The organism is Streptomyces sp. NPDC054961 (genome assembly GCF_053609145.1).
Map to the genome: position 1 here is coordinate 29260 of NZ_JBSGWY010000022.1, position 49749 is coordinate 79008.

Below are 49749 nucleotides of genomic sequence, written 5' to 3' on the forward strand. Positions count from 1 at the left end.
CCGCGCGGGGGGGCCGCCCCCCGCGCGCCCGCCGGCCGCGCCGCGGGGGGGGGGGGGGGGGGGGGGGGGGGGTGGCCCCCCCCCCCCCCCCCCCGCCTCTCGGCCGCGGCCGTCGGGCTGCCGCTGCTGGTGGCGCCCCTGCTGGGACTGGCCGCCGCCTCGCTGGTCCAGCCCGTGTTCCTGGACCGGTACGTGCTCTTCTCCATGCTGGGCCTGGCCCTGCTGATCGGCGCCGGGCTGGCCGCGGCCGTACGGGCCCTCGCGCCCCGGTCGCCGAGGGCGTCGGCCGCGCTGGTTCCGGCGGTCGTCGGGGTCTCGGTGCTGGCGGTGCTCCCGGTGGTACGGGCCGACAGGTCCCCGGCCAGCCGGGTGGACGACGTGCTCGCGGTGGCCGGCGAGGTGTCCCGGCTGAAGCGGGACGGTGACGCGGTGCTGTTCGTCCCGGCGGCCCGCCGGGACACCGCGCTGGTCTCACCCGGGGCGTTCGCGGGAGTGACGGACGTGGCCCTGGCGCGCGGACCCGTGGAATCGGGGACCCTCAAGGGCGAGGAGTCCGGCCCGGCGCGCATCCGGGCGGCGCTGGGCGAGCGGCGCCGGGTGCTGCTGGTGACGGACGCGGCGCCGGCGAAGCCACCGGGCTCGGAGGCGGACAGGACGAAGGCCGCCGTCCTCGCGGCGGACTTCACCGTGGTCGAGGACGTACAGGTCAGGGGCCGTCGCGTGACGGTGTACGAGCGGCGCCCCTGATCCCGGCGGGCGCCGGCAGGGCTTCAGTTGTCGAACCACATGGGGCCAAGGGCTTTTCGGACGCGGTCTCACAGCGGATCCATAGGGAAAACCCGGCTCCGGCCACAGGTTCGCCGACGAGGCTCTGAGCATGATCCAGCGCCTCCCCTCCCGACCGGAACGCCTCCCCCGCGCCCGTGGCCGGCGTGCGTCGCGGATCCTGCTCGCCCTGGCCGCGATGACGGCGCTGCTCGGCGTCGACGTGTCCGACGCGCTCGCGGAGCCGCCGCTCGGCGTCACCGTGACGGCCGCGGCCGACGCGACGGCACGGCGGGTCGGCGCGCTCTTCGCGGGCGGCCTCGACGGCGGGCACTTCTGCACCGCGTCCGTGGTGCGCAGCGAGGACCGCAATGTGATCGCCACCGCCGCGCACTGCCTGGGCGACCTGGAGAACACCTCCTTCGCGCCGGGATACCGGGACGGCGAGGCCCCGTACGGGGTGTGGAAGCTGACCGGCGCGTACGTGGCCCCGGACTGGACGGACGGCCGGGACCCGGACGACGACATCGCCTTCGCGACGGTGGAACCGGTGGCCGACCGGCAGGTAGAGGACGTGGTCGGCGGCTTCCCCGTCGCGGCGGAGCAGCCGGCGGACGCCACAGTGACCGTCGTGGGCTATCCGAGCCGCGAGGAGTCCCCTCTGTACTGCGCCAACGGCACGGCCCTGTTCTCCGAGACCCAGCGCCGCATCGAGTGCCCGGACCTGAGCGGCGGCACCAGCGGCAGTCCCTGGCTCGTCGACGGCGCCCTCGCGGGCGTGCTCGGCGGGTACGAGGACGGCGGCACCGTCCCGGAGGTCTCGTACAGCGCGGTGATGGGCGACCAGGCGGTGGAGCTCTACCGCGAGGCGGCCGTCAACGGGTGAGGCACCCCGGGCCGGACCGCGCGCGACGTGGCCTCGCGCGGTCGGACCGCGCGCGACGTGGCCCCGCCCGGCCGGCCCCCGCGCGGTTTCCCGCGGTCAGGCTTCGACCGGCCGCCCGTCGGCCGCGGCGGGCCCCTCGAACCAGGTCGGCTCGTCCCGCAGGGCCCGGTGGATCCGGTCCACGGCGAAGTCCTCCAGCGGCTCGGGCAGCGCGTCCGGCGCGAACCAGGCCACCTCGAGCGACTCGTTGTCGTTGACCCGCGCCTCCCCGCCCGTGGCCCTGCAGCGGAAGGTGATGTCCTGGAACTGGCAGACGTCACCGTTCGGATAGGTGATCGGCGGGAGCATCTGGACCAGCACCACCCGCTCGGGTACGCACCGCACGGCCGTCTCCTCGTACACCTCGCGCACCGCCGTCTCGGCCGGCTGCTCGCCGGGCTCGGCGATCCCGCCGACCACCGACCACCGCCCGGTGTCGGCGCGCCTGCCCAGCAGCACCCGCCCCCGGTCGTCCACGACGATGGCCGTCACCCCGGGCAGCAGGAGCAGCTGGTGCCCGGCCGTGGCGCGCAGGGTCCTGATGAAATCGGGAGTGGTCATCCCCCGACCCTAAGCCAGGCCCCGGGAGTTCCCGGCGATCCGGCGGGCCAGCGACCAGCCGAGGCCCGCGGCGGCGACGGCCAGCAGGACGTACTCGACGAGCGGGCCGAAGCGGGTGGCGGGGGTCTCGCCCGAGCGCAGCGGGATCTCCGCGACCAGGGCGTCCGCGGTGAACATCTTCGTCTGCTGCACGATCGTGCCGTCGGGGCGGATCACGGCACTGACCCCGCTGGTGACGGGCACCAGGACGGTGCGGCTATGCTCCACGGCCCGGACCCGGTCCATGGCGAGCTGCTGGTAGGTCATCTCGGTGCGGCCGAAGGTGGCGTTGTTGCTGGGCACCGCGATGACCTGCGCACCGGCCCGGACGGTGGAGCGGACGGCGTCGTCGAAGGCCGCCTCGTAGCAGGTGACCATGCCCACTCCGCTGCCCGCCATGGCGAAGACGCCGGGCTCCTTGCCGGGGCCGAAGTCGCGGCGCACCCGGTCGACGTCGGAGCTGAAGAGACGGACGAAGGACCGCATCGGGATGCGCTCGCCGAAGGGCTGGATCTTGCGCTTGTCATAGGTGTCGACGGGGCCCTTGACCGGGTCCCACAGGATCATCGTGTTGCGCAGCGGGCCCGTCTCCGGGGCCAGTACGGAGCCGATCGCCACGGGCACGCCGATGGCCTTCACCGCGTTGTCGATCACCTCGTACGCGTCCTGCTCGGCGTACGGGTCGATGTCGGAGGAGTTCTCCGGCCAGACGACGAAGTCCGGCTTCGGCACCCGGCCCGCCTTGACGTCCTCGGCGAGCTGGATCGTGCGGTTGGCGTGGTTGTCCAGGACCTGGCGGCGCTGGGCGTTGAAGTCGAAGCCGGCCCGCGGGACGTTGCCCTGGATCACGGCCGCGACGGCGGTGCCGTCCTCGGCCGCGTCGGAGACCAGCGGCCGGGCGGCGAGTGCCCCGGCGAGCGGGGCGGCCACGGCGGTGGCGGCGAGCAGCACGGCGGTGGCCCGGCGGGTGTCGGCGCCGACGCGTACGGCCTCGTAGAGACCGAATCCGCACAGGGCCACGGCGAAGGAGAGGAGCGGGGTGCCGCCGAGGGCCGCGAGGGGCAGGAAGACCCCGTCGGGCTGTCCGAAGGCGAGCTTGCCCCAGGAGAAGCCGCCGAAGGGGGCGCGGGCGCGCAGCGCCTCGCCGGCGATCCAGACGGCGGCGCCCCACAGCGGCCAGCCGGGCAGACGGCTGACGAGGGCGATCCCGAGGGTGGTGAGGCCGATCAGGAGGGATTCGAGGGTGACGAGGGCCAGCCACGGGACCGGGCCCACGCCCTCGCCGGTCCAGACGAGCAGCGGCAGCAGGAAACCGAGGCCGTGCAGGACGCCGAGGCCGAAGCCGGCCCGCGCGCGGCGCCCGTACAGGCAGAAGCCGAGCAGGGCGAGGGCGAGGGGAGCCAGCCACCACAGGGGGCGGGGCGGGAAGCTCAGGTAGAGCAGCACGCCGGAGGCGACGGCGAGCGCGGGGCGCAGCAGCCTTTCGGCCCATCGCCCGGCGGGGGTGACCGCGGGCGCGACCGTCTCGTTCGTCACCGCTTCCGTCGCCACGGCCGTCCCGGGTTCCGCTGCGGATCGGTCGGCGGGCTTGGGGGGCTCGTTCCCCGCCGCGCGGGTCGCACTGCTGCTCATTTCGCGGAGTCTACGTCTCCGCGCCGTGCCGGTGGACGGCTCAGTGGGCGAGGGCACGCAGATGGGTGCGGATGACGAGCACCGCGCTCTCGGCGTCGTCCACGGTGACGGTGAAGAGCCTGCCGTCGTCGAGCTTCAGTTCCAGGCCCTCGCCGCGGCGGACGATCACGGCGGTGCCCCGCTCCGGGCGCCAGCGATAACCCCAGCCGCCCCAGTGCTGAGGGGTGATCCGGGGGACGAACTCGGCGGACTCCACCTCGGAGAGCTGGATCTTCCGGCGCGGCAGGCCGATGTGCCCGCAGCGCACCTCGATCGCCTCGGAGTCGACGGTGACGGAGACGTGGACGAAGGCGAGGGTGCCGAAGAGGATCAGCAGGCCCGCGGCGAGGCAGCCGATCACCGCCATGAGGAGCGCGACGATGCCGGCGTCCCAGGCGTAGTCCACGGCGAGCTCGATGCCGAGCGCCAGGCAGGCCGCACCGGCCGCCGCGAGCAGCCATTGCGCGCGGTTGGAGGCCCGGCCCGTCCAGAGCGGCCCCGGGGGGTGAACCGTCATGTGTAGCAGCGTACTCACGTTCCGCATGGACGCCACCGGCCCTGTGGACCGGTGCCGGTGCCGGTGCCGGTGCCGGTGCCGGTGCCGGTGCGGCGAGCGTGCGTGCGTGCCGGGCGTCGCGACGGGGCGGACGCCGCCTGACGCGGCACTAGCCGTACCGCCCCGGCAGGAGGCCGACGAGCGCGTCGCGCAGGGCCGGGCGGCGGACGGTCATGAAGCGGTGCAGGGTCCGGGAGCCGAACGCCACGCGCTGGGCGCTGCGTCGGCGCTCGCCGTCGTACGCGCGCAGCGCGGCCGGCAGGCCGCTTGCTCCGTGGGTGGCGACCGCCCTGGTCAGGGCCTCGGCGTCGAGGAGCGCGGCGCAGGCGCCCTGGCCGAGGTACGGGGTCATGGCGTGGGCCGCGTCGCCGGCCAGCGCGACGGGGCGGGCCGGGCCGGCCGCACTGCTCGCGCCGCCCGGCCCGGGACCGGCCGTACGGGTGAAGCCGGGGAGCGCCGGGTACAGGTGGCGGACCGGGTAGCGGATCCAGGCCCGCGGATCGGTGTCGGCCAGGACGCGCGCGCCCGGAGCGCCTCGCCGAGGCCGAGCCGGTCGAGGGCCGTCTGGGCGGTGGGGTGGATGCCGAAGGCGGTTCCGTACCGCTCCGGCGCGGCCCGCCGTTCCAGGACCGTCACCGCCCACCCGGCGCGGCGCGGCCCGATGGCGGTGGCGATACCACCGACTCCGGCGCCGACGACCAGCGCGGTCCCCGCCGTTCGCGCGGCCCCCGCTCCACCCGCGGTTCCCTCAGTTCCGCCGGTTCCGCCTCTTCCCGCCGCACCCGCCGCACCCGCGTCCAGGACGAACCTCCCGTTCAGGCTGCCGATCACCACATCCGTGGTAGTATACCTGTGGTACCACGGCCGTGGTTAACTGGCAACGTGAACCAGGACCGGAGGGACCGGCTGCGCGACGCGGCCGTCGCGGTGCTCGCGGACGCGGGCGGCCGCGGCCTGACGCACCGGGCCGTCGACGCGGCGGCGGCCGTGCCGCTCGGTACAGCCAAGAACTACTTCCCGACCCGCGACGCGCTCGTGCGGGCGGTGGCCGAGCGCTGCCTGGAGCAGTACCGGGCGCTCGCCGCCCGCCTCGCGGGCTCCGGACCCGGACCCGCCGACCGGGCCGGGCTCGCCGCACTGCTCGCCGGGCTGCTGCGGGACGTGGCCGGACCGGGACGTCCGCGCATGACGGCGTACCTGGAGCTCCAGGCCGAGGCGACCCGGCGGCCCTGGCTGGCCGCGCTCCTGGATCCCATCGCGACGTCGGACTTCGCCGCGTACGGGCACCTGCTCCGCGCGGCCGGGCTGCCGTCCGGCCCGGACGAGGCCCGCGCCCTCACCCTCGCGCTGCACGGCGCCGTCCCCCACCTGCTGACGGGCGCCCCGGAGACGCTGGCCGCGGCCGGGCTGGACGATCTGGACGCCTTCACCCGCGCCGTGCTGGCCTCCGTGTGCCCCGAAGGTTCCGAAGACCTCGACCACGACCGTCTCCGCGACCGCGACCGTCTCCGCGCGCCGTGACGCGGGGTCCCGACCCGAGCTCCGAACCGAACTCGACCCGATAGAGGGGGAAGCATGATCACCCGACTCGACCGCGCCGTGGGCGCCGTGCTCGGCTCCGCGGCCGGCGACGCGCTCGGCGCGCCCTACGAGTTCGGCCCCGCGGGGCAGTTGACCGCGCGGGGCGCGGAGATGCTCGGGGGCGGGGGCTGGGATCCGGGCGAGGCCACCGACGACACGCAGATGGCGGTCCTGGTCGGCGAATCCCTGCTGGAGCGCGGCGGACTCGAACTCCCCGACGTCTTCGACCGGTTCCGCCGATGGGCGGCGGGCGATCCCAAGGACATCGGCCTCCAGACGGAGGACGTGCTGACGAACGGCGAGCCCTGGGACCTGGCCGCGGCCCTGCACTTCCAGATCAACGCGCGGGCGGCCGGCAACGGTTCCCTGATGCGCGCCTCGACCTCCGCGGTGTACTTCGCGCCGTCGGGGCGGACCGCGACCATGGACGCCGCACGCCGGATCGCGGCGCTCACCCACGGCGACGGGGCCGCCTGGGAGGGCACCGCGGTGCTGCACGAGCTCGTCCGCGTGGCCCTGGCCGGAGGCGATCCGCTGGCCGCGCTCCCCGCGACGCTGGAGTCCGTACACCCGGACCACCGCGAGCGGTACGCCCGCGTCCTCGACCCGCACTGGCACCCGGACCTGGCCACCGAGTTCAACGGGGCGGTCTGGCCCTGCCTGGGCTCGGCGGTGTGGGCGCTGCGCACCACGGCCTCCTTCGCGGACGCGGTACGGGCCGCCGTCGACCTGGGCGGCGACACCGACACGGTGGCCGCGGTCACCGGCGCGCTGGCCGGTGCCCGCTACGGCCAGGCGGAGATCCCGGACACCTGGACGGCTCCGCTCCACGTCCCCCTGCCGGGATACGGGGACCGGGCCCTGGACGCGGACGGTCTACGGGACCTGGCCCGGCGCCTGGCGACGACCGGCCCCGAGAACTGAGCGGCCCCGCGTCGCGGGTCAGGCCCGCGGCGCGGGTCGGAGCTGCAATCGGAGCTCAGCCCCGGACGGCGGCGCCACCGGCCAGCATCCGGCCTTCGGCATACCCGAGCGCGGGTCCGGGAAGCTCCCCCGGGCGGCCGCTCAGCAGGACGGTCAGGCTGCCGGTGCGCGGCAGGCCGGGCTCCGGCCGGGCGCCGATCCGGCGCAGCGCCTGCACGGCGACGGGTTCGGCCGAGCCGTGGAAGACGAACGGCGCGCCACCGGTGCGTTCGGCGAGGGCGGCCCGGATGGGGGCCGCGACCAGCTCGTAGTGCGTGCAGCCGAGCACCACGTCGGTGATGTCGGCGGGAGTCAGCGCGGCGGCCACGGCGATGGCCCGTACGACGGCGGCCTCGTCGGCGGCCTCGACGGCGTCGGCCAGCCCGGGACACGGCACCTCGGTGACGCGCGCTCCGTCGGCGAAGTCACGGATGAGCCCGCGCTGATAGGGGCTGCCGGTGGTGGCGGGGGTGGCCCAGATCGCCACCCGGCCGCCGGCGGCCGCGGCCGGCTTGATCGCCGGCACGGTCCCAATGACGGGGATCAGGGGTTCCAGCGCGGCCCGGAGCGCGGGCAGGGCGTGCACGGAGGCGGTGTTGCAGGCGACGATCAGCGCGTCCGGCCGGTGCGCGGCGGCGGCACGCGCGACGTCGAGCGCCCGCCCGGTGAGGTCCTGCGGGGTACGCGGACCCCAGGGCATCCCGTCGGGGTCGCACGACAGCACGAGCTCGGCGTCCGGCCGCAGCCGCCGCAGCTCGGCGGCCGCCGCGAGGAGGCCGATACCGGAGTCCATGAGGGCGATCTTCACTTGGTCACCTTAATCGATGCCCGCCCCCGGACCGGGTCACGGCGGACCCGCGGCTCCCGGTGCGCCGGGCCGAAGGGCCGCCCGTCCCCCGTCGTCGCGCGCCCCGGATCCGTCAAGGTTCCCGACGGGGAACGGTGTTCCGCCCCGCCAGATCCCGCCCGGCGCGGGACACTGCGGGGATGGGTCTCCTCCTCGTCGCCGCTTGCGTCTCGCTCGCCGTCTGGCTCTGGCTCACCCTCGGACAGGGCATGTTCTGGCGGACGGACACCCGGCTGCCTCCCCGGCACGCTCCCGCCCACTGGCCGTCCGTCGCGATCGTCGTCCCCGCCCGGGACGAGGCCGCGGTCCTCCCGCGGAGCCTGCCCTCGCTGCTCGCGCAGGACTATCCCGGCGAGGCCCGGGTCGTCCTGGTCGACGACGGGAGTACGGACGGGACCGCCGCCCTCGCCCGCCGGCTCGCCCGCACCCACCTCGGGCTCCCCCTCACCATCGTCGCCCCCGGCGATCCCGACCCCGGCTGGACCGGCAAGCTCTGGGCCCTGCGCCACGGCATCGCCCACGTCCTCGCCCCGCCCGCCACCACGGCCTCCGCCCCCGCCACACCCCGGGGCGCCCGGCGCGGCCCGTGCGTCCAGGACGGCCCGACCATCCCCGCCTATCTCCTCCTGACCGACGCCGACATCGCCCACGAGCCCGACAGCCTGCGCGAGCTGGTCGCCGCGGCGACGGCGGCGGACCTCGACCTCGTCTCCCAGATGGCCCGGCTGCGCGCCGTCAGCGCGTGGGAGCGGCTGATCGTCCCGGCCTTCGTCTACTTCTTCGCCCAGCTCTACCCCTTCCGCTGGATCAACCACCCCGCCGCCCGTACCGCGGCGGCCGCCGGCGGCTGCGTCCTGCTGCGCACCGAGGCCGCGGTACGGGCCGGGGTCCCGGACTCGATCCGCCAGGCCGTCATCGACGACGTCTCCCTGGCCCGCGCGGTCCAGCGCACCGGCGGGCGGATCTGGCTCGGCCTCGCGGAGCGGGTCGACAGCGTGCGCCCGTACGACTCCCTGGGCGAGCTGTGGCGGATGGTCTCGCGCAGCGCGTACGCCCAACTCCGCCATCAGCCCGCGCTGCTGGCCGGGACGGTGGCCGGGCTGGCACTCGTGTACCTCGTGCCGCCGGCCGCGCTCCTCGGCGGCCTGGCCTCCGGCCGGCCCGCCGTCGCCTGGTCGGGCGGCCTGGCCTGGCTGCTGATGGCAGGCACCTACGCGCCGATGCTGCGCTACTACCGCCAGCCCCTCGCGCTCGCTCCGCTTCTTCCGTTCACGGCGCTCCTCTACCTCCTGATGACGCTCGATTCGGCCGTGCAGCACTACCGCGGACGCGGGGCGTCATGGAAGGGCCGTACCTATGCCCGTCCCAGTGACGCCTGAAACCGGTCGTCGCCACCCGAAACCACGGCAACCCAGGTCACCGCATCGTGACGCTCCGTCAGCGTGAAGCCGGTGCGGCACCGGACCACCACCGACAAGCCACCGTCCGCACACCGGTGCAACACCCAACTGGCGAGTACGAGTAGGCGCAAGACGGGGCGGATGTGGCGAATCGTGCACGTGAACGGGAAGTGAAAGCTGTGGCCCTGACCTGGGAATATGCAGGTCAGGGCGGTGTTGGCGGCCCCTCGCTATGGACCCGGTGAAGTCGTGGGCTTAACTTAGGTCCATGACCTCCCCCCGCTCCACTTATGGCGGCGGTTACTACTCCGCGCCCTCCTTCCCGGACACCCCCATCTACGACTCCCTCGTCGCCGAACGCGGCACCCCGCAGATCGCTCCGATCCGCGTCCCGGCCGCCTACGAGTCCCCGAGTTCCGGCTACTCGAGCGGTGGGTACCTCCCGGCCCTCGCGTCCTCGCTGCCGGCCCTGCCGGCCGCGCTGCCGCCCGCCCTGTCCCAGCAGCACGCCCCGGCGTACGGGTACCAGTACCAGCAGCAGTCCGGCCCGCAGCAGATGCACCAGCAGCCGCAGCAGCCGATGCCCCTGCAGCAGGCGCCCGCCCCCTACATCCCGCAGCAGCAGTTCGCGGGCCGTACGGGATACGTCCCGCAGCCCCAGCCGCAGCAGCCCCGGCCGGCCGCCACGGCCACCGGCTACGAGGCCATGCGTCCGATGCCGCCCCGGCCGATGCAGGCGCAGCCCGCTCCCGTACCGGCCGCCTCGTACGAGGACCCGTACGGGCGCCCGTACCAGCAGCAGGGGCGGGGCTACTAGCCCGGTCCGTTCCGTCGAGGTCGTCGCGGAGGTCCCGGGGGCGGATGGCAGGATGCCCCCATGTCGAATTTGCACGTCCAAGCGCTCCACGTCCATCCCGTCAAGTCGCTGGCGGGAACGGCTCCCGGCGAGGTGGCCGTGGAACCTTGGGGTCTGGCCGCCGACCGCCGCTGGGCGGTGGTGGACAGCGAGGGCACGGTCATCACCCAACGCCAGCAGCCGAGGCTGGCCTTGGCGAGCGCCCGTCCGCTGGGGGGCGGCGGGGTCTCGCTGTCGGCGCCGGGCATGGCGGACCTGACGGTGGACGTACCGGAGCCGGGTCCGCTGGAACCGGTGGTGCTGTTCGGGAAGAAGATCGAGACCGTCGTCGCGGCGCGGGCCGCGGCCGACTGGTTCAGCGCGTACCTCGGAGTTCCGGCGCGCATGGTGCACATGGACGACCCGGTCGTGCGCCGGCCGGTCGATCCGGACTACGCGCTGCCCGGCGAGACCGTGAGCCTCGCCGACGCCTATCCCCTGCTGATCGCCACCCTCGCGTCCTTGGACGCGCTCAACTCGCTGATCGCCCAGGGGGACCACCCGGGCGAGGGCCCCCTCCCGATGAACCGCTTCCGCCCGAACGTGGTGGTGTCCGGGGCCGGGGCGTGGGACGAGGACGGCTGGCGGCGCATCGCGATCGGCGACGCCGAGTTCCGCGGGGCGCGCGAATGCGGTCGCTGCATCGTCACGACCACCGACCAGGAGACGGCGGAGCGGGGCAAGGAGCCGCTGATGACCCTGGGCAAGCACCGGCGGATCGGGAAGTCGCTGGCGTTCGGGCGGCAGCTGGTACCGGTGCGGCTGGGCACGATCCGGGTCGGCGACGAGGTCCGCGTCCTGGAATGAGGGCGGGTCCCCGGGACCGCGGTGCGGCGGAACGGGTGGCGGAACGACACGTTCGGGGGGCTCTGCGCCGTCCATGGAACCAACAGGCCCGACCTGCCCGTTGGATCACTCGAGACGGACGAGGACGGCACGAGGCGGGCACGAAGGGAGCGTGCGAGGCTCGGCCTCGTTCATGACCCGCACCGGCCGTGCACCGGGCGCGCACCGGATCGGGTGACACACGTCTCCCGGGTCCCGCCCTGCGCGTCGTCGGGGCATGCGGGAGGCTGGTGCGGCAGGCAGACGGAGACTGGCACAAGTTGGGGGAGCCGGACCGTGCGGACAGCATTGGGTGTGTGGCGCTGGCGGCGCAATCCGCTGCGCCGGCCGACGGATCTCTTCGAGGCATGGGTGGCGTTCGCCGCGCTGCTGTGCGTCCTGCTGGTGGCTCCGGCCCTCGGCTGCGCCGCCGGCCTGCGGGTGGACGGCACGCTGCAGCGGGCCGCGCGCGAACAGCGGCAGGAGCGGTACCTCGTACCGGCGGTGGTGGTCCGGCCGACCCCGGAACCCGTCGTGGGCGCGGACGCCGATCCGGCGACGCAGCGGCAGAGCCCGCAGCGTTCGCGGATCGTCGCCTCGTGGACCGCGCCGGACGGCAGCAGCCACCAGGGCACGGTGCCGGCCGCGGAGGAACCGCCGCGGCCCGGCGACCGGTTCCGGATATGGACGGACACGCACGGCCGGCTGGTCGGGCAGCCCCTCGACCCGTCCGCCGCGAGCGTCCACGCGGGCTTGGCCGGCCTGGCCGCCGCCCTCGGCATCGCCGCGCTGGTGGAGACGGTCCGCCGCCTGGTCGTACGAAGGCTCATGCATCGGCGGTACATACGACTGGACCGCGCGTGGGCCGCGGCGGGACCCGACTGGGGTCGTACGGGCACGGGCAGCTGACCTGGCAACTCACCGGCCCCGCGCGCGCTACGGTGGAGCGGCCGCAGCCGTCGCTGCGGCCACGGCGATCCCTCCGGCAGCACGGGCACGCGGCAAGCGAGCCCGCGGGCGCCGGGGACCGACGCGGCACACGCGCACGTGAACACGCGAACACGAGGGTGGGGGCACGACAGCACCATGGCTCAGGGCACGGTCCAGGTGACGCACGGCAGTACTTCGCGGTGGCGGCGCCGCTCCGGTGAATACGCGACGCTGACCGCCGCGCTGGCCGTGGCGGGCGACGGGGACGTCCTGTCCATCGCCCCCGGCACCTACCGGGAGAACCTGGTCCTCCACCACGCCGTGACCCTGCGCGGGCCCGAGGGCGCCGTGGGGTCCGTGCGCATCGCCCCGCCCGACGGGGTCGCGCTGACCGTCCGCGCCTCGGCCGTCGTCCAGGACCTGTACCTGGAGGGCCAGGACCGGGCGGCGCCCGCGCTGCTCGTCGAGGACGGCTCCCCCGAGCTCACGGACCTCCGCGTCAGCACCCGCTCGGCGGCCGGGATCGAGGTCCGCGGCGCCGGGGCGCGTCCGCTGGTCCGCCGGTGCACGGTGGAGAACCCGGCCGGGGTCGGGATCGCCGTACTCGACGGCGGCGGCGGGGTGTTCGAGGAGTGCGAGGTCGTGGCCGCCGGACAGGCCGGGATCTCGGTGCGCGGCGGTGGCCGCCCCCGGCTGGAGCGCTGCCGGATCCATCACGCCACGGGCGCGGGCATCGGGGTGACCGGCGAGGGCTCGGGTCTGGAGGCCCTGGGCTGCGAGGTGTACGAGATCAAGGGCGCCGGGGTGCAGGTCGCGGCGCGCGCCACCGCGGTGCTCACCGACTGCGCGGTCCACCGCACCTCGGCCGACGGGGTCACCCTCGACACGGACGCCGTGCTCACCCTCGCCGGCTGCGACATCCACGACATCCCCGAGAACGCCGTGGACCTGCGCTCCCGGTCCGTGCTGACGCTCAGCCGCACGACCGTGCGCCGCTTCGGGCGCAACGGCCTGTCGGTATGGGATCCGGGCACCCGGGTCGTCGCCGACTCCTGCGAGATCCACGACAGTACGGGCGACTATCCCGCCGTCTGGATCAGTGACGGCGCGAGCGCCTCGCTGGACTCCTGCCGGGTGCACGACGTGCCGGACGCGCTGTTCGTACTGGACCGGGGTTCCCGGGCGGACGTCGTGGACAGCGACCTCTCCCAGGTCCGCAACACCGCGGTCTCGGTGAGCGACGGGGCGACGGCCCAACTGGACGACTGCCGGATCCGCGAGGCGGCGACCGGCGCGTGGTTCCGCGACCACGGCAGCGGCGGCACCCTCGCCAACTGCTCCATCGACTCCGTCCAGACGGGGGTGATCGTCACCAAGGGCGCGGATCCCGTACTGGAGCGGTGCACGGTCACCTCGCCCGCCGAGGCCGGGTTCTACGTGTCGGCCGGGGGCCGCGGCACGTTCACGGCGTGCCGGGTCACGGGCAGCGCCGGCTTCGGTTTCCACGTCATCGACGGCTGCCGCACCACGCTGAACCGCTGCCACACCGAGCGCAGCGCGCGCGGGGGCTACGAGTTCGCGGAGGACGGCCCGGTCGCCGAGGACTGCACGAGCGACGAGTCGGGGCCGCGGCTCGCCGCCCACTCGGCTTCGGGGGCCGTGGCGGCCGGGGAACGCGCGGGGATCCGTACGGTCTCGGCCGCGCAGAGCCCCGTGGCGGCACGGCCGGCGACCGGTCCGGTACCGACGCAGCGGCCGGCCGACGAGGCGGACCCGGCCGCCGGGGGGCCCGCGGCGGGACGCGGCTCGGGCGAGGTGCTGGGCCAGCTCGACGCGCTGGTGGGGCTGGACAGCGTCAAGCGCGAGGTCCGCGCGCTCACCGACATGATCGAGGTGGGCCGGCGGCGGCAGCGGGCGGGCCTGAAGGCGGCCTCGGTCCGCCGCCACCTCGTCTTCACCGGCTCCCCCGGCACCGGAAAGACCACGGTGGCCCGGCTCTACGGCGAGATCCTGGCCTCCCTCGGGGTGCTGGAGCGCGGCCACCTGGTGGAGGTGTCACGGGTGGACCTGGTCGGCGAACACATCGGGTCCACGGCGATCCGCACCCAGGAGGCCTTCGACCGGGCGCGGGGCGGGGTGCTGTTCATCGACGAGGCGTACGCGCTGGCGCCCGAGGACTCGGGCCGCGACTTCGGACGTGAGGCGATCGACACGCTGGTGAAGCTGATGGAGGACCACCGGGACGCGGTGGTGGTGATCGTCGCCGGATACACGGCGGAGATGGACCGCTTCCTGACGGTCAACCCGGGGGTGGCCTCGCGCTTCTCCCGGACCATCACCTTCGGGGACTACGGGCCGCAGGAACTGCTGCGGATCGTGGAGCAGCAGACCGAGGAGCACGAGTACCGGCTCGGCGAGAAGACCGCCGAGGCGCTGCTGACGTACTTCACCGACCTCCCGAAGGGTCCGGCCTTCGGCAACGGCCGCACCGCCCGCCAGACCTTCGAGTCGATGGTCGAGCGGCACGCGGGGCGGGTGGCGCAGCTGTCGGAACCGAGCACGGACGATCTCACCCTGTTGTTCCCGCAGGACCTGCCGGCGATTCCGGTGACGGCCGTGGTGCCGGGGGCGCCGACGCCGGCGCCAACGGCCTGACCGGGCGTCCCGGCGTCCCCGGTGGCCGGCTGCCGGCCTCCGGGACGCCGTCCCGCCGTCACGCCTTCCCTCCGTCACAGGTCCCGGCGCATGCACACCCGGGGCCAGCGGGCGAGGCCGTGTACGGCTTCCCGGTCACGGATCTCGCGCAGCCCGGGTCCGAGTCCGCTCTCCGCGAGGGTCCGGAAGCCGCAGCGGGCGTAGTACGGAGCGTTCCACGGGACGTCCACGAAGGTGGTGAGGGTCAGCGCGGGGGCGCCCTGCTCCGTGGCCCGCTGGGCCACGTGTTCCAGCAAGGACCGCCCGATGCCGCGGCGCGCACGGTCCGGATGCACGGACACCTGCTCGATGTGGAGGTTCCCGTCGACCCGGTCGGCGAGCAGGTACCCGACCGGGGTTCCCCTCCCGTCGGCCGCGACCCAGGCCAGTCCGGCCCCGCGGTAGCCGAGGAGTTCCTCCAGCGGGAGCGGTTCGTCGTCGGCGATCTCCGGCATGCCGATGGCCCGGAAACACTCCCCGGCGGCCCTCTCGATGTCCTGGAGGAGGGGCATTTCGTCGATGTGCGCTGCTCTGATCAGCATGCACGGCATTGTCCCGCCCGGGGCGTGCGCGCGGAACGGGTTCACCACCCCGCGGCGGACATCTGACGGTCCGCCAGCTACAGTGGCAGCCCGCCCGCAGCCGTCCGCAGCCCGGTCGCGGCCCGGTCGCGGCCGCCCGACGCCTCCCGCAGCGGCCGGAGGCGTCCGGTCGCCCAACGAATCCAGGGAGCAACGCCATGGCTCGTCGACTCCGCCCCGTGGGGATGGACTTCACCGAAGACGCCCCGATACGCCTGGTCTTCACGGCGAGGACCGTGTCGGCTCCCGGCGCCGTGTACCGGGCGCTGGCCGAGGAGGTCGAGGGCTGGCCCCGCTGGTTCAGGGCCGTCACCCTGGCCCGGCCCACGCACGGCGGCGCCGGGCGCGAGATCAAGCTCATGGGCGGGGTCCGCTTCCAGGAGACGATCATGGCGGCGGATCCGGAGCAACGCTACGCGTACCGGGTCGACGAGGCCAACGTCCCCGGCGTCCGGGCCCTGCTGGAGGAGTGGCGGCTCACCCCCTCCGGCTCCGGCACCCACGTCCGCTGGACCTTCGCGGCCGACGGCCCGGCCCCCGTCCGTCTCGCCCTCGCCGCCGCGCGCCCGGGCCTGGGCCATTCCTTCCGCTCCGCGGTCCGCGCCCTGGACCGGCGGCTGACGGCCCGACGCGGCGCGGATCAGTAGGAGCCCTCCGGCCGTCGCCCGACGGTCAGGTCGACCGCCGGGTGCGATGCGGCCAGGTCCCCGTAGCCACCGGCCGTCCACACCCGGACACGGAACTCCTGGAGGGTCAGGGCGGCCGGCTCACCCTCGAAGTGCACCCTGGCGCACCGCCCGCAGTACCAGCCCCGGATCCAGAGCCGCTCGGCGGCGGCGAGGCCGGGATCCGTCCGTGCGCGGTAGGCCTTCCCGTCGCGGCGAACCCGGACGAGGAGGACGACCGCGGCCACCAGCGCGGCGGCCGAGATCACGCCGAGGAAGAAGAGACCGGACTGCGGTCCGGGGGCGGCCCCCTCGTCCCATCCCGGCGACGGATACCGCGGCCGGGATTCCCGCGCGCTCCCGTCGAACCAGTGGCCGGCCAGCGCCCCGCCCAGGAACGTGCCGACCGCCACGAACACCAGGAGCAGGCCCAGACATCCCCGTCCCTGGACCGACGGCGCGGGCGGGACCGGCGCCAGTGCCGTGGCGAGGCGCGAGACCACCTCCCGGGTCACGGTCCGCCGCTCGGCGCCGGCGCCGGTGTCCTCGCGGACGTGCCGGTGCCCCTCCAGGAACACCGCCTGCACCGCCCGCACTTCGTCGGACCGGACGCAGTGGGGACACGCGCGCGACAGCCCGGGACCCGCGTCCTCTTCCCCGTCCCCGCCCGTGCGCCCGTGCCCGACGCCGCCCCCGTGCCCGTGCACGCCTGCGCCCCCGTGCCCGCTCGCGCCGTCGTCCGCCGCCGGAGTGCCCGGGGCGGGCGAGCGGGGCTGAGCCCGCGTCCGCGCGTCCCGCTCCGGCCTGTCGTATCCGATGCCCGCCATGCTTCCCCCCGAGGCTCCGCGTGATCGAAGTCCGCACAGCCTAGGCAGTCGCCGCCGCCGCGCCCACCGGGTCGTGCCACGGCTTCGTCACGGATCGGATCGCGGGATGCCGGACGGCCGGGTCGCCGCGGCGACGGCCCGAGGAGGCGGTCAGGCGCGGGGCTCGCGCCACTCCCCGGTCGCCAGCAGGGTCTCGAGGGTCTGCGCGTACGGGGCGATGTCGAGGCCCTGGGCCGCCAGCCACTCGTCGGAGTAGTACTTGTCGAGGTAGCGGTCGCCGGAGTCGCAGAGCAGGGTGACCACACTGCCCGTACGGCCCTCCGCGACCATCTCTGAGATGATCTTCAGCGCGCTCCAGACGCCCGTACCGGTGGAACCGCCCGCCTTGCGTCCGATCGCCGCCTCCAGCGCGCGGCAGGCGGCGACGCTCGCCGCGTCCGGGACCCGCATCATCCGGTCGATGGCGCCGGGCACGAAGCTCGGCTCCATGCGGGGCCGCCCGATGCCCTCGATGCGCGATCCGCAGTCGCTGCTCGCGTGCGGGTCGTGGTTCGTCCAGCCGTCGAAGAAGCAGGAGTTCTCCGGGTCCGGGACGCAGACGCGGGTGTCGTGCTGCAGGTAGTGCACGTAGCGCGCGATGGTCGCGGAGGTGCCGCCGGTGCCCGCGGTGGCCACGATCCACGCGGGCTCGGGGTACCGCTCCAGGCGCAGCTGCTGGTAGATCGATTCTGCGATGTTGTTGTTGCCGCGCCAGTCGGTCGCGCGCTCCGCGTACGTGAACTGGTCCATGTAGTGCCCGCCGGTGCGCGCCGCGAGCTCGGCCGACTCCTCGTACATCTTCATCGAGTCGTCGACGAAGTGGCACGCGCCGCCGTGGAACTCGATGAGCCGGCACTTCTCCGGGCTCGTCGTACGCGGCATGACCGCGATGAACGGGACGCCGATCAGCTTGGCGAAGTACGCCTCCGAGACGGCGGTGGACCCGGACGACGCCTCGATGACGGGACGGCCCGGGCGGATCCAGCCGTTGCAGAGGGCGTAGAGGAACAGGGAGCGGGCGAGCCGGTGCTTGAGGGAGCCGGTCGGGTGGGTGGACTCGTCCTTGAGGTAGAGGTCGATGCCCCAGGCTTCGGGGAGCGGGAAGCGCAGCAGGTGGGTGTCGGCGGAGCGGTTGGCGTCCGCCTGCACCTTGCGGACGGCCTCCTTCAGCCAGGCGCGGTAGTCCACGTCGCTGCGGTCGACGTCGATGGTCGTGGCCGTCGTGCCCGTGCTGCTCATGCGCCGTGCTCCTTCGTACTTCCTGAGGTCCCGAGTGCTCACGGGTGCGCGTATCCCTGCTCCCGCTTTCGCAATGTACCCCCCTCACCTGCACAAACAGTCACTTTGGGTATCCATGCGGATCCCTTTCGCTCGCTTTCGGTTGCACACCGGGCCACAGTGGGTGACCCTGGGGAGGCGTCACCGAGGGTGCAGCACCCGTAACACTGATGTCGGGGAGTCGCAGCCGTGATCAGTCATTCCCGCAGGCACTGCGTGGTCGAACTGCAGGCCCTGCCCTTGCGGATCGGACAGATCCGCCGAATCGTTTCAGCGCAACTGCGCCACTGGCAGCTCGATCCGCTCATAGACCGGGCTGCGCTCGGCGTGACGGAACTGCTCAGCAACGTCCACCGCCATGCGCAGCCGGACAAGACCTGCACGGTCGAGATCGAGCTCCGCCTCGGCCGGCTGACCGTGTCCGTCTACGACAGCGACCCCCGCCTCCCGGTCCTCCGGGCGGCCGCGGGGGCCGCATGGTCCGCCGGAGCCGCCGACGCGGCCGAGGTCGACACCGCCGGGACTGCCGCCACGGGCCGCCCGGGCGGCCCCGTCGAAGCCTTCGAAGCCGACGGGACCGACGGGACCGACCCGACCGACTTCCTGGAGACCTCGGGGCGCGGCCTCGCGCTCGTGGAGGCCCTCAGCGAGGCGTGGGGGGCGCGGCACCGGCCCGACAGTCCGGGCAAGGTGGTGTGGTTCTCCCTGCGCGCCGCGCCGGGTCCGGCCGCGCCGCACCATCCGGTGCTCCTGGGCAAGACCAAGCCGGTACGAGGCCCCGCGCGGCCGGTAGCGGCCGCCGTTCCCCCCGAACCGGTCTCCGCCGGCCTGTCGGTGACGGCCTCGGCCGGCGCCCGGCCCGGGTAGGTTTCCGGCCGCCGGGTCCCGCGGGACGGCGTCAGGCCGCCGCGCCCCGGGCCCCGTCAGACCGCCGCGCCCAGGGCCCCGAGGGGGTCGTCCAGCACCGGCTGCCACGCCAGCTCGGCGGCTCCGACCAGGCTGTTGTGGTCGAGCGTGCAGGGCAGGATCGGCACGCCTCCGCTGCGCCCCCACAGGCTGCGGTCCGCGACCACCGCGCGCAGCCGCTCGGGGTCGGCGTGAAGCAGTTCCCGGTGGAGGCCGCCGAGGATGATCCGATCCGGGTTCAGGATGTTCACCAGGCCGGCGAGGCCGAGGCCGAGCCGGTCGATGAGCTCTTCCGTGGCCGCCCGCACGCCGGGATCCGCGTGCTCCTCGCGCAGCAGGTCCCGGGCCTGCTGGAGCAGCGACACCTCCGGTCCGGGCGTGCGCCCGGCGGCGGTGAGGAACGCCAGCGGGTCGGCCTCCACGTCGAGACAGCCACGGCTGCCGCAGTAGCAGGCGCGCCCCTCGGGATTGACGGTGAGGTGGCCGACTTCCAGGGCCAGGCCCGAACTCCCGCTGTGCAGGCGGCCGTCGAGGACGAGCGCCCCGCCGACCCCGCGGTGGCCGGTAGCCACGCACAGCAGGTGCTGGGCCCCCCGGCCGGCGCCGTGCCGGTGCTCGGCGAGCGCGGCGAGGTTGACGTCGTTGCCGGTCAGCGCCGGGCCGTCGATGCCGGCGGCCTTCACGCACGCGGCGAAGACGTCCCGTACGGGCGAGCCGGCCGGCCAGGCCAGGTGCAGCGGGTTCAGCGCCGTACCCTCCGGCTCCGCCACCGCCGAGGGCACCGCGAGCCCCGCGCCGATGCAGCGCCGGCCGGTCTGCGCGAGCAGCTCGGCGCCGGCTTCGACCACCGCGCCGAGCACCTGTGCCGGGTCCGCGGAGACGGGCACCCTTCCGGGGGCGGTGGCCACGATCCGGCCGCCGAGGCCGACCAGGGCGGCCCGGAACCCGTCCGAGTGCACCTGCGCGGCCAGCGCCACGGGGCCTTTCTCGTCCACGGAGAGCCGGTGCGAAGGGCGGCCCTGGGCGCCTCCGGCCCCGCCGGGGCGGGAGTCGACGCGGATCAGACCGAGCGCCTCCAGCTCGGCGGCGACGGCTCCGGCGGTCGCGCGGGTGACCCCGAGCTCCGCCGTCAGGACCGCGCGGGTCGGGGCCCGGCCGGTGTGGACGAGCTCCAGCGCGGGTCCGAGGGCGCCGCGGCCCCGTTCCAGTTTGGTCCGCGCGGAGCCGACGGGCGCGGCCGGCACCGAGGGCTCGGACACCGCCGAGGGCTCGGACACCGCCGGCAGGGCCGGCTCCGCGGACGCGGCGGCCCCGGTCGCGCCAAGCCCGGTCGCGGCGGTCGCGGGCACCCCTTGGGTCTCGTCGGCCTTCCCGGTACCGGCGGACACCGTGGTCACATCCCCCACCCGCGGCGGGGCCCCGTTGCCGTTCATGACAGCGATCCTCGCACGGCCGGAGCGCCGCGAACGCCGTCCGCTAGCCGAGCCCGCCGACCCGGAGGGTGATGTTCAGCCGCCCGGTCAGCCCCAGGCCGGGCGGAGCGGTGCCGGGCAGGACCTTCGGCACCCCGTGGTAGGCCCGTCGGACCGGTCCGCCGAAGACGAACAGATCCCCGCTGCGCAGCTCGACGTCCTGGTACGGACGCCCGCGCGCATCGGTGTTGCCGAAGCGGAACAGGCACGCGTCACCCAGGCTGAGCGAGACGACGGGGGCCGGGGAGCGCTCCTCGGCATCGCGGTGCATGCCCATGCGGGAGTCGCCGTCGTAGAAGTTGATCAGGGCGATGTCGTACGCGCCGTCGAGACCCGGAAGATCCCGGGGATCACGCGGATCCCACCCGTCCCCCGCGTCGCGCCGGACCTGCCCGTCCCGGCCGTACGGCCGGGCCTGCCCGTTCTCCCCGTACTGCCCGTACTGCCCGTTCTCCCCGTACTGCCCGTCCTCCAGCCCGTAGGCGGCGGTCACCGCTTCCCTCCCCAGCCGCGCGAGCCAGCCGGGCATCGGTTTGACCGGCGCCCCGTCCCCGTCCACGGCGGTGGGCGCGTACGCGTACGGATACCAGTGCCGGCCCAGGCACACCTGCCGGGCGGTCATCGTCCCGCCGCCGGGTGTCCGCACGGTGCGCAGCCCGGCCGGTGGTCTGGCCCATGCGCGGCAGGCGTCGAGCAACTCCCGCTGCCGCGAGGGGTCGAGCCAGTCGGGCACGTGTACGGCGCCGGGAACGATCTCGGTGCGCTCGCGCGGGAAGAACCCGCGCGGGAAGAGTTCGCCATCCATGCCTTCCATTGTCCGTCCCGGCTGGCAGACTCCGGGCATGGAGATCACGGAGTATGTGAAGACCCTTGCCCGCGAGGGCGAACTGCTCGCCGACGCCGCCGAACGGGCCGGTACCGACGCCCCCGTGGTCACGTGTCCCGAATGGCGGATCGCCGATCTGTTGCTGCACACGGGTTCGGTGCACCGCTGGGCGGCCGGATACGTCGCGGACGGACTGGTGGGGCCGGCCCCCTTCCCGCAGGCGCCCGAGCTGGCGGGCGCGGAGTTGCTCGCCTGGTTCCGCGAGGGCCACGCGGCGCTGGTGCGCGTTCTGACCGAGGCCCCGGCGGATGTGGAGTGCTGGACCTTCCTGCCGACGGCTCCGCCGTCTCCGTCGGCGTTCTGGGCGCGGCGCCAGGCCCACGAGACCACCGTGCACCGGATGGACGCGGAGTCGGCGCTCGGCATGGAATTCGGCGCGGTGGAGCCGGAGTTCGCGACCGACGGCGTGGACGAGCTGCTGACCGGATTCCACGCGCGGCCCAAGAGCCGGGTACGGACCGCCGAGCCCCGGGTCCTGCGGGTGCGCGCTGCCGACACGGGTGCGGTGTGGACCGTGAACCTGTCGGCGGAACCGCCGCGCACCGTGCGCGGCGACGCGGACGGTGCGCCGGCCGACTGCACGCTCACGGGCGAGGCCTCCTGGCTCTACACGGCGCTGTGGAACCGCCTGCCGCTCACCGGTCCCGGCGTGACGGGCGACGCGGAGCTGGTCCGCCTGTGGACGGCCACGGCCGGCATCTGACCTCCGGGGAGCCGCCGCCGGTGAGACACACGTCCTTGTGGTGGCCCCCAGGCCCGGTGACACTGGTGGCATGGGGCGACGCAGCCAGGCGGACCGGGACGCGGTCACCATCGAGATCGCTTACGCGTTCATCAGCGGCGGCTTCGCTGCGGCCCTCGCCTTCGCGGCGGTCTACGGACCGGCCGTGGCCTTCGGTCTCTCCCCCGCCACCACCCACGCCGTGGCGGTCGCGGGCGGCGTCCTGGCCGGGGTCACGTTCCTTTCGCGGGTCGCCCACGTCCTGTGGCGCCACGCCCGCCGGACGGAGAACGCTGACCGACCGCCTGCGCCGTAAGGTTTCGCCTCAGCCGAGGGAGGACGCGTACGCGGTCTGCGCGCGGTACCTCCAACTGGGCTGCGCGTTCCAGGGGTTCGGCATCTCCGCACTGGTGGCGTACGCGTAGCCCGCGCCGCGCTCGAAGGCGGTGCGCAGCGTGGCACGCATCGCGGAGGCATCCGGGACGTCGTGGACCAGATGCCAGAACGCGGTCCCGCTCGGGTCGAGTTCGGTGCCCGCGCGGTATCCGGTGAGGTCGTTGAACACGTTGCCGCCGAGCCAGCCGCCGCCCGTGTACGCCGCGTACGTGTCCTCGTAGGTGACGAAGATGTCGGCGGTCCGGTGGCCGGGCTCCAGGTAGCAGTCCGCGATGGCCGTGCCCGGGTTGTTGACCACCAGGTCCGGGGCGTCACCCTCACCCTCCGGGGCGACGGCCTCCATGGTGTCCTGGACGTAGCGGCGCAGGGCCGCGTAGTGATCGCGGACGGCATTGGCCGGGCCGCAGTCGCGGCTGACGACGTCGAAGAAGATCCCGTCCACGTGCAGGCGGCCGTCGCCGGTCTTCAGATAGTTGTCCACCGAGGCCTCGACCTCGGCGAGGGGGCGGTTGCCGTGGTCGGTGTGGACATAGCCGAGCACCTTGGTCTTCTCGCCGGTGGAGGTGGTGCCGGAGCGCAGGGCGTCGGCGCGGGCCCGCCAGCGGGCGTCGAACGGGGAGTCGCCGTTGCCCGGGTTGAGGACGACGACGGAGGCGGCCGGCCCGGTGGCGGTCAGGCCGACGAGCATCGGGTCGTCGGCCCAGACGTACGCGGGAACGGCTACCTCCAGGCCGCGGACGCCCGGCGCCCGGGGCGTCGGGGTCACCGTGGGGGCGACCGGGGCGCCGGGAGCGGAGGCCGCCGAGGCCGGGCCCGACGTCGCCGAGGCGGTGACGGCGGGTGCCGGCGCGGCCAGTAACGCGGTGGCGAGGACGGCGTAGAGGGCCTTCGCGGCGCGGGTCATGACTGCTCCTCGGGCTGCGGCAGGGAGGTGGACCCGAGGAACACTAAACGCGCGGCCGCCCGCGGCACGGCGGAATCCTTCGCTTCGGTGTGAGGAACTGACAAGCGAACTTTCACTGGGGCGGACTCGTTCGCGAGGGGTGTGGCACCGGGTGGGCACTGGGTGAGCACCGGATGGCACCGGGAGGTCGCCCCCGTCGCTGATCACTCACCCGGGCCGGCCGGCGACGTACGGATATCCGCCTCCGGGGGCCCGTACCAGGTCGACTCCGCCGGGTTTGGTCGAACGGGTGATGACGGGACGACTCGCGCCGCTTGACGAGTGGCCGAACGCTTCGACCTGTTCTTCTGGGATCGAACGAGTGCACTCGTGATCGAGTGGACGCGGAGAAACAGAGCCACGGAGGGTACATGCGCAAGCTTCATCAGGCCGTGATCGTCGCGGTCGCGGCGGGGAGTCTGGCCGTCTTGGGCGCGGGAGCCGCCCACGCAGAGGCCGGGAGCGTCCCGGACGGTCGGTCCTACCGCGCCATGCCCTCGGCCGTGTCCTCGGCCGGGCTCCGCACGGCGCAGGCGGTGGGCCAGTCCCACCTCCAGCAGCTGCCTCGCCTCCCGCAACTGCCCGCGCTCCCCCGGCTTCCCCGACTTCCGCGGCTTCCGCATGCCGCCCAGGCGTCGCACGACGCGTACCGCGCGCAGGAAGCCCCCGCGGCCGTCGGCCTGTCGACGGCAGGGCAGGGTTCGTACGCGCCGTACGCCCCCTATGCGCCGTACGCGCTCTACGCGCCGTACGCCACCACCGATTCGGGCACTCCGAACACGCCCAACACCCCGAACACACCCAACAGCAGGCACACCCCGAACACGCCCAATACGCCGAACACCCCGAACACGCCGAACACCCCGGGTGGCGGCAACACGCCGAACACTCCGAACACGCCCAACACTCCCAACACCCCGGGCGGTGGCAACACGCCGAACACCCCCAATACGCCCAACACCCCGAATACGCCCGGCAGCTGACTGCGGTTCGGAAGTCGCCTCGAGGGGAGGCCGAGCCGAGCCAAGTCGAGCCTGCGGTGGCAGATGAGCGTGGGGACGACACTGGTGCAGGCAACGAGCCCTCGGCCTTGCGTGCGGAGCGGCGGTAGAGGCACAGGCCATCGGCGAGCCGGCGCCCCGGCTACCCGGGCCATGGCGCCGACGATCCGTCGATGTCGCCCCGCAGCAGTGAAGGCTCGGCGGCTCTGCGGGCCCTACGCCGGATGATGCCGAGGGCAAGGGGCCCCAGCGCCTGACTGTCCTGCGGACCGGCCCCCGAGATTCCGACGGACAGGGCCCGACCGGTCCGCTCCGCCCTCACCTAGACCTTCGAAGCGTGCCCCGCACAGCCCGACGTGGCCGCGAACCCGGCCGCGGCCAAATCCTCCCGCTCACCACCCCGGCGTCGGTCACCACCCCGGCGCCGATCATCGCGCTGAGCCCGAGACGGAGCCTCAGGCACCGCCCGCCGAATCAACCCCCATAACTCACCCGGCACCCCTTCCCACGAAACGCCGGCTGACCGAACTACCCCCATGAGACGGCCTATGGGCACGCCCGGGATATCCGGCCTCAGGGCACGCGGCGGCGCCGCGCAGTGATGTCACTGCGCGGCGCCGTCATGTTCATGAGTGCGCATCATGCGGGGGTGTTCGGGGTGTTGGGGGTGTTCGGGGTGTTGTTACCGGCACCGCCCGGAGTGTTCGGGGTGTTGGGGGTGTTCGGGGTGTTGTTACCAGCACCGCCCGGAGTGTTCGGGGTGTTGGGGGTGTTCGGGGTGTTGTTACCAGCACCGCCCGGGGTGTTCGGGGTGTTGGGGGTGTTCGGGGCGTTGTTACCAGCACCGCCCGGAGTGTTCGGGGTGTTGGGAGTGTTAGGCGTGTTGTTACCGGCACCACCCGGAGTGTTCGGGGTGTTCGGAGTGTTAGGCGTGTTGTTACCGGCACCACCCGGAGTGTTCGGAGTATTCGGGGTGTTAGGCGTGTGGTTCTGGCAGTTCTTGTGCTTGTTGCACGACTTGTGCGTGACGTGCTGGGCCACCTGCACCGCCGACTGCGACGACTGAGGAGCGGAGGCAGCCATTGCAGTGGCCGGGAGCGCCATGCCACCTGCGAGGGCTACGGTAGCTGCGGCCATCATCGCCTTGCGGGAAATCTTGAACATGGTATTTCTCCATTCAGAATCGCGGGGATCTCAGGGGATCCGTCCCGGCACGTTGTTTGTCTTGCGTATCGGCCCTTGCGGTTGCGGTGGCCTGCTTCAAATAGACATGATCAACAGGGACGGCGTCATGTCACAGCATTACGTGGCTTGACACCGGGAATCGATACCGGTAAAAGCACCCACGCCGGGCATTGGCTTGATGGAGTGCCTCCGGAGTAGATCGTGTACGTGCGGTTACCGCTACCGCTTCCGCCCGTCAAGTCCCGAGATGTAGTGCCGTGCGCCGACTGCGTACGGACGGCTTACTGGATCTCCGCCTTCCCTTTCCTCAAAAGGAGATCCCTCATGGGCCGCACTGCGTACAAGCAGCTCTTCACCCTCACGTTTTCGGCGGCACTGATCGGCGGCAGCGCCCTGCTGAACACCGGCGCGCACGCCTCCCCGACGCATTCGTCCGGCGGTGAGACCTCCCTCGCCGCGGCCGCACACGGGAAGGGAGCCGGGGAGAGCACGAGCGGTGTGCCCGCCGCCGTGAAGGACACTCCGGGTTGCATCGCGGGCCAGTCCCTGGCTCCGGGGCCCGCCCCGAGCCCCGGCCTCTCCCCCGCCCCCGCCCCCACCCCCGGCGGCCGCTGAGGCCCCGCCTCCGGCTCCGCGCCCCACTGGCCCCCGTCGGGGCCGGTCAGCGGCCGTCCGGCCGCGTCGGGGCGGGCCTGCGGCGTGATGGCAGCGCGGGGAGGGCCGCCTGCTGCTGTGGGGCGGCGGTCGGCGCCCAAGGCGATCGGAGGCCGCTGACCGAGGCGGAAGCGCAGCCGTCAGGGTGCGCTAACCGGTCGACCGACGGAACGCGCCGAGCCGTGCCTCGCGCCCGTTCGGCCAGCCTTTCCCGTCCTCGCGCGGTCAGAGGAAGCGATCAGAAGGGCGGATTGCTTTGAGGGCCGGGATGAACGCATTCTTCCCGCGAGCGAGCTCCTGGCGCTGGAGCCCGGCTAAGAACTCCTCACGCAACGGGTGGCAGATGAACTGCTGACAGAATGAGGATGGCCTGTTACTCGCCGATGAGGGGAAGCCATGGGTGGCATCGCTCCGAGGGAGCTCATCTTTCTCGCTGACGACGAGGGGAACAGCGTCACCGTCGATGTGCTGGGGGCCGGGCTGGAGGCGGAGATCGTGGTGAGGACACCTTTCGTGTCCGGCCGTATCGACTTGGTCCTGTACGCCTCGAAGCTGGAGAGCTGGGCGGACGCTCTGAACAAGCTCGACGCCGGCGAGGACGTGGCCTGGATGGAAATGAGCAACGGTCCGTCCCTCTTCATCCAGCTCACTGGCGAGCGCGACTGTCCCGAGGTGGTCGTGGAGGACGAGTCGGGGTCCATGGTCACCGTGCGGGTACCGATCGTTCCTCCGGACGACTGGATTGCTGACCATCGGGAACGTCTGCGGCAGGTGATGGATTACTGGATTCCGGCGAAGTCGGCGTAGGGAGCCAGGCCGCCGCCAGCAGATGAGTGCGCAGCCCAGGGTGAGGAAGGCTGCGTGGATCTCATCGCGGACTTCCCAGCGGATCCGCGGGCGGCGGGACCCGTGCAGGTGGGCGAAGGCGTGCTCGACCACCCGGCGTCGGGTGCCGAGTCCGGAGCCGTGTTCGGTGCCGCGCCGCGCGAGGAGCGGCTTCACGCCGAGGTCTCGGACGAGGCGGCGGTACCTGTCGTGGTCGTAGCCACGCTCACTGAGTACGACGTCGCGGCGGCGCCGGGCTCGGCCCCTTGCCCCGGACGGGCGGCACCACCTGAGCAGCGGGATGAGCTGGGTGACGTCGTTGCGATGGCCGCCGGCCGGTCAGGGTGACGGCGAGCGGGATGCCGGTGGCGTCGGTGATCAGATGGCGCTTGCACCCCGCCGGCACCCCGCGGGAACCCGTGGCGGACTCCGACCGGGCAGCATCATCACCCGAACGAGGCACAGCCCCCAGCCGTCGCATCCGCCGTCGCCGCTGACGCCGGCGCCGGTCTGCGGGGAGTCGCCCCGTCGCCGCGTGCCTCCGGCCGTCCCGGAACCCCTCCCCCGGGTCGTCACACGGCGGGCAGTCCCACCCCGTGCGCCAGTTGGTCCGCGGCGTGGGCGAAGAAGGCGTCGCGGTCCTCGACGATCCGGGTGAACTGGCCGAAGAGCTCGAAGGAGACGAGACCGAAGAGCTGCGCCCAGGCGGCGACCAGAGCGGCGGTGACCTCCGGGGGCAGGCCTTCGGCGAACTGACCGGTCATCCGGACGGCTTCGGGGCGCAGTTCCGCGGGGAGTGGCGGGAGGGCGATGCCTCGGCCCGCGTGGGCGGCGCGGGCGATGCCGATGAGGGCGTTGCCTACGCGGGAGGCGGGCTCGATGGTGTCGAGGGGGGCGGTGTAACCGGGTACGGGGGAGCCGTAGATGAGCGCGTACTCGTGCGGGTGCTCCAGCGCCCAGTCGCGAACGGCCCGGCAGACGGCGATCCAGCGGACGCGGGGCGCGGCGGCGAGCGCACGGGCGTCCGCCGCCTCGGCGGCGGCGCCGAGGCTGTTGTAGGCGTCGACGATGAGCGCGGTGAGCAGCTCGTCGCGGCTGGGGAAGTAGCGGTAGAGGGCGGAGGAGACCATGCCCAGCTCGCGGGCGACGGCGCGCAGCGAGAGTTTGGCGGCGCCCTCTGCCGCGAGCGCGCGGCGGGCCTCGTCCTTGATGGCGGCGGTGACTTCGATGCGGGCCCGTTCACGGGCCCCTCGCACGGGGCTCATGGGTGCAGTGTGGCATGCAAGCAGAGCACTGCACGAAATCGGGAGCAGCGATCCATTTAGAGAGCACCGCTCTTGCTTTAGAGCAGCGATCCGGGGACACTGGTCTCAAGCGAGAGCACTGCTCTCCCAATCGCCCTCGGAGGCCGCCATGAACGCGCCCACGCCCTACTACGTCCAGGCCAGCCCGCTCGGCGTGCGCTTCAACGCCCTCTTCGGCAAGCTCGCCCGCCTCGGCATCAGCCTGGCTGGAACGGCTGAACTGTCGGTGCGCGGCCGCACGTCCGGTCAGATGCAGCGGATCCCGGTGAACCCGTACACGCAGGACGGCACGCAGTACCTGGTCTCCGCCCGCGGCCACTCCCAGTGGGTGCGCAACATGCGCGCGGCGGGCGGCGGCGAGCTCCGCGTGGGCCGTTCGGTGCGCACCTTCACCGTCACGGAGATCACCGACCCCGTCGAGCAGGCGGTCGTCCTGCGCGGGTACCTGAAGAAATGGGGCTGGGAGGTCAACCGCTTCTTCAAGGGCGTCACCGTCAAGTCCTCGGAGGCCGAGCTCCAGGCCGCCGCCCCCGACCACCCGGTGTTCCGCCTCACCGTCGCCCGCTGACCGGGCGCGGCCCTCGCCCGCCGACCGGGTCCAGCCCTCGCCCGCGCCCGTCCCGAAGCCCCTCCCGAAGCTTTTTCCCCACCCCCACCCCTCCGGAAGACTCCACCCCCACCCCCACCCCTCCGGAAGACTCCACCCCCGTCCCCACCCCTCCGGAAGGCTCCTCCCTCGCCCCCACTCCTCCGGCCGTCCCGGAAACGCGGAGGCGGCCCCGCCAGGACATCCGGCAGGACCGCCACGCCACGCTCCCCAGGTCCCACGGGCCCCCAGATACCCAGTCCCCGAGGTCCCCAGGCACCCAGGCACCCAGGCACCCAGACCTACGCCCCGCTCGCCCCGCTCGCCCCGCTCCCCCACCGGGGAGCGGGACCCAGCCCCGAGCCGAGTCCCGGGGCCTCCTGGGTCTGGACCTGAGGCGGGCCCGCTCATCAGCCCCTGCGGTCAGGCCCCGGCCCCGTCCTTGCTCCCGCGGCCCTGGCCCTGGCCGTGGCCGTGGCCCCGACCCTGGACCTGACCCTCGACCGAGCCCTGGCCCTCGCCCCCGCTACGGCCCTCGCCCCCGCTCTCGCCCTCGCCCCTGGTCCGCGCCTGCCTGGCGTCGAGCAGGTGCAGCGCCTTGCGCGCCAGCGGGTACGTACGCACCATGTCGGCCAGGGTCATCGAGCCGCGCGTGATCCTCGCGAAGGCCAGCCACGCCGGACGGAAGCCGGTGATCGCCGCGTGCAGAACGCCCGGCCTGGAGAGGAAGACGGTCAGCATCCGCGTGCCGACCCCCATCTCCACGCCCAGCCCGGCCTTGACGGCGAAGGCGTAGTTGAGCGCCTGCCGCCGCGCGTCCACCGCGTCCTGGGACTCGGAGATCTTCACGGCCCATTCCCCGGCGAGCCGCCCCGAGCGCAGCGCGAAGGAGATGCCCTCCCGGGTCCACGGCTCCAGCAGCCCGGCCGCGTCGCCGGCCACCAGGACCCGGCCGCGCGAGAGCGGCGATCCCGGCTTGCGGCAGCGGGTCAAGTGGCCGGAGGAGACGGTCGGTTCGAAACCGGCCAGGCCCATGCGGGCGATGAAGTCGTCCAAGTACCGCTTGGTCGCGGCGCCTTCGCCCTTCGCCGAGATGACCCCGACCGTGAGGGTGTCTCCCTTGGGGAAGACCCAGCCGTAGCTGCCGGGCATCGGGCCCCAGTCGATGAGGACCCGGCCCTTCCAGTCGGCGGCGACCGTGTCCGGGACGGGAATCTCCGCCTCCAGGCCGAGGTCGACCTGATCCATCTCGACGCCGACGTGCGCGCCGATCCGGCTCGCGCTGCCGTCGGCGCCCACCACGGCGCGCGCCAGCACGGTCTCGCCGTCGGCGAGCACCACGGCGACGGTGCGCCGGTCGGGCACGGACGCCCCGTGCTGCTCCACGCGCGACACGGCCGTGCCCGTGCGCACGGTCGCGCCGGCCTTCTCCGCCTCCGCGACCAGCGCCGCGTCGAACTCGGGGCGGTTGATGAGCCCGAACAACATCTGCTTCGAACGGCGCGTCCTGGTGAACTTGCCGTTCAGCGAGAAGGTGACCGCGTGGACGCGGTCCTTGAGGGGCAGCACGAAACCCGGCGGAAGGGCGTCGCGCGAAGGGCCGATGATGCCGCCGCCGCAGGTCTTGTACCTGGGCAGTTCGGCTTTCTCCAGCAGCAGGACCCGTCTGCCGGCACTCGCCGCCGCGTACGCGGCCGAGGATCCGGCCGGCCCGGCCCCGACCACGACCACGTCCCACACCTCGCCGGTCCCCCCGGCCGTCTCCGCGTCGGCCCCCTCGGCGGCCTGCCCTGCTGCCGCGTCGCGTACGTCGCCGCTGTCGCTCTCGTCGCTGCTCACGATGTGCTGCTGCTCCTGATCCTGCGGTTCATGCCTTGCTCCGATGCCGGTGAAATCCTACGGCGCGAGTCGGCCCGCCCCGCTGTGCGAGGATCGGGACTGTCCTTCGCCCCCACCCCGCATGCGCCCACCCCGCGGATGCGGGAGGCGTACACGCGTTCAACGTCGCACCCAAAAGGAGCGTGCCCATGTCTTCGCACCCGATCGCCGAGACCATCGCCTCACTGATGCCCCGCGCCAAGCAGGAGCTGTCGGAGCTGGTGGCTTTCCAGTCGGTGGCGGACTGGGCGCAGTTCCCCAAGAGCGAGAGCGAGGCCGCGGCGAACTGGGTGGCCGACGCGCTGCGCGTCGAGGGTTTCCAGGACGTGGCGCTGCTCGACACCCCCGACGGCACCCAGTCGGTGTACGGGTTCCTGCCCGGCCCGGCGGGCGCGCCGACGGTGCTGCTGTACGCGCACTACGACGTGCAGCCCCCGCTGGACGACGCCGCCTGGATCTCCCCGGCCTTCGAGCTGACCGAGCGGGACGGCCGCTGGTTCGGGCGCGGCGCGGCGGACTGCAAGGGCGGGTTCATCATGCACCTGCTCGCGCTGCGCGCGCTGAAGGCCAACGGCGGTGTGCCGGTGAGCGTCAAGGTCATCGTCGAGGGCTCGGAGGAGCAGGGGACGGGCGGTCTGCAGCAGTACGCGACGGCCCACCCCGACCTGCTCACCGCCGACACCATCGTGATCGGCGACGCGGGCAACTTCCGTACGGGCCTGCCCACGGTGACGGCGACCCTGCGCGGGATGACCCTGCTGAAGGTCAAGGTCGACACCCTGGGCGGCAACCTGCACTCCGGCATGTTCGGCGGAGTGGCCCCCGACGCCCTGGCCGCCCTGATCCAGGTGCTGGCCTCGCTGCGCGCGGCCGACGGTTCGACCACGGTGGACGGGCTGGACTCGGACGCGGTGTGGGAGGGGCTCCAGTACCCGGAGGCCGATTTCCGCGCCGACGCGAAGGTGCTGGACGGGGTCGAGCTGATCGGCGAGGGCACGATCGCGGACCGGCTGTGGGCCCGTCCCGCGGTCACCGTGCTGGGCATCGACTGCCCCCCGGTGGTCGGCGCGACGCCGTCGGTGCACGCGAGCGCGGGCGCCCTGATCAGCCTGCGGGTGCCGCCGGGTGTGGACACCACGGAGGCGATCAAGCTGCTCGAAGCGCACATGGTGACGCACACCCCGTGGAAGGCGCGCCTCGAACTCGAGGTCGTGGGCCAGGGCCAGCCCTTCCAGGCGGACACCGACAGCCCGGCGTACGCATCGATGGCGGAGGCCATGAAGGTGGCGTACCCCGGCCAGGAGATGCAGATCAGCGGCATGGGCGGCTCGATCCCGCTGTGCAACACGCTGACCTCGCTGTACCCGCAGGCGGAGATGCTCCTCATCGGCCTGAGTGAGCCGGAGGCGCAGATCCACGCGGTGAACGAGAGCGTCTCCCCGGAGGAGCTCGAGCGCCTCTCGGTCACCGAGGCCCTGTTCCTCGTCAACTACGCGGCGTCCAAGCGCGCCTGACGGTCCGCTACGAGCGGATCCCGCTCCCGGCGTAACCGTCGCCGGGGGCGGGGTCCGTCCGCGTACGTTCGGATCATGGATCTCGTCGAAGTCGTTCCCGAACACCTCCACATGCTCCGGTTCCCCGTCGGCCAGGCCTACCTCTGGCGTGACGGAGCCGCCCTGACCCTGATCGACGCCGGTCACGCGGGGTCGGCGGCCGCGATCGAGGGGGCGATCCGTTCCCTCGGGCTGCGGCCCGAGCGGCTGGAGCGGATCGTCCTGACCCACGGGCACCCCGACCACATCGGCGCGGCGGGCGAACTCGCCGCCCGCTGGGGCGCGCGGGTGCTGGCCCACCGACGGGACGCCGCAGTGATCCGCGGTGAGCAGCCGGTCCCGGAGCCGGTGCTGCTGGACTGGGAACTGCCGCTGTACGAAAGCGCCCTGTCGGCGGTCCCGCAGGCACCGCCGACCCGGGTGGACCGGGAACTGGAGGACGGCGAGGTACTCCCCTTCGGGGACGGCGCCGTCATCGTCCACGCCCCGGGGCACACCCCGGGCAGCATCGGCGTCCATCTCCCCTCGCACGGCGTGCTGTTCACGGGCGACTGCGTCGCCGGCGTCGGCCGGGTGATGCTGGGCGTCTTCAACGTGAACCGAGCCGAAGCCATCGCGGCCTTCGGCCGGCTGGCCGCGCTGTCCCCGTCGGTGGCCTGCTTCGGCCACGGCGACCCCCTCACCTCCGGCACCGCTGCCGCCCTCTTCGCGGCTGCGGAGGAAGCGGCGGCGGCCGAGGCCCAGGCCCAGGCGACCGCACCCGGGCCGCGCCGTACGTCCGCGACGACGGACTGATCCGGGACGGACCGGTCCGGACCCGGGGGAAGGGACCGCGGACCCGGGTGCGCGTCCTCCCCCCGCGGGCCGGCTACGGAACCGCCCGCCCCGCCTCCAGGTAGGCCGCGCGGCCCCGGCCGCGGGCCCTCAGGGCCCCCCGCAGCCGCTCGTACCGCACCTCCGGGAGCAGGCCGGCCGCCTCCTCCTCGGTCACGAAGCGCCACGCCCTCAGCTCCGGGCCGGGCAGCCGCAGCCGCCGGGTCTGCGCCTGCGACAGGCGGCCGCCGTCGAACAGCAGCCGAAGTCCCCCGTACCCCGCCGGCGGCTCCGGCGGCTCCCAGTCCACGACCAGCAGCTCCGGCGGGTGCTCCAGGACGAGTCCGAGCTCCTCCTCAACCTCCCGGACCCCCGCGCACGCGGGCGCCTCGCCCGCCTCGACGACGCCGCCCGGGAACTCCCAACCCGCCTTGTACGTCGGGTCCACCAGCAGGACCCGGTCCGCTTCGTCGAACAGCAGCACCCCGGCCGCCACCGTCTCCCGCGTCGGCTGCGGGGTCTGCACGATGTCGCAGACCCGGGCCGCGTCGGTCCGTACGGCGTCGGCGATCCGCTGCGCCGTCTCCCGCACGGTCAGGGCCCCGTTGTCGACCACGTGCGCGTCGGCCGTCAGCCAGCCCAGCGCGTGCTGGTAGGCGGGGATGTGGTCGTACGCCCACTGCCGCACCCGGAGGTCGACGTCCGCCTTCGGTCCCGGCTCCTCACGGGTCGCGATCCTCTCTCGCAGGATCGTTTCCTCCGGGGCCAGCAGCACGTGCCGCACCGCGATCCTGCGGGCCGCGAGCCCGCCGAAGATCTCGTCGCGGTACTCCTGCCTCAGCAGCGTCATCGGAACCACCAGCACCCCGCCCAGTTCCGCGAGCATCGCCGCCGCCGTGTCCACGACGAGGCGACGCCAACTCGGCAGGTCCTGGTAGTCGGAGACCTCCGCGAGCCGCTTGCCCGGCAGCAGCACGCGCAGCGCGTCACCGATCAACTCCGGGTCGAACAGCGTGCTCTCGGGCAGGAGCCCGGTCAGTTCGCGGGCCGTGCTGCTCTTCCCGGCGCCGAAGGTGCCGTTGATCCAGACAATCACGTCTGCCCCTCTCCCGATGCCCCCCATGGCTTGCCCGCACCACCCTGCCACGGAAACCCCGCCGCTCCCGCGAGTGCTTATCCTCAAGGTCAGGGCCCTGCCGCCCCGCCGCCCGCCGACCTGCCCGGCCGTCGGCCCGCCCTCCCGGAGGCTGTGAACCGTGCCGCACACCCGCCGCCCGCCCGAACCCCGCTACGGCAACCGGCCCACCATGAAGGACGTGGCGGCCCGGGCCGGCGTGGGCCTGAAGACGGTGTCGCGCGTGGTCAACGGTGAGCCGGGGGTCACCCCGGACACCGAGAGGCGGGTCCAGGACGCCATCGACGCCCTGGGATTCCGCCGCAACGACAGCGCCCGTGTACTCCGCAAGGGCCGTACGGCCACCATCGGCCTGATCCTGGAAGACCTCGCCGACCCCTTCTACGGCCCGCTCAACCGGGCCGTGGAGGAGGTGGCCCGCGCACACGGCGCGCTGCTCATCAACGGATCCAGCGCCGAGGACCCGGAGCGCGAGCGCGAGTTGGCGCTCGCGCTGTGCGCCCGCCGGGTGGACGGCCTCGTCGTGATCCCCGCCGGGGACGACCACCGTTACCTCGAGCCGGAGATCCGTGCCGGGGTGGCCACGGTGTTCGTGGACCGCCCGGCGGGCGGGATCGACGCGGACGTCGTCCTGTCCGACAACTTCGGCGGCGCCGCGGGCGGGGTGGCCCACCTGATCGCGGGCGGCCACCGCCGGATCGGCTTCATCGGCGACCACCCGCACATCCACACGGCGACCGAGCGGATGCGGGGCTACCGCGCGGCCATGGGGTCCGCCGGGCTGCCGGTCGCCGCGTCCTGGGTCTCCCTCGGATCGACGGCCCCCGACCGGGTCACGGGCGTCGCCCACGCGATGCTGTCCGGGCCGGAGCCGGTCACGGCGATCTTCGCGGGCAACAACCGCGTGACGGTCACGGTCGTACGGATCCTCGCGGCCCGGCCCCGGCCCGCGGCACTGGTCGGCTTCGACGACTTCGAACTCGCCGATCTGCTGCGCCCCGGCATCACGGTGGTCGCCCAGGACGCGGCGGCCCTGGGCAGGGTGGCCACGGACCGCCTCTTCCAGCGCCTCACGGGCGCGGGCCTCCCCCCGGCCCGCATCGAACTGCCGACCCGTCTGATCCCCCGGGGCTCGGGCGAGATCCCGCCGGTCAGCGAATGAGACCGCGCAACACGGGCACGGCCCCGCCGCCGGCTCCCAGCCCCGCGAGCACGGCCAACGCCCCCGGGAGTCCGCCGAGATGACTCAGCCCGCCCACGGTGAAACCGACGAGCACGGCGGCGACCAGGACGGCGGCGGCGTGCAGGGTCAGCAGCGGCGGCTCGGACGGTTGCCGAGGGGACGTTTGCCACTCGGCCAGTTGCCACTCGGGTAGCCGCTCGGGCGCTCGGTGGTCCGGCGCTCGGTGGTCCGGGTGCTGCTGGCCGGGGTCCTGTGAGGTTCGGGGCTCGGGTGTGGTCATGCACCGATTGCAGCGCGCCGCGCACCGCCGCGCGGCACGGACCGAACGACCCCGTACCCCCGCCGAACGAACCCGTACCACCGCCGAACAGCGCCGGACACCCGTCGGACCCCCGGGTGTTCCGCGCTGTTCGGGATTGTCCGGCGGAGCGGCGCCACACCGCTCTAGCCTGGGCCCTGATGGAGAACCCACCCGTATTCAAGGATGAACTCGCCTCGTTCGCCGCGGACTTGCGCCAGCTGCGGATCGAACGGGGCAAACGCTCGTACCGTGAGATCGCCGCCCGCGCGGAGCGGTCCCGGACCGGCGTCCGGCTCCCCGTGGCCACCCAGAGCGACGCCTTCCGCGGTGAGCGGCTGCTGCGGCTGGACCGGCTCATGGGTCTGGTCCGGATCCTCCACGGCTACGACGCGTTCGGCCGGGAACAGCCCGTACCCCCGCACGGCGCGCCCGAGTTGGAGGTCTGGCGCCGGCGCTGGCGTGACCTGGCCGCCCTCGGCCCGGGGTACGGACGCCGCGCCCCGGCCGCATCCCCTCCGTCCCTGGCCCCGGCCCCGGCCCCGGCAACCGCGACCGGGAGAAGCCCGGCAGCGGGAACCGCGACCGTACGGACCCCGGCCCCCGGGCCGGTCACGGCCGGCCCGGCCGACCCGGCGGACCCGGCGGTGACCGGCGCGGGGGAATTCCGGAACGCGCACCGGCTCGTCGGACACACCCGCCTGGTCTGGCAGGTCGCCTTCTCCCCCGACGGCCGGACCGTCGCCTCGGCCGGCAACGACGGCACGGTCCGGCTGTGGAGCGTCGCGCAGGGCCGGGCCGAGGCTGTGCGGGCCAACGGCTACTGGGAGTCCTCCACGCCCGTCCTGCACGTCGCCTTCTCCCCCCTCGGCGACCGGCTCGTCGCGCTCCGCGACGACGGCGTCGTGAACCTGTGGGACCCGCAGTCGTGGACCTCGCTGCGCTCGCCCCGGCCCTGGCACGGCAGCCGGGACCTCGGCCTGCTGCTGTTCGCGGCCGACGGAAGGCTGCTCGGCGTCGCCCGCGAGGGCGACGAGGTACACGTCCGGGACCTGGACGCCGACCGTCCCCTCGGCCCCTGCCTGACGGACTGCGGCGGGCCCTCGGAGGCCCTCGCCCTCTCGGCGGACGGCCGGCGGCTGGCGATCACCGACGGGTTCGCCTCCGTGCGGCAGTGGGACACGGCCACCGGCACGCCCTTCGGACCGGTGATGAGCGGGCACTCCGACAACGTGGAGGCACTGGCCTACGCGCCGGACGGCCGGCTTCTGGCCACCGGCAGCCACGACGCGACAGCGCGGTTGTGGGACGCCGACACCGGCCGGCAGTCCGGCCCCGAACTCGTCGGGCACGACGACGCCGTCAACGCCGTGGCCTTCTCCCCCGACGGGCGGCTGCTCGCCACCGCCTCGGGCGACCGGACCGTCCGGCTGTGGGACACCGCGACGGGCGCGCCGGTCGGACAGCCGCTGGGCGGTCACGGCCTCGCCGTCAACGCCGTGACCTTCTCCCCCGACGGCAGCCTGATCGCCACCGCGGGCGATGACCAGGTGGTCCTGCTGCACCGCAGCGGACCGGATCCGGCGCCCCCGTCGCCCCCGCCGCCCCCGCCGTCGAGCGGGGCCGCGGCGCTGGAGGCCTCCCTGCGCGAGCGCGTCGCCGTGCCGCTGCCGACGCTGCGGACGGCCTCGGCTCACCCGGGCGGCGATGAGGCCCTCGACCGGGTGCGGTTCTCGCCGGACGGCTCGTCGATCGTCGCGGTGAGCGGCACGGACCGGCTGCTCGTGTGGCACCCGGCCACCCGGCGGCAGGTCGCCGACCTGGGGGTGCCGCCCGGAATGCGGGCCTGGGGGGTGGATTTCGGCCCGGCCGGAACCGCACCGTCGGTCTGGGCCTCGCACGGACGGACGCTGCCGAGCGGACCGGCGGAGGGCACCCGGATGTCCATGGCCGGGCCCCTCTCGTACGCGCCGGGCGGCCACCTGGTCGCGCTCGTCCACACCCGGACGCTCGTCACGGTGACGGTGCACGACGCCCCCACCTTCACCCAGCGCGGCGGTCCCTTCGATCCGGGCGAGCCGGTCCACGGGATCGAGGTGCTGTTCTCGCCGTTCGGCGGGCTGCTGGCCGTCATCGGCGAGCAGGTGCACGTGTGGGACGCGGCGACCGGAACGGCCGCCTGCCGGCCCTTTCCCGGGCGGCCCGGCGCGGTACGGCCGGTGGCCGCGTTCGCGCCCGGCGGCCGGCTGCTCGCCCTCGTCGACGCGAACGGGTCGGGGGTCTCGGCGTGGAACCCGACCACCGGCGAGCCCCTCGGTCCGCTCCTGACGGGGCACGGCTCGGACATCACGGCGCTGGAGTTCTCGCCCCTCGGCGGACTGCTGGCCACGGTGGGCGACGACGGCTCCCTGCGGCTGTGGGACGCGGCGAGCGGCCGGCTCGCGACCGTCCTGATCGACGGCGACGGCGACCACGGCACCGGCGCCCACGGCACCGGCATCGGCGAGCGCACCGGCACCGGCAGGCGCGGCGGCGGCCACGGACCCGGTGTCACGTCGGCGGCCTTCTCCCCCGACGGAACTCTGCTGGCGGCGGCCTGCGACGACGGCGCCCTGCGGCTCTGGCTGGTCCGCGGACCCTGAGACGCCGAAAGACCCGGCCGGGGGCAGACCGGCCGGGTCTCGTCCGGGGTGTCGCGACGCTCAGGCGGTCGCCGTCATCGTCGCCGAGCGACGCGGGATGGCGAAGGCGTCGAGCTCCGCGCGGCTCAGACCGGTGAGGGCGGTGACCTCCTCGGCACCGACGGCTCCGCAGTCGAGGCCGCGGACCAGGTAGCCGGCCAGCGCCTTCGCGGTGGCGGGCTCGTCCATGACGTCGCCCTCGATCTTGGCCACGTACGCCTTCAGGCGCGCGGCGGCCGTCTCGAGGCCCTCGCGGTAGAAGACGAAGACGGCCGCGTAGCGGGTCGGCAGGTGCGCCGGGTGCATGTCCCAGCCCTGGTAGTAGGCACGGGCCAGGGCGCGGCGGGTCAGCCCGTAGTGCAGCTTCCAGGCCTCGTGGACGTGCTCGGTGGTGCCGATCGGCAGCACGTTGGTCGAGCCGTCGGAGACGCGTACGCCGGTGCCGGCGGCCGCGACCTGCATGATCGCCTTGGCGTGGTCGGCGGCGGGGTGGTCGCTCGACTGGTAGGCGGCGGAGACGCCGACGCAGGCGCTGTAGTCGAAGGTGCCGTAGTGCAGTCCGGTGGCGCGGCCCTTGGAGGCCTGGATCATCCGGGCGACCGCGGCGGTGCCGTCGGAGGCGAGGATGGACTGGCTGGTCTCGATCTGGATCTCGAAGCCGATCCGGCCCGGACGCAGGCCGCGGGCGGTCTCGAAGGCCTCCAGCAGCTGGACGAAGGCCGTGACCTGCTCGGGGTACGTGACCTTGGGCAGGGTCAGGACGAGGCCCTCGGGCAGGCCGCCGTGGGCCAGCAGACCGGACAGGAAGATGTCGGTGGTCCGGATGCCGCGGTCGCGGACGTTGGACTCCATGCACTTCATGCGGATGCCCATGTACGGGGCGTTCGTGCCGTTGGAGAAGGCTTCGGCGACGAGGCGGGCGGCGCGGGCCGCGGCCTGGTCCTCCTCCTCGTCGGAGCGGACGCCGAAGCCGTCCTCGAAGTCGACGCGGAGGTCCTCCACGGGCTCGGAGGCGAGCTTGGCACGGACGCGGTCGTAGACCGGTACGGCCAGTTCGTCGGAGATGCCGAGCACCTTGGCGAAGGTGGCGGCGTCCGGGGCGTGCTCGTCGAGGGCCGCGAGGGCCTGGTCGCCCCAGGAGCGGACGGTGTCCTGCGCGAACACGTCACCGGGGACGTAGACCGTGTGGATGGGCTGACGGGTGCCGGGGTCGCCCGGGTAGTGGCGCGCGAGCTCCGCGTCCACCGGCGCGAGGGAAGCGCTGATGCCCTCGCTGACCGCGCCGGCGAGACTCGTCGCCACCTTCTCCTGCTGACCCATCGTGCACTCTCCTCTTTTCCGCTTCACGGAATCTTAGATCCGCATTACAGAATTTAGTCACGGGGTTCCGCTCAGTCAATGGTCCCTCGGCCGTCCTGGGCAAACGACTCGGGGCCGTGCGGTGAGAAACACCACACGGCCCCGGAGACCACTTACCCGCAGGTCAGCGCCTGCGGCAGGGTTCTAGCCCTTGCGCGCCTTGATCTCGTCGGTCAGCTGCGGGACGACCGCGAAGAGGTCGCCGACCACGCCGTAGTCGACGAGGTCGAAGATCGGAGCCTCGGCGTCCTTGTTGATGGCGACGATGGTCTTCGAGGTCTGCATGCCGGCCCGGTGCTGGATCGCGCCCGAGATGCCGGAGGCGATGTACAGCTGCGGGGAGACCGACTTGCCGGTCTGGCCGACCTGGTTGGAGTGCGGGTACCAGCCGGCGTCGACGGCGGCACGCGAGGCGCCGACGGCCGCACCGAGGGAGTCCGCGAGGGCCTCGATGATGTGGAAGTTCTCGGCACCGTTGACGCCGCGGCCGCCGGAGACCACGATCGCGGCCTCGGTCAGCTCGGGGCGGCCGGTCGACTCGCGCGGGGTGCGGGAGGTGACCTTGGTGCCGGTGGCCAGGGCGCCGAAGGTGACGGCGAGCGCCTCGACGGTGCCGGCGGCCGGCGCGGCCTCGACCGGGGCCGAGTTCGGCTTCACGGTGATGACCGGGGTGCCCTTGGAGACGCGCGACTTGGTGGTGAACGACGCGGCGAACGCGGCCTGCGTCGCGACCGGACCCTCGTCACCCGCCTCCAGGTCGATGGCGTCGGTGATGATGCCCGAGCCGATGCGGACGGCCAGACGGGCGGCGATCTCCTTGCCCTCGGCGGAGGACGGGACGAGCACGGCGGCCGGGGAGACGGCGTCGTACGCGGCCTGGAGCGCGTCCACCTTCGGTACGACGAGGTAGTCGGAGAACTCCGGGGCGTCGGCCGTGAGGACCTTGACCGCACCGTGCTCGGCGAGCACGGCGGCGGTGGCCTCGGCACCCGCGCCGAGCGCGAGGGCGACGGGCTCGCCGATGCGGCGGGCCAGCGTCAGCAGTTCGAGAGTGGGCTTGCGGACGGCGCCGTCGACGTGGTCGACGTAGACGAGGACTTCAGCCATTGGGGATGCTCCTGCGCATGCGAAGTAGTCAGGGGGCGTGTGGAGAGGGTGCGGAGTTCCCGGAGGAACTCCGGCCGGCCAGGCTGTCGCCTAGATGAACTTCTGCTCCGCAAGGAAGCCGGCCAGCGACTTGCCGCCCTCGCCCTCGTCCTTGACGATCGTGCCGGCGGTGCGGGCCGGACGCTGGGTCGCGGAGTCGACCGCGGTCCAGGAGCCTTCGAGACCGACCTCGTCGGACTCGATCTCCAGCTCCTCCAGGTCCCAGGACTCCACCGGCTTCTTCTTGGCGGCCATGATGCCCTTGAAGGAGGGGTAGCGGGCCTCGCCCGACTGGTCCGTCACCGAGACGAGCGCCGGGAGGGAGGCCTCCAGCTGCTCGCTCGCCGAGTCGCCGTCGCGGCGGCCGGTCACGACGCCGTCCTCGACCTTGACCTCGGAGAGCAGCGTGACCTGCGGGACGCCCAGGCGCTCGGCCAGGATCGCCGGGAGGACACCCATGGTGCCGTCCGTCGAGGCCATGCCCGTGATGACCAGGTCGTAGCCGGCCTTCTCGATCGCCTTGGCCAGCACCAGCGAGGTGCCCATGACGTCGGTGCCGTGCAGCTCGTCGTCCTCGACGTGGATGGCCTTGTCGGCACCCATCGAGAGCGCCTTGCGCAGCGCGTCCTTCGCGTCTTCCGGGCCCACCGTGAGAACGGTGATCTCCGCGTCGTCGGCCTCGTCGGCGATCTGCAGCGCCTGCTCGACGGCGTACTCGTCGAGCTCCGACAGCAGGCCGTCCACGTCGTCTCGGTTGACGGTCAGGTCCTCGGTGAACTGCCGGTCGCCAGTGGCGTCGGGCACGTACTTCACACAGACAACGATCCTCAGGCTCACGCCGGCTCTCCTACCGCATCGACATTTCTGGTACCGCCTTGTTCAGGCAGCATAGGCGCCATCTCGGGCCGTTCCCGACGGGGGCGGCCCGCGCTCCGAAGGGAATGTTACTCGTCAGTACACAATGGGGCCCGCCAGGTTGCAAGGCCCGTGAACTGTGATCTGGCCAACGCCGCCGTAACCTGCCCCAGCAGGGACGATTCAGTCGCGCAACGCGTTGAAGCGTCCCTGGTGGTACAGCAGCGGACGCCCTTCTCCCGCGGGGTCGCCCGCCCGGTCCCCCACCGGGTCCCCGGCCACCACCTCCGCGATGATCACACGGTGCTCGCCGGCCGGCACCCGCGCCACCACCCGGCACACCAGCCATCCCAGCACTCCGCCCAGCACCGGAACCCCGTGCGGGCCCGGCGCCCAGTCCGTGGCCGGCCCGAAGCGGTCGGCCCCGTTGCGGGCGAACAGGCCCGCCAGGTCCCGCTGGTGTTCGCCGAGTATGTGGACGCCGAGGTGCTCGGAGTCCCGTATCCCGGGCCAGCTGGAGGACCCGGTGCCGATGGTGAACGACAGCAGCGGGGGGTCGGCCGACACGGAGTTGAGCGAGGTCGCGGTGAAGCCCACCGGCCGCCCGCCGCTCTCGGCGGTGATCACGGCGACGCCCGCCGCGTGCCGGCGGAACACCGAGCGCAGCAGGTCGGGCGAGCCGGGCAGGCCGGTGGCGGAGCGGGGGGACGGAACCGTCGGTGCCGTCATGAAGGGGTTCCCCGTCCGCAAAGCAGGAGTTCGTACCGCATGCCGCAAGCCTGACGATCTCTCGTGTACACAGTCAAGGCGCAACGGACAGATGTAGGGCGCGTCACGCTGCGTGCGGGCGCGCGTACCGGCGCTCCGGGCCGGCGCGGGGAGGGTCCGGAAGGCCTCGAGCCCGTCATACGGCCGCGCCCAGCGCGGCGATCACGTCCGCCGTGCGCGGCATCCCGACCCCCCGCCGTACGATCCGGCCCGCCGCGTCCAGGACGAGCACCGTCGGGGTCTTCTCGATGCCGAGCGCCCGTACGAGGTCCAGGTTCTTCTCCGCGTCGACCTCGATGTGGGCCACGCCCTCGACCATGGCCGCGACCCCGGCCAGGATCCGCCGGGTGGCCCGGCAGGGCTGGCAGAAGGCGCTGGAGAACTGCACCAGGCTGGCCCGCTCCCCCGGCTCCGCGCCCAGTTCCGCGGCGCCCAGCCGGCCGACCGGCCCGTCCTCTTCGTTCCCGCGCACCCGTGCTCCCGTACTCCCGTCCAACGCCGCCCCCCTACCTGTACCGCACATATGTCCGCACACACATCCCTCCGCGTGTCCACACGCCGTCCCGGTGCGCCCGTACCCTGATCCGAGCGCCCCGCGGACGCCCCGCATTCCCCGCGTGACGAGAATCTCGCCGGGTAGGAGCGTCTGGGCTGGCCTGCGGCTCCCGTATGGGGCACGATCCCCATGGCCGCGTACCTACGCTGCCGTAACTTCCAGCCGGGAGCACCTCCAGGCAGAAAGCGGGGTCTCCACATCATGGCCGAGCTCGTCTACCCCCCGGTGATCGGCGCCGCACACGCCCTGTTCCGTGCGCTCGACGTCCGTATCGACATGAAGGGCACCGAGAACATCCCCCGCAAGGGCGGCGCGGTTCTGGTGTCGAACCACATCGGCTACCTCGACTTCATCTTCGCCGGCCTGACCGCCCGGCCGCAGAAGCGCCTCGTCCGCTTCATGGCCAAGGAGTCGGTGTTCCGGCACAAGGTGTCCGGTCCCCTGATGCGCGCGATGAAGCACATCCCGGTGGACCGCGCACAGGGGGAGACCGCCTACCAGCACGCGCTCGACTCGCTGCGTTCCGGCGAGATCATCGGGGTGTTCCCCGAGGCCACGATCTCCCAGTCCTTCACGCTCAAGAGCTTCAAGTCCGGTGCGGCCCGCATGGCGCAGGAAGCCGGCGTCCCGCTGATCCCGGTAGCCCTGTGGGGAACGCAGCGGATGTGGACCAAGGGCCGCCCCAAGGACCTCAAGCGCAGCCACATCCCGGTGACCATGCGGGTGGGCGAGCCCGTGGAGGCCCCCTCCGACCAGTACGCCGGCGCCATCACGCGGCGGGTGCGCGAGCGCGTGCAGGAGCTGCTGGAAGCGGCGCAGAGCGCCTACCCGGCCAAGCCCAAGGGCCCGGAGGACTCCTGGTGGCTGCCGGCCCACCTCGGCGGCACCGCGCCGACGGCCGCCCAGGTCAAGGAAGCCGGCTGACCGGACGCCGCGCGGCGTCTCCACCGGGCGCCCTGCGGCGGGACGTTACTTCCTGCCCCAGATCTGGAACTCGCCGCGTCCCCCGTTGTCCTCGTTCGGGATCGTCTCCAGCAGGCGGTACTTGCCGCTCTTCTCGAGCTCGGGGATCAGCCTGAGGGACATGTCGTGGCCCTCGTGGTCGTTCAGCACGGCCAGGTCGAAGTAGCCGTTGGCGATCGCGTCCTGGTAGGCCTCGAGGCCCACCAGCTTCCGCCCCTTGGCGTCGGTGTAGTCGATCCAGGTCAACTCGGTCCACTGCTCGGGCCGGGTCCGGTCGGCCAGGTAGTACTTGGGCGGGTTGTTCGGGTCGACCAGGTACTTCCCCTCAGGGGTGACCCGGCCCTTCAGCGACTGCATCAGCCGCGTGGTGTCGGGGTACCAGTGCGCCAGATCCGTGGCCTTGACCGTCCCGTGGACCGCCAGCGCGACCATGCCGGCCCCCACCAGGTAGAGGAACAGGTTCGGAACGTAGGGCCCGATGAACCGGTCGATCGCGATGCCGGCGAGCGGGGCCGCGAACAGCAGGGCGTAGGCGATGTGCTTGCCCAGCGCGGTCGTTGTCTGCAGGTGCGCCTGGTACGCGGGGATCACCAGCGCGGTGCCGCACAGCAGGACTCCGTAGCAGATCCGCCACCACCGGCCGGGCGTCGCCCCGGTCGCGTCGAGCCGGGCGTACATGAAGGCGCCCAGGCAGGCGACGAAGAACATCAGCCCCCCGAGCTGCAGGCTCACGTCGAACACCTTGCCCACCGTGTCCACGCTCTGCACGCGGTTCGTGGTCGTCGACCGCAGACCGTCCAGGTGCGCCGTGCCGAACACCTTGAGCGCGGCGCCGAGGAACGCCACCACGAGGGCGGGCAGGACGAGCACGCGGGAGGCGGCCCACCCGTTCCAGCGGCCGCACCTGCGCAGCGCCGCCAGGGCCGCGAGCCCGGCGACGGCCGGAAGGAAGATCAGGGAGGCGTACTTGACGCCGACGGCGAGCGTGACGACGGGCGCGGCCAGCAGGTAGGCGTGCGACCTGTCGCTGCGGATCACGATCCACACGGCCAGGGAGAGCAGCGCGACCGCCGGGGCGTCGTAGGTCGCGAGGACGTTGAGTTCGAGGACCGTGGGGAGCACGGCGTACATGACCGCGGTCCACAGGGCGACGCGGACCCCGAAGAGGCGCCGGGTGGCCAGGTAGAGCAGGGCCGTGGCGCTCAGCATGCACAGCAGGCTGAACGCCCGGACCCCGGTGAGGCCGAAGGCGGAGTCGATCCATCCCGCGAGGACGGGGTACAGCTCCGGCGCGCCGGAGAAGTAGGTGTGCATGCCCCAGTGGGTGGTTTCGATCCCGTGCTGGACGCCGTTCCACAGGATGTGACCCGAGCGTATGTAGAGCGCCTCGTCGTCGTCGGCGGTAGCGATCGTCCGGGCCGAGAGCAGGGCCTGCAGGAGCAGGATCCCGAAGAGCGCCGAGCGCGTGAACAGGCGTTGCCTGGAAGGGTTCCCGGCCTGCCGCGAGGCCGCGGAAGACGCTTCGGGGCCGTGCGGATCCACGGCGGCGCTCTGGATGGTCATGGTGTCTTTCGGTTCGCTGTTCACGACGGGCACCACCCCCGCACCCCGCTTCGCGGCTTCCCGCGGGCAGGTGACGGCGTCACGCGTACCGGCCGCCCGGGGGATGGAATCGCGCATTGCGTCAGGGCGGACACATGAGTATAGGAGACGAGTCCGACACGGCCTTTACATCGGTCAGGACCGCGCGGACGCCGGCCGCCCCTCCCCCGAGCCGGCACTCCCGGAGCCCGACGGTCCGTCCGGCATCGTGGGAATGTCCTTCCACCAGCCGCATCCGGGCGCCGCTCGACGACCTGGAATTCCTCGCGGACCCTCTCGACTTCTTTCGGCGGCGCGGGATTCCGGTGCTCCCGCACCCCTCTCACGAGATGAACCCCGCGCGGACGGAGGATTCCGTTGGTCCGGCCGGGGTCAACAGTCAGCTGAGAAAGGCCGGTTCGCGAAGCGGAATGAATCGGGACTTCGGTCCTTCACGGCCGAAACTCAAGTAGAGCAGAGTATTCCGCTTACTTGAGGTCCGCATCACCCCGCGAACGTCTTGCGGCGTGGACTTCTCCGCTCGGCGGGGAGTATCTTCGTCCAGGCCGTTCGCGCTTACCGGGTAATCGAGTCCCACCGGATTCCGGCCTTCAGGAATGACCGCCACCCAGAAAGCCTCCTCGCCATGCCACCCCGGAGTGCCCCCAGTCAGCTTGCCCCCTCCCGGCCTTCGGCCGCACAGGAGCGCAGGATCCTGGAGTGGAAGCCGGGCATCGCCTCGTTCTTCATCCCGCTCGTGCTGCTCACCGTCTTCGGCATGTGGTTCTACCGGCCGAGCGATTCGCTCATCAGCTGGATCCTGACCGTGGTCTGGTCCCTGCCCGTCATCGGCACGCTCGTCGGCATCCAGGGCGCCCTGCTCATCCGGCGCCGGGCACGGCGGTCGCACGAAATGGTGCCGCCCGCCCCGGCCGAGGCCGATTTCCTCATCGCCCTCGTCCCGACGATCGGCCGGCACGACACGTACCCCGCGCTCGAGCGCTCGGTCCGTTCCTACGTCGAGCACCTGCCGGCGTTCTTCCCGTACATGCGGGTCGACGTCCTCACGGAGGAGGGCTGCGAGGCCGCCGAGAAGATCGCGGAGCTCGCCGAGCACCCGCTGGTCCGCGTCGTCACCGTCCCCAAGACCTACACGACGGCCAACGGCACCCGTTTCAAGGCGCGGGCGAACCACTTCTCCCACGAACTGCGGATCGCCGAGGGCGAGGCCCTGGAACACGTGTGGGTCCTGCACATGGACGACGACACGGGCGTGGGCGCGGACACCGCCTCCTCCCTGGCCCAGTTCATCAACCGCCAGCGCCGTGCGCACCCCGACGAGGCCAAGCACATGGCCCAGGGCATCCTCACCTACCCGCGCGAGAACGCCGTGAGCCTGTTCACCTGGCTCGCCGACGCGGTCCGGCCGGCGGACGACATCGCCCGGTTCCGCGCGCTCACCGGTACCGGCACCCCGGCGGCCGGCGTGCACGGCGAACTGCTCGTGCTGCGCGCCTCCGTCGAGGCGGCCATCGGCTGGGACTTCGGCCCCAAGGCCATCGTCGAGGACGCCCAGCTGGCGCTGACGTTCTGCCAGCGCTACCCCGGCCGCAGCGACTGGTTCAACGGCCGCTGCTACGGCGCCTCCCCCGCCACGGCGAGCGACTTCGTCAAGCAGCGCGAGCGCTGGGCCTGGGGTCTGGTCGCGCTCTGCCTGAACCGGACGATCCCGCTGCGCTACCGCTGGTTCCTCGCGGTGTGCGTGGCCACCTGGGTCCTGGGGCCGCTGCAGCACGTCGGCGTGGTCCTCACCGTCTGCTGGCTGCTGGGCGACATGAACACCTCCCCCGTGCTCCAGGGCGTCATCCTGCTGTGGTCGCTGAACTTCTCCTACGTGATCTGGACCTACTGGGAAGGCCTGCGGCTGAACGCGCTGGTCTCCCGGTCGGGCCGGCGCAAGTGGTGGGAGCCGGTCGTGGTCCTCGCGCTCATCCCCGTGTTCTCGGTCCTCGAAGGCCTCGGCGGCCTGCGCGGCTTCTTCAAGTACGCCCGCCGCGAGGAGAACCAGTTCGTCGTCATCGCCAAGCCCGCCTAGGCGGCCGACCGGCGCGCGCCGCCGGTTCCCCCGCCCCCCCCCGAGCCCTCGAAGAGAACCTGAAGCCTGAACCGATGAAGCGATCCCGCCTCCCCCTGCTCGCGGTCCTGCCCGTCGTGGTGCTGTCCACCGTCGTGGCCTCCTCCGCGGCGGGGAGCCAGTTCCTCCACTGGGAGGACGGCTCCCTGATGCCCGTGCTCGGAGCGGACGAGGACGCCTCCGCCGAACGGACGGCGGGTGCCGGCGTGGACGGCGGGACGCGGGACTCCCGCTCCTCCCCGCACGCCGCGAGCCGGACCGGCCGCGTGGACAAGCCCTGGAAGCCGGGCATGCCCGAGTGGGGCGTGCAGATCTACTGGGAGGACTCGGCGCGGATCTCCGACGCCGAGGTCAAGCGCCGGGCCCGGCAGAAGGCCGAGTACCTCGTCGGCCTGCACGCCAACTCCGTCTCGCTCTCCTTCCCGTACTACACGAAGGGGCCCGCCTCCGACGAGCTCTTCGCCGGTCCGCAGACTCCGGCGCCCGCACGCATGGCGATCGTCCTGAGGGTCTTCCACGAGGCGGGCCTGCGCGTGACCCTGCGGCCACTGATGGACGAGAAGGCCCTCAAACCGCCGAAGACGGGATGGCGCGGCAACATCGAACCCGTCGACCGGTCCGCCTGGTTCGCCGCGTACGCGAAGCTCCTGGGGCCGTACGCCGCGCTCGCCGAGAAGCACCGGGTCGCGAGCTTCGTCATCGGCGCCGAGCTCAACTCCCTCGAGTCCGACCCGGGCTGGACCGGGCTGATCGACGCCCTCAAGAAGGAGTACGGCGGCGAACTGACCTACGACGCCAACTGGGACAACTTCATCAGCGGCCCGGTCAAGGTGCCGGCCGCCTCCATCGGTCTCGACGCGTACTTCCCGGTCAAGGTGCCCGACGACGCCCCGGTCGAGGCCCTGGCCGACGGCTGGAACAAGTGGCTCGACAAGAAGTCCACCGGGCCGATGCCCGAGGTGGTGCTGGCGGAGGCGGGCATCGGCGCGATGGACGGCGCCTACCCGGCACCCGGCGACTTCTCCACCAAGCGGGCCGTCAACGAGGACGTCCAGGCCAACTGGTACCAGGCCGTCTGCAAGGTCGTCGTGGACCGGACCATGGAGGGCGTCTACTGGTGGTCGCTCAACTTCGACGACGACCCGTACGCCGCTCCCGCCGAGCGCATCTCCCGGCTGAACTTCGCCGGGCGCCCCAAGACCGAGAGGGCGATCCGCGACTGCTTCGGTTCCGCCTACGCGGGCCCCGGCGGCGCGCGCTAGCGCGACGGCGACACCGTTGTCCCGGCGGCTACAGGGCCGTCGGGAGCTTGCGCCACAGCTCCTCCCGGTCCGCGGACTCGCGCAGGGCCCGCACCGCGGCCGGATGCGGGGCCGCGTGGACCCCGGGGTAGTCGACCTCGCCTATGTCCGGGCGTACGGGGAAGGCCAGTTGCTCCTGGTCGAGGCTGAACTGGGCGTCCACGCCGGGCTTGTTGCCGCGCGCGTCCTGGCGCGACCAGTGCGCGCTGCCCGGCAGGCGCAGCGCGATCAGGCCGTGCACGAGCGGTGCGGAGCCGTCGTCCTCGGCGAGCACCTGGTAGCAGAAGCCGGCCGGGATGCCCCGCGCCCGCAACAGGGCCACCAGGGCGTGGGACTTGGCGTAACAGATGCCGTTGCGCGTGCTCAGCACGTCGGAGGCGCGCCACGTGACGCGCGGGTCACCGGAGTCGCCGGAGTGCGGAATCGTGTCGCGGACGAACTCGAAGGCCGCCTTGGCGTAAGCGTAGGGGTCCCCGTCGGTGGCGGTCCACAGGGCGTCGGCGGTCTCGGGGGGGGGGGCCGCGGCCCCGGCGCGGGACACGGGCGCCGGCGCCCCCGCGGGCCAGGCGACTAGCTCAAGCGCGGACGAGAAGTATAGGACCCGAGAAAACAACTAGAAATACA

At 73.3% G+C, this 49749-nt stretch carries 48 protein-coding genes and 1 pseudogene; 24 read left to right on the forward strand and 25 right to left on the reverse strand.

All coding sequences use genetic code 11. From position 1 onward, the window contains the following. Nucleotides 1-129: 129 nt before the first annotated feature. Both ACWF9Z_RS20515 and ACWF9Z_RS20520 read left to right on the forward strand, forming a co-directional pair. Nucleotides 130-747, forward strand: coding sequence for a hypothetical protein (locus tag ACWF9Z_RS20515; RefSeq protein WP_453603972.1), 618 nt, complete (start codon nucleotides 130-132; stop codon nucleotides 745-747). A gap of 130 nt (nucleotides 748-877) precedes the next feature. Then, nucleotides 878-1651: a trypsin-like serine peptidase gene (locus ACWF9Z_RS20520; protein ID WP_453603974.1), complete on the forward strand. Its 774-nt coding sequence runs from the start codon at nucleotides 878-880 to the stop codon at nucleotides 1649-1651. A 96-nt stretch (nucleotides 1652-1747) separates the two neighbouring features. On the opposite strand, the gene ACWF9Z_RS20525 is transcribed toward ACWF9Z_RS20520, so the two are convergent. The 5 genes from ACWF9Z_RS20525 to ACWF9Z_RS20545 form a co-directional block, all read right to left on the reverse strand. Continuing rightward, complete coding sequence (locus tag ACWF9Z_RS20525; protein WP_453603975.1) at nucleotides 1748-2251, reverse strand: NUDIX hydrolase; 504 nt, start codon at nucleotides 2249-2251, stop codon at nucleotides 1748-1750. Between the two features lie 9 nt (nucleotides 2252-2260). Beyond that, nucleotides 2261-3922: an apolipoprotein N-acyltransferase gene (gene lnt, locus ACWF9Z_RS20530; RefSeq protein WP_453603977.1), complete on the reverse strand. Its 1662-nt coding sequence runs from the start codon at nucleotides 3920-3922 to the stop codon at nucleotides 2261-2263. A 40-nt stretch (nucleotides 3923-3962) separates the two neighbouring features. Beyond that, entirely contained in the window at nucleotides 3963-4478 is a 516-nt protein-coding gene (locus ACWF9Z_RS20535) for a hypothetical protein (RefSeq protein ID WP_453603979.1), read from the reverse strand. A 148-nt stretch (nucleotides 4479-4626) separates the two neighbouring features. After that, the gene (locus tag ACWF9Z_RS20540) at nucleotides 4627-4869 is read right to left on the reverse strand and encodes an FAD-dependent oxidoreductase (protein ID WP_453603981.1); all 243 of its coding nucleotides are present in this window, start codon (nucleotides 4867-4869) and stop codon (nucleotides 4627-4629) included. Then, entirely contained in the window at nucleotides 4866-5351 is a 486-nt protein-coding gene (locus ACWF9Z_RS20545) for an FAD-dependent oxidoreductase (RefSeq protein ID WP_453603982.1), read from the reverse strand. Before ACWF9Z_RS20545 ends, ACWF9Z_RS20540 begins: the two co-directional genes overlap by 4 nt. 48 nt (nucleotides 5352-5399) lie before the next feature. On the opposite strand from ACWF9Z_RS20545, the gene ACWF9Z_RS20550 reads away from it, so the two are divergent. Next, nucleotides 5400-6038, forward strand: coding sequence for a TetR/AcrR family transcriptional regulator (locus ACWF9Z_RS20550; RefSeq protein WP_453603984.1), 639 nt, complete (start codon nucleotides 5400-5402; stop codon nucleotides 6036-6038). 54 nt (nucleotides 6039-6092) lie between these two features. Then, entirely contained in the window at nucleotides 6093-7022 is a 930-nt protein-coding gene (locus tag ACWF9Z_RS20555) for an ADP-ribosylglycohydrolase family protein (RefSeq protein WP_453603986.1), read from the forward strand. Nucleotides 7023-7077: 55 nt separating this feature from the next. Here the strand turns inward: ACWF9Z_RS20555 and ACWF9Z_RS20560 are convergent, their stop codons facing one another. After that, nucleotides 7078-7869, reverse strand: coding sequence for a glutamate racemase (locus ACWF9Z_RS20560; RefSeq protein WP_453603988.1), 792 nt, complete (start codon nucleotides 7867-7869; stop codon nucleotides 7078-7080). 179 nt (nucleotides 7870-8048) lie between these two features. On the opposite strand from ACWF9Z_RS20560, the gene ACWF9Z_RS20565 reads away from it, so the two are divergent. The 5 genes from ACWF9Z_RS20565 (at nucleotide 8049) to ACWF9Z_RS20585 (ending at nucleotide 14613) form a co-directional block, all read left to right on the forward strand. Next, complete coding sequence (locus ACWF9Z_RS20565) at nucleotides 8049-9287, forward strand: glycosyltransferase (protein ID WP_453603989.1); 1239 nt, start codon at nucleotides 8049-8051, stop codon at nucleotides 9285-9287. Nucleotides 9288-9576: 289 nt separating this feature from the next. Continuing rightward, entirely contained in the window at nucleotides 9577-10125 is a 549-nt protein-coding gene (locus tag ACWF9Z_RS20570) for a DUF6643 family protein (protein WP_453603991.1), read from the forward strand. Between the two features lie 60 nt (nucleotides 10126-10185). Continuing rightward, a complete protein-coding gene (locus tag ACWF9Z_RS20575; RefSeq protein WP_453603993.1) occupies nucleotides 10186-11010 on the forward strand; it encodes an MOSC domain-containing protein in 825 nt (274 codons plus the stop codon). A 315-nt stretch (nucleotides 11011-11325) separates the two neighbouring features. Further along, the gene (locus tag ACWF9Z_RS20580) at nucleotides 11326-11937 is read left to right on the forward strand and encodes an Rv1733c family protein (RefSeq protein ID WP_453603995.1); all 612 of its coding nucleotides are present in this window, start codon (nucleotides 11326-11328) and stop codon (nucleotides 11935-11937) included. Between the two features lie 177 nt (nucleotides 11938-12114). Further along, on the forward strand, nucleotides 12115-14613 hold the full coding sequence (locus ACWF9Z_RS20585; RefSeq protein ID WP_453603997.1) for a right-handed parallel beta-helix repeat-containing protein: 2499 nt from the start codon (nucleotides 12115-12117) through the stop codon (nucleotides 14611-14613). Between the two features lie 74 nt (nucleotides 14614-14687). Here the strand turns inward: ACWF9Z_RS20585 and ACWF9Z_RS20590 are convergent, their stop codons facing one another. Continuing rightward, nucleotides 14688-15194 (reverse strand): GNAT family N-acetyltransferase, encoded by a 507-nt coding sequence (locus ACWF9Z_RS20590; RefSeq protein WP_453603998.1) that lies wholly within the window; start codon nucleotides 15192-15194, stop codon nucleotides 14688-14690. Nucleotides 15195-15391: 197 nt separating this feature from the next. On the opposite strand from ACWF9Z_RS20590, the gene ACWF9Z_RS20595 reads away from it, so the two are divergent. Continuing rightward, complete coding sequence (locus tag ACWF9Z_RS20595; RefSeq protein ID WP_453603999.1) at nucleotides 15392-15880, forward strand: SRPBCC family protein; 489 nt, start codon at nucleotides 15392-15394, stop codon at nucleotides 15878-15880. Here ACWF9Z_RS20595 and ACWF9Z_RS20600 read toward each other — a convergent pair. Both ACWF9Z_RS20600 and ACWF9Z_RS20605 read right to left on the reverse strand, forming a co-directional pair. Further along, nucleotides 15874-16485 (reverse strand): hypothetical protein, encoded by a 612-nt coding sequence (locus ACWF9Z_RS20600; RefSeq protein ID WP_453604001.1) that lies wholly within the window; start codon nucleotides 16483-16485, stop codon nucleotides 15874-15876. The genes ACWF9Z_RS20595 and ACWF9Z_RS20600 overlap by 7 nt on opposite strands. A 390-nt stretch (nucleotides 16486-16875) precedes the next feature. After that, a complete protein-coding gene (locus ACWF9Z_RS20605) occupies nucleotides 16876-18003 on the reverse strand; it encodes a PLP-dependent cysteine synthase family protein (RefSeq protein ID WP_453604003.1) in 1128 nt (375 codons plus the stop codon). 228 nt (nucleotides 18004-18231) lie between these two features. Between ACWF9Z_RS20605 and ACWF9Z_RS20610 the strand changes: the two genes are divergently transcribed. Then, nucleotides 18232-18909: an ATP-binding protein gene (locus tag ACWF9Z_RS20610; RefSeq protein ID WP_453604004.1), complete on the forward strand. Its 678-nt coding sequence runs from the start codon at nucleotides 18232-18234 to the stop codon at nucleotides 18907-18909. A 56-nt stretch (nucleotides 18910-18965) separates the two neighbouring features. Here ACWF9Z_RS20610 and ACWF9Z_RS20615 read toward each other — a convergent pair whose 3' ends face one another. Both ACWF9Z_RS20615 and ACWF9Z_RS20620 read right to left on the reverse strand, forming a co-directional pair. Continuing rightward, on the reverse strand, nucleotides 18966-20381 hold the full coding sequence (locus ACWF9Z_RS20615; protein WP_453604005.1) for an ROK family protein: 1416 nt from the start codon (nucleotides 20379-20381) through the stop codon (nucleotides 18966-18968). Nucleotides 20382-20424: 43 nt separating this feature from the next. Next, complete coding sequence (locus ACWF9Z_RS20620; RefSeq protein ID WP_453604006.1) at nucleotides 20425-21225, reverse strand: alpha-ketoglutarate-dependent dioxygenase AlkB family protein; 801 nt, start codon at nucleotides 21223-21225, stop codon at nucleotides 20425-20427. A gap of 37 nt (nucleotides 21226-21262) precedes the next feature. Here ACWF9Z_RS20620 and ACWF9Z_RS20625 point away from each other — a divergent pair, with 37 nt between their 5' ends. Beyond that, nucleotides 21263-22009 carry a maleylpyruvate isomerase family mycothiol-dependent enzyme gene (locus tag ACWF9Z_RS20625; RefSeq protein WP_453604008.1) on the forward strand — a complete coding sequence of 249 codons (747 nt, stop codon included), beginning with the start codon at nucleotides 21263-21265 and terminating at the stop codon, nucleotides 22007-22009. Nucleotides 22010-22079: 70 nt separating this feature from the next. After that, a complete protein-coding gene (locus tag ACWF9Z_RS20630; RefSeq protein ID WP_453604009.1) occupies nucleotides 22080-22343 on the forward strand; it encodes a DUF6332 family protein in 264 nt (87 codons plus the stop codon). A gap of 9 nt (nucleotides 22344-22352) precedes the next feature. On the opposite strand, the gene ACWF9Z_RS20635 is transcribed toward ACWF9Z_RS20630, so the two are convergent. Beyond that, nucleotides 22353-23327 carry a spherulation-specific family 4 protein gene (locus tag ACWF9Z_RS20635; RefSeq protein ID WP_453604010.1) on the reverse strand — a complete coding sequence of 325 codons (975 nt, stop codon included), beginning with the start codon at nucleotides 23325-23327 and terminating at the stop codon, nucleotides 22353-22355. A gap of 410 nt (nucleotides 23328-23737) precedes the next feature. Here ACWF9Z_RS20635 and ACWF9Z_RS20640 point away from each other — a divergent pair, with 410 nt between their 5' ends. Then, complete coding sequence (locus ACWF9Z_RS20640) at nucleotides 23738-24349, forward strand: hypothetical protein (RefSeq protein WP_453604012.1); 612 nt, start codon at nucleotides 23738-23740, stop codon at nucleotides 24347-24349. Between the two features lie 657 nt (nucleotides 24350-25006). On the opposite strand, the gene ACWF9Z_RS20645 is transcribed toward ACWF9Z_RS20640, so the two are convergent. After that, the gene (locus ACWF9Z_RS20645) at nucleotides 25007-25531 is read right to left on the reverse strand and encodes a hypothetical protein (protein WP_453604014.1); all 525 of its coding nucleotides are present in this window, start codon (nucleotides 25529-25531) and stop codon (nucleotides 25007-25009) included. Between the two features lie 345 nt (nucleotides 25532-25876). On the opposite strand from ACWF9Z_RS20645, the gene ACWF9Z_RS20650 reads away from it, so the two are divergent. Both ACWF9Z_RS20650 and ACWF9Z_RS20655 read left to right on the forward strand, forming a co-directional pair. Next, nucleotides 25877-26167 (forward strand): hypothetical protein, encoded by a 291-nt coding sequence (locus ACWF9Z_RS20650; protein ID WP_453604016.1) that lies wholly within the window; start codon nucleotides 25877-25879, stop codon nucleotides 26165-26167. A 435-nt stretch (nucleotides 26168-26602) separates the two neighbouring features. Next, nucleotides 26603-27013 carry a DUF5959 family protein gene (locus ACWF9Z_RS20655; protein WP_453604018.1) on the forward strand — a complete coding sequence of 137 codons (411 nt, stop codon included), beginning with the start codon at nucleotides 26603-26605 and terminating at the stop codon, nucleotides 27011-27013. A gap of 9 nt (nucleotides 27014-27022) precedes the next feature. On the opposite strand, the pseudogene ACWF9Z_RS20660 reads toward ACWF9Z_RS20655, so the two are convergent. Together ACWF9Z_RS20660 and ACWF9Z_RS20665 are read right to left on the reverse strand one after the other, a co-directional pair. Then, nucleotides 27023-27443, reverse strand: a pseudogene (locus ACWF9Z_RS20660) (transposase); the annotation flags it as partial. 160 nt (nucleotides 27444-27603) lie between these two features. Beyond that, nucleotides 27604-28296, reverse strand: a complete 693-nt coding sequence (locus tag ACWF9Z_RS20665; protein ID WP_453604020.1) for a TetR/AcrR family transcriptional regulator — start codon at nucleotides 28294-28296, stop codon at nucleotides 27604-27606. Between the two features lie 148 nt (nucleotides 28297-28444). On the opposite strand from ACWF9Z_RS20665, the gene ACWF9Z_RS20670 reads away from it, so the two are divergent. Then, nucleotides 28445-28903 (forward strand): nitroreductase/quinone reductase family protein, encoded by a 459-nt coding sequence (locus ACWF9Z_RS20670; protein WP_453604022.1) that lies wholly within the window; start codon nucleotides 28445-28447, stop codon nucleotides 28901-28903. Between the two features lie 441 nt (nucleotides 28904-29344). Here the strand turns inward: ACWF9Z_RS20670 and ACWF9Z_RS20675 are convergent, their stop codons facing one another. Beyond that, nucleotides 29345-30661 carry a geranylgeranyl reductase family protein gene (locus ACWF9Z_RS20675; protein WP_453604120.1) on the reverse strand — a complete coding sequence of 439 codons (1317 nt, stop codon included), beginning with the start codon at nucleotides 30659-30661 and terminating at the stop codon, nucleotides 29345-29347. A 287-nt stretch (nucleotides 30662-30948) separates the two neighbouring features. On the opposite strand from ACWF9Z_RS20675, the gene ACWF9Z_RS20680 reads away from it, so the two are divergent. Both ACWF9Z_RS20680 and ACWF9Z_RS20685 read left to right on the forward strand, forming a co-directional pair. Then, nucleotides 30949-32313: a M20/M25/M40 family metallo-hydrolase gene (locus ACWF9Z_RS20680; protein ID WP_453604024.1), complete on the forward strand. Its 1365-nt coding sequence runs from the start codon at nucleotides 30949-30951 to the stop codon at nucleotides 32311-32313. 75 nt (nucleotides 32314-32388) lie between these two features. Next, a complete protein-coding gene (locus tag ACWF9Z_RS20685; protein WP_453604025.1) occupies nucleotides 32389-33147 on the forward strand; it encodes an MBL fold metallo-hydrolase in 759 nt (252 codons plus the stop codon). 73 nt (nucleotides 33148-33220) lie between these two features. Here ACWF9Z_RS20685 and ACWF9Z_RS20690 read toward each other — a convergent pair whose 3' ends face one another. Beyond that, a complete protein-coding gene (locus tag ACWF9Z_RS20690) occupies nucleotides 33221-34261 on the reverse strand; it encodes an NUDIX hydrolase (RefSeq protein ID WP_453604027.1) in 1041 nt (346 codons plus the stop codon). A 211-nt stretch (nucleotides 34262-34472) separates the two neighbouring features. Between ACWF9Z_RS20690 and ACWF9Z_RS20695 the strand changes: the two genes are divergently transcribed. Continuing rightward, nucleotides 34473-35462 (forward strand): LacI family DNA-binding transcriptional regulator, encoded by a 990-nt coding sequence (locus tag ACWF9Z_RS20695; protein WP_453604122.1) that lies wholly within the window; start codon nucleotides 34473-34475, stop codon nucleotides 35460-35462. On the opposite strand, the gene ACWF9Z_RS20700 is transcribed toward ACWF9Z_RS20695, so the two are convergent. Beyond that, nucleotides 35452-35763, reverse strand: coding sequence for a hypothetical protein (locus ACWF9Z_RS20700; protein ID WP_453604029.1), 312 nt, complete (start codon nucleotides 35761-35763; stop codon nucleotides 35452-35454). The two genes, ACWF9Z_RS20695 and ACWF9Z_RS20700, sit on opposite strands and share 11 nt — an antisense overlap. Before the next feature lie 179 nt (nucleotides 35764-35942). Here ACWF9Z_RS20700 and ACWF9Z_RS20705 point away from each other — a divergent pair, with 179 nt between their 5' ends. Further along, nucleotides 35943-38423 carry a WD40 repeat domain-containing protein gene (locus tag ACWF9Z_RS20705; protein WP_453604031.1) on the forward strand — a complete coding sequence of 827 codons (2481 nt, stop codon included), beginning with the start codon at nucleotides 35943-35945 and terminating at the stop codon, nucleotides 38421-38423. A gap of 60 nt (nucleotides 38424-38483) precedes the next feature. Here ACWF9Z_RS20705 and ACWF9Z_RS20710 read toward each other — a convergent pair whose 3' ends face one another. The 5 genes from ACWF9Z_RS20710 to ACWF9Z_RS20730 form a co-directional block, all read right to left on the reverse strand. Then, nucleotides 38484-39782: a DUF6986 family protein gene (locus ACWF9Z_RS20710; protein ID WP_453604033.1), complete on the reverse strand. Its 1299-nt coding sequence runs from the start codon at nucleotides 39780-39782 to the stop codon at nucleotides 38484-38486. Nucleotides 39783-39965: 183 nt separating this feature from the next. Continuing rightward, a complete protein-coding gene (locus tag ACWF9Z_RS20715) occupies nucleotides 39966-40928 on the reverse strand; it encodes an electron transfer flavoprotein subunit alpha/FixB family protein (RefSeq protein WP_215028413.1) in 963 nt (320 codons plus the stop codon). 90 nt (nucleotides 40929-41018) lie between these two features. Next, nucleotides 41019-41804 carry an electron transfer flavoprotein subunit beta/FixA family protein gene (locus tag ACWF9Z_RS20720; RefSeq protein WP_453604035.1) on the reverse strand — a complete coding sequence of 262 codons (786 nt, stop codon included), beginning with the start codon at nucleotides 41802-41804 and terminating at the stop codon, nucleotides 41019-41021. Nucleotides 41805-42005: 201 nt separating this feature from the next. Continuing rightward, nucleotides 42006-42551, reverse strand: coding sequence for a flavin reductase family protein (locus ACWF9Z_RS20725; protein ID WP_453604036.1), 546 nt, complete (start codon nucleotides 42549-42551; stop codon nucleotides 42006-42008). A 175-nt stretch (nucleotides 42552-42726) separates the two neighbouring features. Next, the gene (locus ACWF9Z_RS20730; RefSeq protein WP_453604038.1) at nucleotides 42727-43113 is read right to left on the reverse strand and encodes a thioredoxin family protein; all 387 of its coding nucleotides are present in this window, start codon (nucleotides 43111-43113) and stop codon (nucleotides 42727-42729) included. A gap of 234 nt (nucleotides 43114-43347) precedes the next feature. Here ACWF9Z_RS20730 and ACWF9Z_RS20735 point away from each other — a divergent pair, with 234 nt between their 5' ends. Next, nucleotides 43348-44070: a lysophospholipid acyltransferase family protein gene (locus ACWF9Z_RS20735; protein ID WP_453604039.1), complete on the forward strand. Its 723-nt coding sequence runs from the start codon at nucleotides 43348-43350 to the stop codon at nucleotides 44068-44070. 45 nt (nucleotides 44071-44115) lie between these two features. Here the strand turns inward: ACWF9Z_RS20735 and ACWF9Z_RS20740 are convergent, their stop codons facing one another. Then, a complete protein-coding gene (locus ACWF9Z_RS20740; RefSeq protein ID WP_453604041.1) occupies nucleotides 44116-45696 on the reverse strand; it encodes an ArnT family glycosyltransferase in 1581 nt (526 codons plus the stop codon). A gap of 640 nt (nucleotides 45697-46336) precedes the next feature. Between ACWF9Z_RS20740 and ACWF9Z_RS20745 the strand changes: the two genes are divergently transcribed. Next, entirely contained in the window at nucleotides 46337-47785 is a 1449-nt protein-coding gene (locus ACWF9Z_RS20745; protein WP_453604043.1) for a glycosyltransferase family 2 protein, read from the forward strand. Between the two features lie 74 nt (nucleotides 47786-47859). Continuing rightward, on the forward strand, nucleotides 47860-49086 hold the full coding sequence (locus ACWF9Z_RS20750; RefSeq protein ID WP_453604044.1) for a glycoside hydrolase family 113: 1227 nt from the start codon (nucleotides 47860-47862) through the stop codon (nucleotides 49084-49086). Nucleotides 49087-49114: 28 nt separating this feature from the next. On the opposite strand, the gene ACWF9Z_RS20755 is transcribed toward ACWF9Z_RS20750, so the two are convergent. Then, a complete protein-coding gene (locus tag ACWF9Z_RS20755) occupies nucleotides 49115-49666 on the reverse strand; it encodes a transglutaminase-like domain-containing protein (protein WP_453604046.1) in 552 nt (183 codons plus the stop codon). Nucleotides 49667-49749: the final 83 nt, after the last annotated feature.

Bases quoted from the DNA above. Each gene is read 5' to 3' on its own strand.
- ACWF9Z_RS20635 (WP_453604010.1), bottom strand. From the start codon at position 23,327: ATGACCCGCGCCGCGAAGGCCCTCTACGCCGTCCTCGCCACCGCGTTA.
- ACWF9Z_RS20595 (WP_453603999.1), top strand. From the start codon at position 15,392: ATGGCTCGTCGACTCCGCCCCGTGGGGATGGACTTCACCGAAGACGCC.
- ACWF9Z_RS20540 (WP_453603981.1), bottom strand. From the start codon at position 4,869: ATGACCCCGTACCTCGGCCAGGGCGCCTGCGCCGCGCTCCTCGACGCC.
- ACWF9Z_RS20555 (WP_453603986.1), top strand. From the start codon at position 6,093: ATGATCACCCGACTCGACCGCGCCGTGGGCGCCGTGCTCGGCTCCGCG.
- ACWF9Z_RS20685 (WP_453604025.1), top strand. From the start codon at position 32,389: ATGGATCTCGTCGAAGTCGTTCCCGAACACCTCCACATGCTCCGGTTC.
- ACWF9Z_RS20650 (WP_453604016.1), top strand. From the start codon at position 25,877: ATGGGCCGCACTGCGTACAAGCAGCTCTTCACCCTCACGTTTTCGGCG.
- ACWF9Z_RS20700 (WP_453604029.1), bottom strand. From the start codon at position 35,763: ATGACCACACCCGAGCCCCGAACCTCACAGGACCCCGGCCAGCAGCAC.
- ACWF9Z_RS20645 (WP_453604014.1), bottom strand. From the start codon at position 25,531: ATGTTCAAGATTTCCCGCAAGGCGATGATGGCCGCAGCTACCGTAGCC.
- ACWF9Z_RS20710 (WP_453604033.1), bottom strand. From the start codon at position 39,782: ATGGGTCAGCAGGAGAAGGTGGCGACGAGTCTCGCCGGCGCGGTCAGC.
- ACWF9Z_RS20705 (WP_453604031.1), top strand. From the start codon at position 35,943: ATGGAGAACCCACCCGTATTCAAGGATGAACTCGCCTCGTTCGCCGCG.
- ACWF9Z_RS20625 (WP_453604008.1), top strand. From the start codon at position 21,263: ATGGAGATCACGGAGTATGTGAAGACCCTTGCCCGCGAGGGCGAACTG.
- ACWF9Z_RS20695 (WP_453604122.1), top strand. From the start codon at position 34,473: ATGAAGGACGTGGCGGCCCGGGCCGGCGTGGGCCTGAAGACGGTGTCG.
- ACWF9Z_RS20680 (WP_453604024.1), top strand. From the start codon at position 30,949: ATGTCTTCGCACCCGATCGCCGAGACCATCGCCTCACTGATGCCCCGC.
- ACWF9Z_RS20670 (WP_453604022.1), top strand. From the start codon at position 28,445: ATGAACGCGCCCACGCCCTACTACGTCCAGGCCAGCCCGCTCGGCGTG.
- ACWF9Z_RS20575 (WP_453603993.1), top strand. From the start codon at position 10,186: ATGTCGAATTTGCACGTCCAAGCGCTCCACGTCCATCCCGTCAAGTCG.
- ACWF9Z_RS20525 (WP_453603975.1), bottom strand. From the start codon at position 2,251: ATGACCACTCCCGATTTCATCAGGACCCTGCGCGCCACGGCCGGGCAC.
- ACWF9Z_RS20615 (WP_453604005.1), bottom strand. From the start codon at position 20,381: ATGAACGGCAACGGGGCCCCGCCGCGGGTGGGGGATGTGACCACGGTG.
- ACWF9Z_RS20605 (WP_453604003.1), bottom strand. From the start codon at position 18,003: ATGAGCAGCACGGGCACGACGGCCACGACCATCGACGTCGACCGCAGC.
- ACWF9Z_RS20520 (WP_453603974.1), top strand. From the start codon at position 878: ATGATCCAGCGCCTCCCCTCCCGACCGGAACGCCTCCCCCGCGCCCGT.
- ACWF9Z_RS20655 (WP_453604018.1), top strand. From the start codon at position 26,603: ATGGGTGGCATCGCTCCGAGGGAGCTCATCTTTCTCGCTGACGACGAG.
- ACWF9Z_RS20590 (WP_453603998.1), bottom strand. From the start codon at position 15,194: ATGCTGATCAGAGCAGCGCACATCGACGAAATGCCCCTCCTCCAGGAC.
- ACWF9Z_RS20735 (WP_453604039.1), top strand. From the start codon at position 43,348: ATGGCCGAGCTCGTCTACCCCCCGGTGATCGGCGCCGCACACGCCCTG.
- ACWF9Z_RS20730 (WP_453604038.1), bottom strand. From the start codon at position 43,113: ATGTGCGGTACAGGTAGGGGGGCGGCGTTGGACGGGAGTACGGGAGCA.
- ACWF9Z_RS20715 (WP_215028413.1), bottom strand. From the start codon at position 40,928: ATGGCTGAAGTCCTCGTCTACGTCGACCACGTCGACGGCGCCGTCCGC.
- ACWF9Z_RS20665 (WP_453604020.1), bottom strand. From the start codon at position 28,296: ATGAGCCCCGTGCGAGGGGCCCGTGAACGGGCCCGCATCGAAGTCACC.
- ACWF9Z_RS20585 (WP_453603997.1), top strand. From the start codon at position 12,115: ATGGCTCAGGGCACGGTCCAGGTGACGCACGGCAGTACTTCGCGGTGG.
- ACWF9Z_RS20620 (WP_453604006.1), bottom strand. From the start codon at position 21,225: ATGGATGGCGAACTCTTCCCGCGCGGGTTCTTCCCGCGCGAGCGCACC.
- ACWF9Z_RS20630 (WP_453604009.1), top strand. From the start codon at position 22,080: ATGGGGCGACGCAGCCAGGCGGACCGGGACGCGGTCACCATCGAGATC.
- ACWF9Z_RS20565 (WP_453603989.1), top strand. From the start codon at position 8,049: ATGGGTCTCCTCCTCGTCGCCGCTTGCGTCTCGCTCGCCGTCTGGCTC.
- ACWF9Z_RS20725 (WP_453604036.1), bottom strand. From the start codon at position 42,551: ATGACGGCACCGACGGTTCCGTCCCCCCGCTCCGCCACCGGCCTGCCC.
- lnt (WP_453603977.1), bottom strand. From the start codon at position 3,922: ATGAGCAGCAGTGCGACCCGCGCGGCGGGGAACGAGCCCCCCAAGCCC.
- ACWF9Z_RS20570 (WP_453603991.1), top strand. From the start codon at position 9,577: ATGACCTCCCCCCGCTCCACTTATGGCGGCGGTTACTACTCCGCGCCC.
- ACWF9Z_RS20750 (WP_453604044.1), top strand. From the start codon at position 47,860: ATGAAGCGATCCCGCCTCCCCCTGCTCGCGGTCCTGCCCGTCGTGGTG.
- ACWF9Z_RS20535 (WP_453603979.1), bottom strand. From the start codon at position 4,478: ATGACGGTTCACCCCCCGGGGCCGCTCTGGACGGGCCGGGCCTCCAAC.
- ACWF9Z_RS20745 (WP_453604043.1), top strand. From the start codon at position 46,337: ATGCCACCCCGGAGTGCCCCCAGTCAGCTTGCCCCCTCCCGGCCTTCG.
- ACWF9Z_RS20640 (WP_453604012.1), top strand. From the start codon at position 23,738: ATGCGCAAGCTTCATCAGGCCGTGATCGTCGCGGTCGCGGCGGGGAGT.